Source organism: Streptomyces sp. NPDC051452 (assembly GCF_044454765.1).
Classification (GTDB): Bacteria; Actinomycetota; Actinomycetes; order Streptomycetales; family Streptomycetaceae; genus Streptomyces.
In genome coordinates, this window is record NZ_JBITEB010000005.1 from 228,795 (window position 1) to 286,465 (window position 57,671).

General features: G+C 71.7%; 46 protein-coding genes and 2 pseudogenes (2 of these 48 cut by a window edge). 24 read left to right on the forward strand and 24 right to left on the reverse strand.

Translation table 11 applies throughout. The features are described 5' to 3' along the window. Window positions 1-1,082, reverse strand: the 5' portion of a protein-coding gene (locus ACIBA9_RS15945) for a citrate synthase (protein ID WP_393898523.1). It extends 208 nt beyond the left edge of the window; 1,082 of the gene's 1,290 nt are visible here — the first part of the coding sequence; the start codon lies at window positions 1,080-1,082; its stop codon lies off the left edge, out of view. A 240-nt stretch (window positions 1,083-1,322) separates the two neighbouring features. Next, the gene (locus ACIBA9_RS15950) at window positions 1,323-3,581 is read right to left on the reverse strand and encodes an ATP-dependent RecD-like DNA helicase (RefSeq protein ID WP_399363325.1); all 2,259 of its coding nucleotides are present in this window, start codon (window positions 3,579-3,581) and stop codon (window positions 1,323-1,325) included. A 53-nt stretch (window positions 3,582-3,634) separates the two neighbouring features. Here ACIBA9_RS15950 and ACIBA9_RS15955 point away from each other — a divergent pair, with 53 nt between their 5' ends. After that, window positions 3,635-4,147: a hypothetical protein gene (locus ACIBA9_RS15955; protein WP_399363327.1), complete on the forward strand. Its 513-nt coding sequence runs from the start codon at window positions 3,635-3,637 to the stop codon at window positions 4,145-4,147. 4 nt (window positions 4,148-4,151) lie between these two features. On the opposite strand, the gene ACIBA9_RS15960 is transcribed toward ACIBA9_RS15955, so the two are convergent. The 4 genes and pseudogenes from ACIBA9_RS15960 to ACIBA9_RS15975 form a co-directional block, all read right to left on the reverse strand. Continuing rightward, window positions 4,152-4,346, reverse strand: a complete 195-nt coding sequence (locus ACIBA9_RS15960) for a DUF397 domain-containing protein (RefSeq protein WP_399363329.1) — start codon at window positions 4,344-4,346, stop codon at window positions 4,152-4,154. 45 nt (window positions 4,347-4,391) lie between these two features. Continuing rightward, a pseudogene (locus ACIBA9_RS15965) lies at window positions 4,392-4,568 on the reverse strand (DUF397 domain-containing protein); the annotation flags it as partial. A 58-nt stretch (window positions 4,569-4,626) separates the two neighbouring features. Continuing rightward, entirely contained in the window at window positions 4,627-4,815 is a 189-nt protein-coding gene (locus tag ACIBA9_RS15970) for a DUF397 domain-containing protein (RefSeq protein WP_399363331.1), read from the reverse strand. Between the two features lie 8 nt (window positions 4,816-4,823). Next, a complete protein-coding gene (locus tag ACIBA9_RS15975; protein WP_399363333.1) occupies window positions 4,824-5,654 on the reverse strand; it encodes a helix-turn-helix domain-containing protein in 831 nt (276 codons plus the stop codon). 211 nt (window positions 5,655-5,865) lie between these two features. Here ACIBA9_RS15975 and ACIBA9_RS15980 point away from each other — a divergent pair, with 211 nt between their 5' ends. The 8 genes and pseudogenes from ACIBA9_RS15980 (at window position 5,866) to rbsD (ending at window position 13,574) form a co-directional block, all read left to right on the forward strand. Then, window positions 5,866-6,279 carry an ATP-binding protein gene (locus tag ACIBA9_RS15980; protein ID WP_399363335.1) on the forward strand — a complete coding sequence of 138 codons (414 nt, stop codon included), beginning with the start codon at window positions 5,866-5,868 and terminating at the stop codon, window positions 6,277-6,279. 60 nt (window positions 6,280-6,339) lie between these two features. Beyond that, window positions 6,340-6,717: pseudogene (locus tag ACIBA9_RS15985) on the forward strand (hypothetical protein); the annotation flags it as partial. A 198-nt stretch (window positions 6,718-6,915) separates the two neighbouring features. Continuing rightward, on the forward strand, window positions 6,916-7,344 hold the full coding sequence (locus tag ACIBA9_RS15990) for a VOC family protein (protein WP_399363337.1): 429 nt from the start codon (window positions 6,916-6,918) through the stop codon (window positions 7,342-7,344). A gap of 264 nt (window positions 7,345-7,608) precedes the next feature. After that, a complete protein-coding gene (locus ACIBA9_RS15995) occupies window positions 7,609-8,685 on the forward strand; it encodes a LacI family DNA-binding transcriptional regulator (protein WP_399363339.1) in 1,077 nt (358 codons plus the stop codon). After that, a complete protein-coding gene (locus ACIBA9_RS16000) occupies window positions 8,682-10,262 on the forward strand; it encodes a sugar ABC transporter ATP-binding protein (RefSeq protein ID WP_399363341.1) in 1,581 nt (526 codons plus the stop codon). The genes ACIBA9_RS15995 and ACIBA9_RS16000 overlap by 4 nt, the downstream gene beginning before the upstream one ends. Then, window positions 10,252-12,201, forward strand: coding sequence for a substrate-binding domain-containing protein (locus ACIBA9_RS16005; protein ID WP_399363343.1), 1,950 nt, complete (start codon window positions 10,252-10,254; stop codon window positions 12,199-12,201). Before ACIBA9_RS16000 ends, ACIBA9_RS16005 begins: the two co-directional genes overlap by 11 nt. Window positions 12,202-12,285: 84 nt before the next feature. Then, the gene (locus tag ACIBA9_RS16010; RefSeq protein ID WP_399363345.1) at window positions 12,286-13,188 is read left to right on the forward strand and encodes a ribokinase; all 903 of its coding nucleotides are present in this window, start codon (window positions 12,286-12,288) and stop codon (window positions 13,186-13,188) included. Next, on the forward strand, window positions 13,185-13,574 hold the full coding sequence (gene rbsD, locus ACIBA9_RS16015) for a D-ribose pyranase (protein ID WP_399363347.1): 390 nt from the start codon (window positions 13,185-13,187) through the stop codon (window positions 13,572-13,574). Before ACIBA9_RS16010 ends, rbsD begins: the two co-directional genes overlap by 4 nt. A gap of 149 nt (window positions 13,575-13,723) precedes the next feature. Here rbsD and ACIBA9_RS16020 read toward each other — a convergent pair whose 3' ends face one another. From ACIBA9_RS16020 to ACIBA9_RS16030, 3 genes are read right to left on the reverse strand one after another with little or no spacing between them, the layout of a single operon-like run. Continuing rightward, on the reverse strand, window positions 13,724-14,551 hold the full coding sequence (locus tag ACIBA9_RS16020; protein ID WP_399363349.1) for a sugar phosphate isomerase/epimerase family protein: 828 nt from the start codon (window positions 14,549-14,551) through the stop codon (window positions 13,724-13,726). Further along, window positions 14,548-15,699, reverse strand: a complete 1,152-nt coding sequence (locus ACIBA9_RS16025) for a dihydrodipicolinate synthase family protein (protein ID WP_399363351.1) — start codon at window positions 15,697-15,699, stop codon at window positions 14,548-14,550. Before ACIBA9_RS16025 ends, ACIBA9_RS16020 begins: the two co-directional genes overlap by 4 nt. Beyond that, window positions 15,696-16,847, reverse strand: coding sequence for a Gfo/Idh/MocA family protein (locus ACIBA9_RS16030; RefSeq protein WP_399363353.1), 1,152 nt, complete (start codon window positions 16,845-16,847; stop codon window positions 15,696-15,698). Before ACIBA9_RS16030 ends, ACIBA9_RS16025 begins: the two co-directional genes overlap by 4 nt. A 265-nt stretch (window positions 16,848-17,112) precedes the next feature. On the opposite strand from ACIBA9_RS16030, the gene ACIBA9_RS16035 reads away from it, so the two are divergent. Next, on the forward strand, window positions 17,113-18,159 hold the full coding sequence (locus ACIBA9_RS16035) for a LacI family DNA-binding transcriptional regulator (RefSeq protein ID WP_399363355.1): 1,047 nt from the start codon (window positions 17,113-17,115) through the stop codon (window positions 18,157-18,159). 220 nt (window positions 18,160-18,379) lie between these two features. Here ACIBA9_RS16035 and ACIBA9_RS16040 read toward each other — a convergent pair whose 3' ends face one another. Further along, on the reverse strand, window positions 18,380-19,807 hold the full coding sequence (locus ACIBA9_RS16040) for an alkaline phosphatase family protein (protein WP_399363357.1): 1,428 nt from the start codon (window positions 19,805-19,807) through the stop codon (window positions 18,380-18,382). Window positions 19,808-20,267: 460 nt separating this feature from the next. Between ACIBA9_RS16040 and ACIBA9_RS16045 the strand changes: the two genes are divergently transcribed. Continuing rightward, window positions 20,268-21,068 carry a sugar phosphate isomerase/epimerase family protein gene (locus tag ACIBA9_RS16045; protein ID WP_399363619.1) on the forward strand — a complete coding sequence of 267 codons (801 nt, stop codon included), beginning with the start codon at window positions 20,268-20,270 and terminating at the stop codon, window positions 21,066-21,068. An 843-nt stretch (window positions 21,069-21,911) separates the two neighbouring features. Beyond that, window positions 21,912-23,759 (forward strand): glycoside hydrolase family 3 protein, encoded by a 1,848-nt coding sequence (locus tag ACIBA9_RS16050; RefSeq protein WP_399363359.1) that lies wholly within the window; start codon window positions 21,912-21,914, stop codon window positions 23,757-23,759. A gap of 63 nt (window positions 23,760-23,822) precedes the next feature. On the opposite strand, the gene ACIBA9_RS16055 is transcribed toward ACIBA9_RS16050, so the two are convergent. The 10 genes from ACIBA9_RS16055 to ACIBA9_RS16100 all read right to left on the reverse strand — a co-directional run bounded on the left by ACIBA9_RS16055 (window position 23,823) and on the right by ACIBA9_RS16100 (window position 38,605). After that, window positions 23,823-25,247, reverse strand: coding sequence for a S28 family serine protease (locus ACIBA9_RS16055; protein ID WP_399363361.1), 1,425 nt, complete (start codon window positions 25,245-25,247; stop codon window positions 23,823-23,825). Between the two features lie 99 nt (window positions 25,248-25,346). Beyond that, window positions 25,347-25,739, reverse strand: a complete 393-nt coding sequence (locus tag ACIBA9_RS16060) for a hypothetical protein (protein ID WP_399363363.1) — start codon at window positions 25,737-25,739, stop codon at window positions 25,347-25,349. A gap of 89 nt (window positions 25,740-25,828) precedes the next feature. Continuing rightward, window positions 25,829-29,557 carry an ABC transporter ATP-binding protein gene (locus ACIBA9_RS16065; RefSeq protein ID WP_399363365.1) on the reverse strand — a complete coding sequence of 1,243 codons (3,729 nt, stop codon included), beginning with the start codon at window positions 29,555-29,557 and terminating at the stop codon, window positions 25,829-25,831. Between the two features lie 113 nt (window positions 29,558-29,670). Beyond that, window positions 29,671-30,714 (reverse strand): esterase-like activity of phytase family protein, encoded by a 1,044-nt coding sequence (locus tag ACIBA9_RS16070; RefSeq protein ID WP_399363367.1) that lies wholly within the window; start codon window positions 30,712-30,714, stop codon window positions 29,671-29,673. 53 nt (window positions 30,715-30,767) lie between these two features. Then, window positions 30,768-31,691: a serine hydrolase gene (locus ACIBA9_RS16075; protein ID WP_399363369.1), complete on the reverse strand. Its 924-nt coding sequence runs from the start codon at window positions 31,689-31,691 to the stop codon at window positions 30,768-30,770. Between the two features lie 178 nt (window positions 31,692-31,869). Further along, window positions 31,870-32,793, reverse strand: a complete 924-nt coding sequence (locus tag ACIBA9_RS16080) for a serine hydrolase (protein ID WP_399363371.1) — start codon at window positions 32,791-32,793, stop codon at window positions 31,870-31,872. Window positions 32,794-32,947: 154 nt separating this feature from the next. After that, window positions 32,948-34,291, reverse strand: a complete 1,344-nt coding sequence (locus ACIBA9_RS16085) for a VanZ family protein (protein WP_399363373.1) — start codon at window positions 34,289-34,291, stop codon at window positions 32,948-32,950. A gap of 99 nt (window positions 34,292-34,390) precedes the next feature. Next, window positions 34,391-36,079: a thiamine pyrophosphate-binding protein gene (locus ACIBA9_RS16090; protein WP_399363374.1), complete on the reverse strand. Its 1,689-nt coding sequence runs from the start codon at window positions 36,077-36,079 to the stop codon at window positions 34,391-34,393. 37 nt (window positions 36,080-36,116) lie between these two features. Then, entirely contained in the window at window positions 36,117-37,085 is a 969-nt protein-coding gene (speB, locus tag ACIBA9_RS16095; protein WP_030170876.1) for an agmatinase, read from the reverse strand. 56 nt (window positions 37,086-37,141) lie between these two features. Continuing rightward, window positions 37,142-38,605, reverse strand: a complete 1,464-nt coding sequence (locus ACIBA9_RS16100; RefSeq protein WP_399363377.1) for a sodium:solute symporter — start codon at window positions 38,603-38,605, stop codon at window positions 37,142-37,144. 170 nt (window positions 38,606-38,775) lie between these two features. On the opposite strand from ACIBA9_RS16100, the gene ACIBA9_RS16105 reads away from it, so the two are divergent. After that, entirely contained in the window at window positions 38,776-40,374 is a 1,599-nt protein-coding gene (locus ACIBA9_RS16105; RefSeq protein WP_399363379.1) for a PucR family transcriptional regulator, read from the forward strand. A 79-nt stretch (window positions 40,375-40,453) separates the two neighbouring features. Further along, window positions 40,454-41,242 (forward strand): phosphatase, encoded by a 789-nt coding sequence (locus ACIBA9_RS16110; RefSeq protein ID WP_399363381.1) that lies wholly within the window; start codon window positions 40,454-40,456, stop codon window positions 41,240-41,242. A 67-nt stretch (window positions 41,243-41,309) separates the two neighbouring features. Here ACIBA9_RS16110 and ACIBA9_RS16115 read toward each other — a convergent pair whose 3' ends face one another. The 4 genes from ACIBA9_RS16115 to ACIBA9_RS16130 form a co-directional block, all read right to left on the reverse strand. Next, complete coding sequence (locus ACIBA9_RS16115; RefSeq protein WP_399363383.1) at window positions 41,310-41,720, reverse strand: hypothetical protein; 411 nt, start codon at window positions 41,718-41,720, stop codon at window positions 41,310-41,312. Window positions 41,721-42,179: 459 nt separating this feature from the next. Next, window positions 42,180-43,055 carry an acyl-CoA thioesterase II gene (gene tesB, locus ACIBA9_RS16120; protein ID WP_399363385.1) on the reverse strand — a complete coding sequence of 292 codons (876 nt, stop codon included), beginning with the start codon at window positions 43,053-43,055 and terminating at the stop codon, window positions 42,180-42,182. 35 nt (window positions 43,056-43,090) lie between these two features. Continuing rightward, the gene (locus ACIBA9_RS16125; RefSeq protein WP_362151386.1) at window positions 43,091-44,248 is read right to left on the reverse strand and encodes an acyl-CoA dehydrogenase family protein; all 1,158 of its coding nucleotides are present in this window, start codon (window positions 44,246-44,248) and stop codon (window positions 43,091-43,093) included. Between the two features lie 124 nt (window positions 44,249-44,372). Continuing rightward, complete coding sequence (locus tag ACIBA9_RS16130) at window positions 44,373-44,972, reverse strand: TetR/AcrR family transcriptional regulator (RefSeq protein WP_362151087.1); 600 nt, start codon at window positions 44,970-44,972, stop codon at window positions 44,373-44,375. Between the two features lie 96 nt (window positions 44,973-45,068). Here ACIBA9_RS16130 and ACIBA9_RS16135 point away from each other — a divergent pair, with 96 nt between their 5' ends. The 10 genes from ACIBA9_RS16135 to ACIBA9_RS16180 form a co-directional block, all read left to right on the forward strand. Then, on the forward strand, window positions 45,069-46,685 hold the full coding sequence (locus ACIBA9_RS16135) for a carboxyl transferase domain-containing protein (RefSeq protein WP_399363387.1): 1,617 nt from the start codon (window positions 45,069-45,071) through the stop codon (window positions 46,683-46,685). 11 nt (window positions 46,686-46,696) lie between these two features. Further along, on the forward strand, window positions 46,697-48,712 hold the full coding sequence (locus ACIBA9_RS16140; protein WP_399363389.1) for an acetyl-CoA carboxylase biotin carboxylase subunit: 2,016 nt from the start codon (window positions 46,697-46,699) through the stop codon (window positions 48,710-48,712). Between the two features lie 17 nt (window positions 48,713-48,729). Beyond that, the gene (locus ACIBA9_RS16145; protein WP_399363621.1) at window positions 48,730-49,650 is read left to right on the forward strand and encodes a hydroxymethylglutaryl-CoA lyase; all 921 of its coding nucleotides are present in this window, start codon (window positions 48,730-48,732) and stop codon (window positions 49,648-49,650) included. Window positions 49,651-49,655: 5 nt separating this feature from the next. Next, window positions 49,656-50,816 carry an acyl-CoA dehydrogenase family protein gene (locus ACIBA9_RS16150; RefSeq protein ID WP_393898492.1) on the forward strand — a complete coding sequence of 387 codons (1,161 nt, stop codon included), beginning with the start codon at window positions 49,656-49,658 and terminating at the stop codon, window positions 50,814-50,816. A gap of 132 nt (window positions 50,817-50,948) precedes the next feature. After that, on the forward strand, window positions 50,949-51,995 hold the full coding sequence (locus ACIBA9_RS16155; protein ID WP_399363392.1) for an ABC transporter substrate-binding protein: 1,047 nt from the start codon (window positions 50,949-50,951) through the stop codon (window positions 51,993-51,995). Between the two features lie 48 nt (window positions 51,996-52,043). After that, window positions 52,044-52,895, forward strand: coding sequence for a siderophore-interacting protein (locus tag ACIBA9_RS16160; protein ID WP_399363394.1), 852 nt, complete (start codon window positions 52,044-52,046; stop codon window positions 52,893-52,895). Between the two features lie 144 nt (window positions 52,896-53,039). After that, window positions 53,040-54,482: a lysine decarboxylase DesA gene (gene desA, locus ACIBA9_RS16165; RefSeq protein WP_399363396.1), complete on the forward strand. Its 1,443-nt coding sequence runs from the start codon at window positions 53,040-53,042 to the stop codon at window positions 54,480-54,482. After that, window positions 54,466-55,743: a lysine N(6)-hydroxylase/L-ornithine N(5)-oxygenase family protein gene (locus tag ACIBA9_RS16170; RefSeq protein ID WP_399363398.1), complete on the forward strand. Its 1,278-nt coding sequence runs from the start codon at window positions 54,466-54,468 to the stop codon at window positions 55,741-55,743. The genes desA and ACIBA9_RS16170 overlap by 17 nt, the downstream gene beginning before the upstream one ends. Beyond that, on the forward strand, window positions 55,740-56,279 hold the full coding sequence (locus ACIBA9_RS16175; RefSeq protein ID WP_399363399.1) for a GNAT family N-acetyltransferase: 540 nt from the start codon (window positions 55,740-55,742) through the stop codon (window positions 56,277-56,279). The genes ACIBA9_RS16170 and ACIBA9_RS16175 overlap by 4 nt, the downstream gene beginning before the upstream one ends. Then, window positions 56,276-57,671: the 5' portion of an IucA/IucC family protein gene (locus ACIBA9_RS16180; RefSeq protein ID WP_399363401.1), read on the forward strand. It continues 374 nt past the right edge of the window; 1,396 of the gene's 1,770 nt are visible here — the first part of the coding sequence; it begins with the start codon at window positions 56,276-56,278; its stop codon lies beyond the right edge, outside the window. The genes ACIBA9_RS16175 and ACIBA9_RS16180 overlap by 4 nt, the downstream gene beginning before the upstream one ends.

Here is a 57,671-nt window from a genome sequence, read left to right on the forward strand (position 1 = left end):
GGGTAGAGCTTGCGCTCGACGAAGTAGTCGTCGGAGAGCGCGTGCTCCTCCAGCTTCAGGGCGATGTCGAGCAGCTCGTCCGACTTGCCCAGCGCGGACAGCACGTCGTGCGCGGCGGCCTTGATGATCTTGGCACGGGGGTCGAAGTTCTTGTAGACCCGGTGGCCGAAGCCCATCAGGCGGACGCCGTCCTCCTTGTTCTTCACCTTGCGGATGAAGGTGTCGACGTCGCTGCCGGAGTCGCGGATGCCCTCCAGCATCTCCAGCACCGACTGGTTGGCGCCGCCGTGCAGCGGGCCCCACAGCGCGTTGATGCCGGCCGAGATCGACGCGAACATGTTCGCCTGCGAGGAGCCGACCAGGCGGACCGTGGAGGTCGAGCAGTTCTGCTCGTGGTCGGCGTGCAGGATGAGCAGCTTGTCGAGCGCGGAGACCACGACCGGGTCCAGCTCGTACTCGTCCGCCGGGACCGAGAAGGTCATGCGCAGGAAGTTCTCGACGTAGCCGAGGTCGTTGCGCGGGTAGACGAACGGGTGACCGATCGACTTCTTGTACGCGTACGCCGCGATCGTCGGAAGCTTGGCGAGCAGCCGGATCGTGGAGAGGTCGCGCTGCTTCTCGTCGAACGGGTTGTGGCTGTCCTGGTAGAAGGTGGACAGCGCCGAGACGACCGAGGACAGCATGGCCATCGGGTGGGCGTCGCGCGGGAAGCCGCGGTAGAAGTTCTTGACGTCCTCGTGCAGCAGGGTGTGCCGCGTGATCTCGTTCTTGAACGTGGAGAGCTCGTCGACGGTGGGCAGCTCGCCGTTGATCAGCAGGTACGCCACCTCAAGGAAGGTGGAGCGCTCGGCCAGCTGCTCGATGGGGTAGCCGCGGTAGCGGAGGATGCCCGCCTCGCCGTCGAGGTAGGTGACGGCGGATTTATAGGCGGCCGTGTTGCCGTAGCCGCTGTCCAGCGTCACCAGACCGGTCTGGGCGCGGAGCTTCCCGATGTCGAAGCCCTTGTCGCCGACGGTGCTGTCGACCACCGGGTAGGTGTACTCGCCGTCGCCGTACCGCAGTACTACAGAGTTGTCGCTCACGTCTTCCCTCACCGACGTAGTGCCTCATCTTCGAGGTGCCCTGACTGTCTCTACCATCCCCCATTTGGCTCAGGAGAGTGCACTCGGGGTCGACCATTAGGCCTATTGGCGGCACTCAGTGCCGCCAACCTGCTCATCCTGCCCCCTCCGCACGGTGACGGGAAGTGCTCTGTGACCTTTGCGACTCGTTTGATCGATCATTTTTTGTGACGCGGGTCGCCTTCCCGGCCGGAGGCCTGGTCAGCGGCCCCCGAGCCGGAAGTCCAGGGCCGTGCAACGCCGTCCGGCGGACACCGTGCGCACCGCCTGCCCGATCGCCTTGCGTGAACCGACGAGGACGACGAGTCGCTTCGCCCGTGTCACGGCCGTGTACAGCAGGTTCCGCTGGAGCATCATCCATGCTCCCGTGGTGACGGGAATCACCACGGCGGGATATTCACTCCCCTGGGAACGATGGATGGTGACGGCGTACGCGTGCGCCAGTTCGTCCAGTTCGTCGAATTCGTACGGAATCTCCTCGTCCTCGTCCGTCAGCACGGTCAGCCGCTGGTCGACCGGATCGAGGGCGGTGACCACGCCCACGGTGCCGTTGAAGACACCGTTCTCCCCTTTTTCGTAGTTGTTACGGATCTGGGTGACCTTGTCCCCGACGCGGAAGATCCGGCCGCCGAACCGCTTCTCCGGCAGGTCCGGCCGGCCGGGCGTGATGGCCTGCTGGAGCAGTCCGTTGAGGTTGCCGGCGCCGGCCGGTCCCCGGTGCATCGGCGCGAGCACCTGCACGTCCCGCCGCGGGTCGAGCCCGAACCGGGCCGGGATCCGCCGGGCGGCCACGTCCACGGTGAGCCGCCCGGCCTCCTCGGTGTCGTCCTCGACGAACAGGAAGAAGTCCTTCAGGCCGTCGGTCAGCGGATGCTGTCCGGCGTTGATCCGGTGCGCGTTGGTGACGACGCCCGACTGCTGGGCCTGCCGGAAGACGCGGGTGAGACGGACGGCCGGGACGGGGCCGCCGTCGGCCAGCAGGTCCCTCAGCACCTCCCCCGCGCCCACGCTCGGCAGCTGGTCGACGTCCCCCACGAACAACAGGTGCGCCCCCGGCGGCACGGCCTTCACCAGTTTGTTGGCGAGCAGCAGGTCCAGCATCGACGCCTCGTCCACGACCACCAGATCGGCGTCGAGCGGACGCTCGTGGTCGTAGGCCGCGTCACCGCCGGGCTTCAGCTCCAACAGCCGGTGGACGGTGGAGGCCTCGGCGCCGGTCAGCTCCGCCAGCCGCTTGGCCGCGCGGCCGGTCGGGGCGGCGAGCAGCACCTTGGCGCGTCTGGCGCGGGCCAGCTCCACGATCGAGCGGACCGTGAAGGACTTGCCGCACCCGGGTCCACCGGTCAGCACCGCGACCTTCTCGGTCAGCGCGAGCTTGACGGCGGCCTCCTGCTCGGGGGCGAGGTCGGCTCCCGTACGACCCTTCAACCAGCCCAGCGCCTTCGCCCAGTCCACCCCCCGGAAACCCGGCATCCGGTCCTGGTCGGTGCGCAGGAGCCGCAGCAACCGGGAGGACAGGGACAGCTCGGCGCGGTGGAAAGGCACCAGGTAGACGGCTGAGACGGGCTGTTCGGCGTCCCCTTCCGGGCCGGGCACCCGCTCCCGCACGACTCCCGGCTCCGCGCCGTCCTCCGCCGGCTCCGCCAGCTGCGCCAGACACTCGATGACGAGCCCGGTGTCGACCTGGAGGAGCTTGACGGCGTCGGCGATCAGCCGCTCCTGGGGCAGATAGCAGTGTCCCTGGTCGGCGGACTGGGACAGCGCGTACTGCAGGCCGGCCTTGACCCTGTCCGGGCTGTCGTGCGGGATGCCGACGGACTGGGCGATCTTGTCGGCGGTGAGGAAGCCGATGCCCCAGACGTCGGAGGCGAGCCGGTAGGGCTGGTTCCTGACGACGGAGATCGAGGCGTCGCCGTACTTCTTGTAGATCCGCACGGCGATGGACGTCGACACCTCGACGCTCTGGAGGAAGAGCATGACCTCCTTGATCGCCTTCTGTTCCTCCCAGGCGTCGGCGATCTTCCTGGTCCGCTTCGGGCCGAGGCCGGGCACCTCGATCAGCCGCTTGGGCTCCTCCTCGATGACCTGGAGCGTGTCCAGCCCGAAGTGCTGTGTGATCCGGTCGGCGAACACGGGCCCGATGCCCTTGACCAGCCCGGAGCCGAGATACCGGCGGATGCCCTGGACGGTCGCGGGGAGCACGGTCGTGTAGTTCTCCACATGGAACTGCTTGCCGTACTGCGGATGCGACCCCCAGCGGCCCTCCATCCGCAGCGACTCCCCCACCTGGGCGCCGAGCAGCGCACCGACCACCGTGAGGAGGTCGGCGGCGCCTCTTCCGGTGTCGACCCGGGCGACCGTGTAGCCGTTCTCCTCGTTGGCGTACGTGATCCGCTCCAGCACGCCTTCGAGTACGGCGAGCCGCCGCTCGGCCATGGGGTTCCCCGCCTGCTCAGCCATGCCCCGACGGTACCGGTGGGGTATGACAGAGGGCACTGCTACCGTCCTTGCCCGTGACCGCCAACGTCGTACAGGCCGTCGAGGAGTTCCGCGCCCGCGTCGAGGCCGCCGCCACGGACATGCCCTACCGCGTGCGCCGGACGGAGTGGGGCGTCGAGCTGACCGTGGACGTCAACGCCCCACAGTGGCGTGAGCTGTTGACCCGGCAACGGCTCCGGCAGGTGCACACCTACCGTGTCGCGTTGCACCCCCGCGAGAAGACCTTCACGATCACCGACGTCGTCCGGAGGGTCGAGTACGAGGCGGGCCCGGGCGGGGTGCGTCTGGGCGCGGCGGTGTCCACCGGCCGGAGCGTGTACGTCATCAGATCCTGGAGCCTGGACGGCACCCCGCAGTACTCCTTCTCCTCCGCCGAGGGCCACCGCCTGATCCGGCGCGCGGCCCGTGAACTGGGCTGGCGCGAACGGAAGCCCCTGTCCATGAAGATCGCCCTCGGCATCGGCATCGTCTGCGCCGCCATAGCCCTGGGCACGCTGATCGCCCTCGCCGTGGCGTTCTGGCCCTGAGCCTTCAGGAGCGCGAACCCTTCTTGAGGGCATCGAGGAAGACGAGGAAGACCGGGGCGGGGAAGGTGAGGGCGGCTCGGGCCGGGTCCTTCGAATCACGGACGGCTATGCGGGTGGGGTGGGGGGCGATCTCGACGCAGTTGTTGCCGTCACCCTCACCGGAGTACGACGACTTGCGCCAGGTGTCGTGAGTGGTCACGTCGGCCTCACAGCCTCACAGCCTCTCGGTCGGTCGGTGGAATCCTCAGGAGCGGTGAGGGTCCGTCTTGAGGGCATCGAGGAAGGCGGCGAAAACGGGGGCGGCGAAGGTGAGGGTGGCTCGGGCCGGGTCCTTCGAATCGCGGACGGCTACGCGGGTGGAGTGGGAGGCGATCTCGACGCACTCGTTGCCGTCGCCCGGGCCCGAGTACGACGACTTCCGCTAGGTGTCGTGAGTGGTCACGTCTGCCTCACAGCCTCTCGGTCGGTCGGTGGAATCCTCAGGAGCGGTGAGGGTCCGTCTTGAGGGCATCGAGGAAGGCGGCGAAAGCGGGGGCGGGGAAGGTGAGGGTGGCTCGGGCCCGGTCCTTCGAATCGCGGACGGCTATGCGGGTGGGGTGAGAGGCGATCTCGACGCAGTTGTTGCCGTCGTCCGGGCCCGAGTACGACGACTTCCGCCAAGTGCCCATAGCGTGCCTCACAGCTCCTTCGCCAGCCCGTTGATGAAGTCACGCGACTGCTCCGCATCGAGCGCCACGTCCTCCACTTTACGGAAGCGCGTTCGAAAGGCACCCAGTTGCGCCACCGAGTCGATGAAGGCCGAACCATGGGGTACGTCACGTACCACCGTGTCCAACCCAGGGACCGGGCCGCCCACGTGGGTCATGGCGCTAGCGGCGCTGGCGAAGCCGTCCAGGTCGAAGGGGATCACACGCACGCTGATGTGATCCGCCTCGGAACGGTTCAGGAGCTTGGCGAGTTGAGCCCGGGAGGCCGCCCGGTCACTGACCCGGATGCGGAGAGCCGCCTCGTGGATCACCAGGTCGTACGGGATCGTGATGCGCTGCCGCCGCATGCGATGCTGCACACGCAACTCAAGCTCCTCGCTAGCCAGTTGCGGCACCCTGGACGAAAAGACCGCGCGGGCGTAGTCCTCGGTCTGCAGCAACCCCGGTACGTACAGGATCGCCACCTCATGCAAAAACGTGGCGTGGTGTTCCAGTTCGGCAAGGTCCAGGAACGAAGTGGGCAGCAAGCCCCGGTACTCCTCCCACCAGCCGCGTGTCCGGTCCGTCGCCATGGACACCAGTGAGTCGATGAACTCCTCGTCCGTACAGGCGTAATGAGACGCCAGGCGGCGAAGTCTCTGTTCGCTCACGCCCGCGAGGGCGGACTCGATGTGGGTGATATGGGTGGGACTCACTCCAAGCAGCGCTGCTGCCTGACGGCCGGTGAGGCCCGCCGCTTCACGAAGCCTGCGCAGCTCGGTAGCCAGTCGCAGCTGACGTGCTGTTGGTTCGCGCCTCAAATCCCTCGACCGCCTCTTGACTCAACGCGCCCATGGGCGCGACTCGTTCGAGGGGCAGATTACGCGATCAGCTTGCGGCATCTCTATATTTAGATCTACCGTCGGTGACGTACCGCACACGCTGCGGAAGTGCACCGCTCCGTCCTGCCGCGACGGCTGCGGCATGCCACCGCGCACCAACACCCCTTACGCCGAGCGGAGTTGATGACGCATGCCCGGAACCGAGCCCTGGGACTACACCCTCTACATCCCCAACGACGCCAGAGCCGTGACGGTGTGCCGCCGCACCCTGCGCCTGATCCTGACGCTGCACGGTCTGATCGGCCTGGTGGACACCGCCGAGTTACTGGCGACGGAGCTGGTCTCGAACGCCGTACGGCACACCAAGGGCCCGGCGGCGCTGCGGGTGCGCCGTACCCCGGAGGGCGTGGTGTGGATCGGGGCGTGGGACACCGACCCCGCCCCGCCGCCTCCTCCCCGACCGGTGGACCTGATTCCCGGGCTGGAGGAGGACGGCCGGGGCCTGGCCCTCGTACGGGCGTACGCCGACTACTGGGGCTGGCAGCCCTCGGCCCGGTTCGGCGACCGGGGCAAGTACGTGTGGTGCGAACTCGCCGCCGCCTAGCTCGTTGATCACGTCGTACGGAAAGGAGAACCCCGCGAGATCGCCGCCCTGAACGTGGGCCTCACCGAGATCGACCCCGACAGCGCCGCCGTCTTCGTGCAGTTCGTCGACTCCTGCCTGGCCGACCCCCAGGCGAAACAGATGTGGAGGGACCTGATGACAGCCATCCAGTACTTCTGGCGCCACCCACTGGCCGAACAAGTACGCGAAGAAGGCCGCGAACAAGGCCTGGAGCAGGGCCTGGAGCAGGGCCTGGAGCAAGGCCGTATCCAGGACCGCCAGGAGATGACGCTCCGCATCCTCGAATGGCGGCGCATCCCCGTCCCCGACACCGTCCGCGAACGCGTCGAAGCCTGCACCGACCTCGGCCGGCTGGAAACGTGGGCCCAGCGAGCCGTACACGCCACCGACGCAACGGACTTGTTCGCCGACGAGTGATCGCGTGGTCGTCGAAACGGCACTAGAGTCTGACGGGTGACTGCCGGGTCGGCCATGGGCCATGCACGAGTGAGGTTCCCGGCCTCGGCGTGAGCGCGAGGCGGGCAAGAGCCCCGCCCCTCTTCCGAGTCTTTCCTGCCTGGCGCCCGCACAGGGCGCGCTCCCCAGCGGATCCAAGACCCGAAAGACATGCCACACATGCCGAACGAACAGCGGTACCCGCAGGAAGCCACGACGCCGGCGACGCCCGTCCGGTTGGATCACACCGCCGTCTACGCCAGGGACCGGCACCTCTCCGCCGAGTTCCTGGCCGCGGTCCTCGGTCTGGAGGTCGGCGCTCCCTTCGGGCCGTTCCTCCCCGTCGACCTCGGCAACGGCGTGACGCTCGACTACTACGAGAATCGCGACGAGCCGATCCAGTCACAGCACTACGCGTTCCTCGTGCCCGAGGAACGCTTCGACTCCGCGATCGCCCGCCTCGAAGCTGTCGGGACCGTCTACTACGCCGATCCCCGGCACACCGAACCCGGCCGCACCAACGACCTGTTCGGCGGCCGGGGCGCCTACTTCGTCGATCCCGACGGCCACAACATGGAGATCATGACCCGGCCCTACATTCGCCCCTAGGACCTTCGGGGCCGGTGCCACGACCCACCCGCCCCCGGCCAGGCCTCGCGGCCGGGCCGGGGGCGCGAGCGCCGCGTGCCCCCGCCGGTCACTCGGGTCAGGGCCGCGTCGCACCGGTCCCGATGATCACCGCCTCCAGGTCACGATCCGGTTTCGGGATGTGCGCGAGGGGTTGCGCCACCCTCGTGTAATCGATTCCAATCCCATGCACAGGTCGATGTAATCGATTCCATGCGTCACGTTCCACAAGGAGGTGGGCCGGCGATGGCGAGCATCAAGGATGTCGCCGCCGCGGCGGGGGTCTCCGTCGCCACGGTGTCGCGGGTGCTGAACCAGCACCCGTCCGTCAGCGCGGACGCTCGTTCGCGCGTCCTGGCCGCCGTGGCGGCGCTGGGGTACCGGCCCAACGCGGTCGCCCGCTCCCTGCGCACCGACCAGACCCACACCCTCGGCCTGGTCATCAGCGACGTGCTGAACCCGTACTTCACCCTGCTGGCCCGCTCCGTCGAGGAGGAGGCCCGTGCCCGCGGCTACAGCGTGATCATCGGCAACGCCGACGAGCGGCCCGACCTACAGGACCACCACGTGCGGAACCTGCTGGACCGGCGCATCGACGGACTCCTCGTCTCCCCCACCGACGGCGGCTCGCCGCTGATGCTGGACGCCGTCCGGGCGGGCACCCCGATGGTGTTCGTGGACCGGTGGATCCCGGGCGTCGACGTGCCGGTGGTGCGCGCCGACGGGCGGGCGGCCGTACGGGATCTGGTGGCGCATCTGTACGGGCTCGGCCACCGCCGGCTCGCGATCATCGCCGGTCCCGCGGCCACCACGACCGGCAGCGAGCGCGTGGAGGCGTTCCGGGAGGCCATGGCGGAGTACGGGATCCCCCTCCCGGACGCCTACATAGGCCAGGGCGACTTCCAGGCCGAGAGCGGGCGGCGGGTCACCGAGGGCTTCCTCGATCTGCCCCGGCCGCCCGAGGTCGTCTTCGCGGCCGACAACCTCATGGCCCTCGGCGCCCTGGACGCCGTCCGCGCGCGCGGGCTGCGGGTGCCGGACGACCTCGCGCTCGCCGCGTTCGACGACATCCCGTGGTTCGTGCACACCGACCCGCCGGTCACCGCGATCGCCCAGCCCACGGATGAGCTGGGCCGGGCCGCCGTACGGGCCCTGGTCGACCGGATCGAGGGGCGGACCCCGCGATCCGTCACCCTGCCCGCCCGGCTCGTCGCGCGCCGCTCGTGCGGCGAGCCGCCCGCCCGGCCCCCTGCGCGGACCCCCGCCGCGCAGTCCCCCTCCCCAGTGCAAAGGAGCACGTCAGTGCAGAGGAGCACGTCGTGAGCAGCGCGGACGAACTGCTGCGCATCGAGGGCATCCGCAAGACCTTCCCCGGCGTGGTGGCGCTCGACGGCGTCGACTTCGATCTGCGTCGCGGCGAGGTCCATGTGCTGCTCGGTGAGAACGGCGCGGGCAAGAGCACGCTCATCAAGATGCTCTCCGGCGCCTACACCCCCGATTCCGGGCGGATCCTCGCCGGCGGCGAGGAAGTGCGCATCCACGGCGCGCAGGACGCCGAGCGACTCGGGATCGCCACCATCTATCAGGAGTTCAACCTCGTCCCCGATCTGACGGTCGCCGAGAACATCTTCCTGGGCCGGCAGCCGCGCCGCTTCGGGATGATCGACCGCAAGCGCATGGAGGCCGACGCCGAGGTGCTCCTCGCCCGCGTGGGCGTGAGGGTCTCGCCCCGCGCGCGGGTGCGGGAACTGGGCATCGCGCGGCTGCAGATGGTCGAGATCGCCAAGGCGCTCAGCCTGGACGCGCGCGTGCTCATCATGGACGAGCCGACCGCCGTGCTCACCTCGGAGGAGGTGGAGAAGCTCTTCGCCATCGTGCGCTCGCTGCGCGCGGACGGGGTGGGGATCGTCTTCATCACGCACCATCTGGAGGAGATCGCCGCCCTCGGCGACCGGGTCACCGTGATCCGGGACGGCCGGAGCGTCGGTCAGGTGCCCGCCGGCACGCCCGAGGACGAGCTGGTCCGGCTGATGGTGGGGCGCTCCATCGAGCAGCAGTACCCGCGCGAGCGGCCCGAGCGGGGCGCCGCCCTGCTCAGCGTCGAGGGGCTGACCCGTGACGGTGTCTTCCACGACGTGAGCTTCCAGGTGCACGCCGGGGAGGTGGTCGGTGTCGCGGGGCTGGTGGGCGCCGGACGCACGGAGGTCGTGCGGGCCGTGTTCGGCGCGGATCCCTACGACAAGGGCAGCGTGAAGGTGTCCGGCGCGGGGCTCAGGCGGCACGACGTGAACGCGGCGATGGCCGCCGGGATCGGTCTCGTACCGGAGGACCGCAAGGGCCAGGGGCTGGTGCTGGACGCCTCCGTGGAGGAGAACCTGGGTCTGGTGACCATGCGGGCCGCGACCCGGGCCGGGCTGGTCGACCGCAAGGCGCAGCATGTGGCGGCCGAGCGGATCGCCGGGCAGCTCGGCGTGCGGATGGCGGGCCTCGGCCAGCACGTGCGGACCCTGTCCGGCGGCAACCAGCAGAAGGTCGTGATCGGCAAGTGGCTGCTGGCCGACACCAAGGTGCTGATCCTCGACGAGCCGACGCGCGGTATCGACGTCGGTGCCAAGGTCGAGATCTACCAGCTCGTCAACGAACTCACGGCCGCCGGGGCCGCCGTGCTGATGATCTCCAGCGATCTGCCGGAGGTGCTCGGCATGAGCGACCGGGTGCTGGTGATGGCCCAGGGCCGGATCGCGGGTGAGCTCACGGCCGACGAGGCCACCCAGGACGCCGTGATGGCCCTCGCCGTCTCGGCCCCGACCGGCCGGAACCCCGGCACGGCTCCGACCGGCGGTGACGCCGGTCCCGACACCACCTCGACCCACGGCAAGGAGGGCCCCCGTGGCCACTGACACGCTCAAGAGCACGACGGGCGCGAGTGGCGCCCCGGGCGGCCTGCGCCGGCTGCTGCTCGACAACGGCGCGCTGACCGCGCTGATCGTCCTGGTCATCGCCCTGTCGGCGCTGTCCGGCGACTTCCTGACGACGGACAACCTGCTCAACATCGGTGTCCAGGCCGCCGTGACGGCGATCCTCGCCTTCGGTGTCACGTTCGTGATCGTCGCGGCGGGCATCGACCTGTCGGTCGGCTCGGTGGCGGCGCTGTCGGCGACCGTGCTGGCCTGGAGTGCCACGAACCACGGCGTGCCGGTGTTCCTGGCGCTCGTGCTGGCCGTCGCCACGGGTGTCGCGGCCGGTCTGGTGAACGGTTTCCTCATCGCCTACGGCAAGTTGCCGCCGTTCATCGCGACGCTGGCGATGCTGTCGGTGGCGCGCGGTCTGTCCCTGGTGATCTCCGGTGGCGTCCCGATCCCCTTCCCGGCCTCGGTCTCGCACCTCGGGGACACGCTCGGCAACTGGCTGCCGGTACCGGTGCTGGTCATGGTGGCGATGGGCCTGATCGCGGCGTTCGTGCTCGGCCGGACGTACATCGGCCGTTCCATGTACGCGATCGGCGGCAACGAGGAGGCCGCGCGGCTGTCGGGCCTGCGGGTGACGAAGCAGAAGCTCGCGATCTACGCGCTGTCCGGGCTGTTCGCCGCCGTGGCGGGCATAGTGCTGGCCTCCCGGCTGTCCTCCGCGCAGCCGCAGGCCGCCGACGGCTACGAGCTGGACGCCATCGCCGCCGTCGTCATCGGCGGCGCCTCGCTCGCCGGTGGCACCGGCAAGGCCTCGGGCACGCTGATCGGCGCGCTGATCCTCGCGGTGCTGCGCAACGGCCTCAACCTGCTCAACGTGTCCGCCTTCTGGCAGCAGGTCGTGATCGGTGTCGTCATCGCACTGGCGGTGCTGCTGGACACCGTGCGCCGCAAGGCCGGGGCGACGCCGGTGGCCGCGGGGACGGGCGGCGGGAACAGGGGCAAGCAGGCGGTGACGTACGCGCTGGCGGCCGTGGTGACGGTGGCGATCGTCGGCGCGACCTCGTTCCTGCACGGCTCCTCGTCCTCGGCGACCCCGAAGATGGGCCTGTCGCTGTCCACCCTGAACAACCCGTTCTTCGTGCAGATCCGGGCGGGCGCCCAGGCCGAGGCGAGGAAGCGGGGCGTGGACCTGACCGTCACCGACGCCCAGAACGACGCCTCCCAGCAGGCCAATCAGTTGCAGAACTTCACCACGGCCGGGCAGGGCGCGATCATCGTCAACCCGGTGGACTCCGACGCGGCGAGCAACTCGGTCAAGGCCGCCGACAAGGCGAACATCCCGGTCGTCGCCGTGGACCGGGGCGTCAACAACGCCTCCGTGGACACCCTGGTGGCCTCGGACAACGTGGCCGGCGGTGAGCTGGCGGCGAAGACGATGGCCGAGAAGCTGGGCGGCCGGGGCAGGATCGTGATCCTTCAGGGCCAGGCGGGCACGTCGGCGGCCCGGGAGCGGGCGGCCGGCTTCGCCAAGGGGCTGAAGGCCTACCCCGGCATCCGGGTGCTGGCGCAGCAGCCCGCCGACTTCGACCGCACCAAGGGGCTCGACGTGATGTCGAACCTGCTCCAGGCCCACCCCGACGTGCAGGGCGTCGTCGCCGCCAACGACGAGATGGCCCTCGGCGCCATCAAGGCGCTCGGTTCCAAGGCCGGCCGGTCGGTCCAGGTGGTCGGCTTCGACGGCACCCCGGACGGACTGAAGGCGGTCAAGGACGGCACGCTGTACGCGTCGGTCGCCCAGCAGCCGACCCAGCTCGGCCGGATCGCCGTGGACAACGCGCTGAGGGCGGTCCAGGGCAAGAAGGTGGAGCCGACGGTGAAGGTGCCGGTGAAGGTGGTCACGAAGGACAACGTGGCCGGTTTCAGCGGCTGACAAAGGCGCGGGGCGGGCGGTCGTACCGGGCACGGATCCGGGGCGGCCGCCCGCCCGAGGTCATCTCTTCAGGGGAGTCAACTGATGTACGACTACGACCTTCTGGTCGTGGGTTCGGCCAACGCCGACCTGGTGATCGACGTCGAGCGGCGGCCGGCCGCCGGCGAGACGGTGCTCGGCGGCGACCTGGCCGTGCACCCGGGCGGCAAGGGAGCCAACCAGGCGGTCGCCGCCGCCCGGCTCGGGGCGCGCACGGCGCTGCTCGGGCGGGTCGGCGACGACGGTCACGGCCGGCTGCTGCTGGACTCCCTGCGCGCGGCCGGGGTGGACACGGCCGGGGTGCTGGTGGGCGGCGCGCCGACGGGCGTCGCGCTGATCACCGTCGATCCTTCCGGAGACAACAGCATCGTGGTGTCGCCGGGCGCGAACGGCCGGCTGGCGCCGCGGGACGTGCGGGCGGCGGCCCCCCTCGTGCACGGCTGCCCCGTGGTCTCGGCCCAGCTGGAGATCCCGCTGGAGACGGTCGTGGAGGTCGTCCGGAACCTGGCGCCCGGCAGCCGGTTCGTCCTCAATCCCTCACCGCCGCGCCCGTTGCCGTCCGAGGTGCTGGCCGCCTGCGATCCGCTGATCGTCAACGAACACGAGGCGCGGGTGATCCTCGGCGACGCCCGGCTCGGCGAGGACCCCGAGGACTGGGCCCACCTGCTGCTGGCCGAGGGACCGCGTTCGGTGGTGGTGACGCTGGGCGCCGAGGGGGCGCTGGTGTGCGACGGCTCCGGTGCGCGCCGGGTGCCGTCGGTGAAGGTGGACGCGGTGGACACCACCGGTGCCGGTGACGCCTTCACGGCCGCCCTGGCCTGGAAGCTGGGGTCGGGTGCCGCCCTGGCGGACGCGGCGGCCTACGCGGCCCGGGTCGGCGCGGCGGCCGTGACGAAGCGGGGCGCGCAGGAGTCATACCCGACGGCCGAAGAGGTCGGGGCACTGTGAGGAAGGCGGGCATCCTCAACCGCCATCTCGCGGGCGCTCTGGCGGAGTTGGGGCACGGGGACAGGGTGCTGGTGTGCGACGCGGGCATGCCGATCCCGGACGGCCCCCGGGTGGTGGACCTCGCGTTCCGCGCCGGTGTCCCCGCCTTCGCCGAGGTGCTGGACGGGCTGCTGGCCGAGCTGGTGGTGGAGGGTGCCACCGCGGCGGCGGAGGTGCGGGCGGCCAATCCGGCGGCGGCCGCCCTGCTGGAGGGCCGCTTCCCCGACCTGGCCCTGGTGCCGCACGAGCGCCTGAAGGAGTTGTCGGGCGGGGCCCGTCTGGTGGTCCGCACCGGGGAGGCCCGCCCGTACGCCAACGTCCTGCTGCGGTGCGGGGTGTTCTTCTAGGGCCCCCTTCCGGATCCTGCCGGGGTCGGCCGGGGTCGGCCGGGGTCGGCCGCGCTCGGGCCGGGGTCGGCCGGGGTCGGGCCGGGGTCGGCCGTGCTCGGGCCGGGGTCGGCCGGGGTCGGGCCGGAACGACGGCCCGGGAGAACCCGTCACACGTGCGCCAGGAACCGCTCGGCCGTCTCCGCGAGCACCTCCCGGCCGTCGCGCGCCCACAGCGCCTCATTGAAGAGTTCGACCTCGATCGGTCCCGTGTAGCCGGCCGCCTCCACGTGTCCCCTCCACTCCCGCATGTCGATGGCGCCGTCGCCGATCTGGCCCCGGCCGTTCAGGACGCCCTCGGGCAGGGGGGTGGTCCAGTCGGCGAGCTGGAAGGTGTGGACGCGGCCGGCCTCGCCCGCGCGGGCGATCTGGGCGGGGGCCCCGTCGTCCCACCAGACGTGATAGGTGTCGACGGCCACGCCGACCTGGTGCGCGGGGAAGCGCTCGGCGAGGTCGAGGGCCTGGCCGAGGGTGGAGACCACACAGCGGTCGGCGGCGTACATGGGGTGCAGGGGCTCGATGGCGAGGCGGACGCCGTGCTCCTCGGCGTAGGGGCCCAGCTCCGCCAGCGCGTCGGCGACGCGTTCGCGGGCCGCCCGCAGGTCCTTCGAGCCGGGCGGCAGACCGCCGGAGACCAGGACCAGGGTGTCCGTGCCGAGCGCCGCCGCCTCGTCCACGGCACGGCGGTTGTCCGCCAGGGCGGCGGCCCGCTCGCCGGGGTCGATCGCGGTGAGAAAGCCGCCCCGGCACAGGGTCGTCACGGCCAGGCCCGCGTCCCGTACCAGCTTGGCGGCCCTGGCCAGGCCGTACGCGCGCACCGGCTCCCGCCACAGGCCGACGTTCGAGATGCCCAGTTCCCGGCAGCCCCTGGCCAGTTCCGGCAGCGACAGCTGTCGGACCGTCGCCTGGTTGACGCTGAAGCGCTCGATGCCGGTCACGAGGCCACTCCGTACAGGGCGAGCAGGTTGCGCATCCGCTCCTCGGCCGTCTTCGGGTCCGGGAACAGGCCGAGTCCGTCGGCGAGTTCGTAGGCACGGGCGAGATGCGGCAGGGAACGGGCCGACTGCAGGCCGCCGACCATCGTGAAGTGCGACTGGTGGCCGGCGAGCCAGGCGAGCAGGACCACGCCCGTCTTGTAGAAGCGGGTCGGGGCCTGGAAGAGATGGCGGGACAACTCGACCGTCGGGTCCAGCAGTTCCCGGAAGTCGGCCGTGTCCCCCCGGTCCAGGGTCCGCACGGCCCGGGCCGCCAGGGGGCCGAGCGGGTCGAAGACGCCGAGCAGGGCGTGGCTGAAGCCCACCTCGTCGCCGGCGATCAGTTCGGGGTAGTGGAAGTCGTCTCCGGTGTAGCAGCGCACGCCCCGGGGCAGCGCGCGGCGCAGTCCGATCTCGCGCCGGGCGTCGAGGAGGGAGATCTTGACGCCGTCGACCTTGTCCGGGTGCGCGGCGACGACCTCCAGGAAGACCTCCGTGGCCGCGTCGAGGTCGGCGTGGCCCCAGTAGCCCGTGAGGGCCGGGTCGAACATCGGGCCCAGCCAGTGCAGGATCACCGGCTCGGCGCACTGGCGCAGGAGGTGGCCGTACAGCTCCAGGTAGTCCTCGGGGCCGCGGGCGGCCGCGGCCAGCGCCCGGGACGCCATCAGGACCGCCCGGGCGCCCGCCGCCTCGGTCACCGCGAGCTGTTCCTCGTAGGCCGCGCGGATCTCGGGCAGGGTGCCGCCGGTGATCTGGTCGGTGCCGGCCCCGCAGACGATCCGGCCGCCGACCGCCCTGGCCTCCGCCGCCGAGCGGCGGATCAGCTCGGCCGCGCCCGCCCAGTCCAGGCCCATCCCGCGCTGGGCGGTGTCCATCGCCTCCGCCACGCCGAGTCCGTGGGACCACAGATGGCGGCGGAAGGCGAGGGTGGCGTCCCAGTCGACGGCCGCGGGAGCGTCGGGCGAGACGTCCGCGAACGGGTCGGCGACGACATGGGCCGCGGCGAGGACCGTACGGGAGGCGGGGGGCGCGCCGGTGGCCGGGGCGAGGGGGTCGGGGCGCGGTTCGTAGGTCCGCAGGGTGCCGTCGGCGGACGGGAGGCGGAGGGTCACAGGGAGGCCTCCGGCACGTCGAGGCGGCGGCCCTCGGCGGAGGATTTCAGGCCCAGTTCGGCGAGTTGCACGCCTCGGGCGCCGGCGAGCAGGTCCCAGTGGTAGGGCTCGTCGGCGTGGACGTGCCGGAGGAAGAGCTCCCACTGGGTTTTGAACCCGTTGTCGAACCCGGCGTTGTCGGGGACCTCCTGCCACTGGTCGCGGAAGGCCTCGGTGGCGGGGACGTCCGGGTCCCAGACGGGCTTGGGAGTGGTGCCCCGGTGCTGTGCGCGGCAGTTCCTCAGACCGGCGACCGCCGATCCCTCGGTGCCGTCGACCTGGAACTCGACGAGTTCGTCCCGGTACACGCGGACCGCCCAGGAGGAGTTGATCTGGGCGACCGCGCCGCCCTCGAGTTCGAAGATGCCGTAGGCGGCGTCGTCGGCGGTGGCGTCGTAGGGCTTGCCCTGTTCGTCCCAGCGCTGCGGGATGTGGGTGGTGGCCAGGGCCTGGACGGACCTGACCCGGCCGAACAGCTCGTGCAGCACGTATTCCCAGTGCGGGAACATGTCGACGACGATGCCGCCGCCGTCCTGCGCGCGGTAGTTCCAGGAGGGGCGCTGGGCGGGCTGCCAGTCGCCCTCGAAGACCCAGTAGCCGAACTCGCCGCGCACGGACAGGACGCGGCCGAAGAAGCCGCCGTCGACGAGCCGCTTCAGCTTCAGCAGGCCCGGCAGGAAGATCTTGTCCTGGACGACGCCGTGTTTGACGCCCTTGGCGTCGGCGAGGCGGGCGAGTTCGAGGGCGGCCTCGAAGCCCGTCGCGGTGGGCTTCTCGGTGTAGACGTGCTTGCCGGCCGCGATGGCCTTGCGGAGCGACTCCTCGCGCGCGGAGGTGATCTGGGCGTCGAAGTAGATGTCGACGGTCGGGTCGGCGAGGACGGCGTCGAGGTCGGTCGAGACGTGCTCCAGGCCGTGCCGTACGGCGATCCGCCGGAGGGCGTGCTCGCGGCGGCCGAGCAGGATCGGTTCGGGCCACAGCGCGGTGCCGTCGCCGAGGTCGAGGCCGCCCTGCTCGCGCAGGGCGAGGATCGAGCGGACGAGGTGCTGGCGGTAGCCCATGCGCCCGGTCACGCCGTTCATCGCGATCCGCACCGTCTTGCGTGTCACGTCAGTCCCTTCGCGGGCGCGCCGGGCGCCCCGTGGCAACGGCTGGGTCCATCCTGCGGGAAGCTTCCAGAAAGCGCTTTCCGGGGCTCGGAAGGTAGTCCTCCGGCCGGGGTCCGGACAAGACCGTGTCCTGTTCGAGTCGTCCGGGGGGAGAACGGGCGGCTCCGGTGCGCTTAGGGTCTGCTCGACGGCCCCTCGGAACCAGGACCGGGGCATGGCTGTCTAGGAGGGCGTACCACCCCTTGCACGACCGGAGGACGACGACATGACGGTGACCCTGGCGGACGTGGCGGCCCGCGCCCAGGTCTCCCCCGCGACGGTGTCGCGCGTGCTGAACGGCAACTATCCGGTGGCCGCGTCCACCCGCGAACGGGTGCTGCGGGCGGTGGACGAGCTCGACTACGTCCTCAACGGTCCCGCCAGCGCCCTCGCCGCCGCCACCTCCGACCTGGTCGGCATCCTCGTCAACGACATCGCCGACCCGTTCTTCGGGATCATGGCGAGCGCCATCCAGGCCGAGATAGGCGGGCCGGGCGGGCGTGCGGGCGGGGAGCGCCTGGCGGTCGTCTGCAACACCGGCGGGTCGCCCGAGCGCGAGCTGACCTATCTGACCCTGCTCCAGCGTCAGCGGGCGGCGGCCGTGGTGATGACCGGCGGGGCCGTGGAGTGCGCGCCGCACGCGGCGGCGGTCGCGGTGAAGCTGCGCAAGCTGACGGAGGCCGGGACGCGGGTGGTGCTGTGCGGGCGCCCGCCGGTGGCGGAGGCCCCGGCCGTGGCGCTGACCTTCGACAACCGGGGCGGCGCGCGGGCGTTGACGGAGCATCTCCTCGGCCTTGGCCATCGGCGCCTCGGCTACATCGCGGGTCCCGAGGAGCGTACGACGACGCGGCACCGTCTGGAGGGCCATCGGGCCGCGCTGGCCGCCGCGGGCGTCGAGGAGGATCCGCGCTGGACGGTGTACGGCCCCTACGAGCGCCGGTCCGGTTACGAGGCCACCCTTGAACTGCTGCGCCGCGACGACTCGTTGACGGCGATCGTGGCGTCGAACGACTCCGTCGCCCTCGGCGCCTGCGCCGCCCTGCGCGAGTCCGGGCTGCGCATCCCCGAGGACGTCTCGGTGGCCGGCTTCGACGACCTGCCGTTCAGCATCGACACCGTGCCCGCGCTGACGACGGTGCGCCTGCCCCTGGCGGAGGCGGGCGCACGGGCCGGCCGCATCGCGATGGGCCGCGAGGAGCCGCCACCCGGCGGGATCACCTCGGTGCGCGGCGAGCTGATGGTCCGGGGCTCCACGGGAGCGCCCCGACGCTGAGATAGCGCCGGACGGACGCCGAGACGGACCGCCCACCCGGACATGCGCGGACCCGCCCCAGGACCGGGGCGGGCGGATCCGGGGTCGGCCGGGTCGGCCGCCCGGCCGGGACTCGGGCGAGGACGCTCGTCGGGGCGGTGGGCGGATGAGGAGGCGAAGTGGGTCGGCAGGCCCCGGCCGGGGTGTTCGACTCGGACGCCGAGGGTGGGGCGTCGGTGGTCTACAGATGGGGTCTGTGGCCGCGCTCCTGGTGCGGGAAGCACTGGTCGGCGCCCGGTAGCGTCGGCTTCGGCAGCGTGGCCACCTCTTCCTTCGCCCTCTCCAGCTGCTCCGCCGTGTCGTCGGGCAGCCACGGCGCGTGCGAGCGGCCGTGCGAGAAGCGGAAGGCGCTGGTGAGGTCACCGAAGGTGGAGCGGCGCCAGTCGGTGACGTTCGGCTCCTCGACTCCCGTGAAGCGTTCCAGGAACCGCAGGGCCGAGGTGTGGTCGAAGGCCTCCGTGGCAACCCAACCGCCCACGGTCCAGGGCGAGATGATGATCGCGGGCACCCGGAAGCCGCCGCCTATCGGCAGGCCGCCGATGAACTCGCCCTCGGTACCGGCGGGCGGCGTCGGCGGGGGCACATGATCGAACAGGCCGTCATTCTCGTCGTAGTTGAGGATGAAGGCCGTCTTGCGCCACACCTTCGGGTTGGACGCGATCGCCTCGATCTTCGACGCCACGAAGTCCGCCCCGGCGGCGGGCAGATAGTCCGGGTGCTCCGACTGGAAGCTGGTCGGCATGATCCAGCTCACCGCGGGGAGGCGGTCGCCCCGGGCGTCGTCCTCGAAGGTCCCCTCGGGCTGTGGGCGTACGCCGCGTTCGTAGAGGTCGGAGCCGGGCTGGGCGTTCCTGAAGGTGGCGAACTGCTCCAGCATGTTGCAGCCGTAGTCGTCGTCCTGCTGGTAGACCTTCCAGCTGACCCCGGCCTCCTGCAACCGCTCGGCGTAGGTCGTCCAGCGGTACGGCGTCGGCGCCCTGTTGCTGATGACAGGGCCGCCCTGTGTGCCACCGGGGTCGATCGAGCCGGTCATCCACATCAGCCGGTTGGGCCAGGTGGGACCGAAGACCGAGCAGAAGTAGTTGTCGCAGACGGTGAAGGTCTCGGCGAGCGCGAACTGGAACGGGATGTCCTCGCGCGTGTAGTAGCCCATGACGTAGGGGCCGTTGACACCGTCCGCCTTGCGGTGGGCCGGCAGCCACCGGTCCATCTTGCCGCCGTTCCAGGCCTCGTGCTGCACCGACCAGGCGTGACTCGTGGACGGGATGGCCTGGGCGCTGGAGGTGTGCGTGTCGAGGTGGAAGGGCAGCAGGTAGCCCTTGGGGTTCGGGGCGTCCGGCTGGAAGAAGACGCTGCGTCCGTTGTCGAGCCGCAGCGCGCGCCGGTCGGCGAAGCCGCGCACCCCGGAGAGCGTGCCGAAGTAGTGGTCGAAGGACCGGTTCTCCTGCATCAGCATGACGACGTGCTCGATGTCGCGTAGCGAGCTGTGCCGGGGCGGTTCCGCGGCGACCGCCTTCTGGACACTCGGCGGGAGGAGGGAGAGAGCCGCCGCGCCGCCCAGTGCGCCGGCGGCGGAACCCAGGAGCCTACGTCGAGTCAACTCGGCCATGAACGCTCCTTCTTGAGCGATCGCGGGGACTGGACCGCGAGCCACTTTCCGCTCCGTGGGGCGATGGGCGGCAGTGGCACGCGATGAACTTGCGGACAACGTGCGGCCTGAACTTGGCGAAGTCATGACATTTACCGGCCGAATGTCGCCGACATGTCGCCTGGCTTTCACCGGCACCACGATGTCTGCACGGGAGTCGGGCTCGGGCGTACGCTCGCGCGGGCACGGCGTCGGGGACCGGCTCGTGCGGGTGGTCGTCGACTTCGCGCGCGTGACCGGCTGTCGCGAGCCGGTGCCCTGGACCGACGACGTGCTCGGCGGCGCCCGCCGGATCCACCGGCGACAGGGCTGCACCCTCGTCGCCGAGCGGCCGCATCGCTCCTTCGAAAGGGATCCGATCGGCCAGGACTGGCGGCGGGAAGTGCATGGACCCGGCGACCTGGGGGTACGTTCGGTGCCCATGAAGCTCGCGTTCTCCACTCTCGGTGTCCCTGGCCTCCCCGTCCCGGAGGTCCTCGCGCTCGCGACCGCGAACGGCTATCACGGTGTCGAACTGCGCGCCCATCCCGAGGAACCGGTGCACACCGGTCTCTCCCCGGCCGAGCGGGCCGGGATCGCGGGCCTTTTCCGGGGCGCCGGGGTGGAGGTGCTGGGCGTGGCGGGGTACACGCGCGTGGCCGCCGCCGGGGACGACGGGCCCGTGCTGGAGGAGATCCGCGGGCTGCTCCGGCTGGCCCACGACCTGGGCGCGCCCTTCGTCCGGGTGTTCCCCGGCGCCGATCCCGGCCGGCCCCGCGAGGAGGCAGAGGCCGATGCCGCCCGGCGGCTCGGGACCGCCGCCGAGGACGCCGCCGCGCTCGGTGTCCGCGTGCTGCTGGAGACCCACGACTCGCACCGCACCGGCGCCGACGCGATCCGGATCCTCGGTCCCGTCGGCCATCGTCAGGTGGGCGCGCTGTGGGACGTGATGCACACCTGGCTGGGCGGCGAGCAGCCCTCGGACAGCTATGCCGCCCTCGCCCCGCACCTGGGATACGTCCAGGTCAAGGACGTGGCCTCGGCCGAGGACACCACACCGCTGCCGCTCGGCGCGGGCGTACTGCCGCTCACCGAGTGCGTGGACGTCCTCTCCCGGAACGGCTGGGACGGCTGGCTGTGCTGGGAGTACGAGAAGCGGCGGTACGAGGCCGCGGCCCCGCTCCCCGCCCTGCTGCCGCAAGGCCGCGCCCACCTCACCCGCCTCCTCGGCGAAGCCGCCTGACCGCCCGCCACACGAGCACGCCCCCCCGTCCACCAGGGCCGCGCGGCCCCCGCCCACCCCGCGCGAGCGCCGGACGCGACGGCCTGCACCCCCTGGTCCGCGGGGGTGCAGGCCGGGGCCGGGACGCGGGGGTGTGCCGCCGGGGCGCGGGGCCGGGGCGCGGGGAGGCGCCGTTTCAGGGCGGCCCCTGGACGCCTTAGGGGTCGGCTGTCCGGCGGGCGAGGGCCGCAGGTCGCCGGCCCAACGCCCCGTCACCCGGAGACCGCAGTGGGCCGCCCACAGCGCCCGAGCGCCCCGCACCGGCAAGCCGCCGCACGGCCCCCCGGACCACGGACGGGGGCCGCCAGGCGAAGGTGCCCCGCCAGCCAAAGGCCCGCGGCCCCCGCCCACGCCGCGCGAGCGCCGGACGCGACGGCCTGCGCCCCTGGTCCCTGGGGGTGCAGGCCGGGGCCGGGGCGCGGGGAGGCGCCGTGTCAGGGCGGCCCCTGGACGCCGTAGGGGTCGGCTGGCCGGCGGGCGAGGGCCGCAGGTCGCCGACCCAACGCCCCGTCACCCAGAGGCCGCAGTGGGCCACCCACAGCGCCCGAGCGCCCCGCACCGGCAAGCCGCCGCACGGCCCCCCGGACCACGGACGGGGGCCGCCAAGCGAAGGTGCCCCGCGGCCCCCGCCCACCCCGCGCGAGCGCGTCGGTGTCGTGGCACGGCTCGGCGCGCCTCCGCTGCGGGGGGCGGTGGCCGGGGCTCGCGCGGGTACTGTGCGTTGTCTTGACGGAAAGAAACTTCCCGGATATTGGTGACTCCTCGGAAGTTTCCTTCAGCGGTTCTCCTCTGGAAGGAGCGCATGTGCACGACACCAGCACGGGAAGCACCGCCCGACCGTCCAGACGTACCGTCCTCGCGGCGACCGCGGGTCTCACCGCCGCGCTGACCGTATCGACGACCGCCCGCGCCGCCACCCCCGACGACCGCCGCCTGCGTGCCCTGATCTCCCGGATGACGCTGGAGGAAAAGGTCGGCCAGCTCTTCGTGATGCGGGTCTACGGCCACTCCGCCACCGCCCCCGACCAGGCCGACGTCGACGCCAACCTCTCGGAGATCGGCGTACGCACGGCCGCCGAGCTGATCGAGAAGTACCACGTCGGCGGGATCATCTACTTCACCTGGGCGCACAACACCCGCGACCCGCAGCAGATCGCGGACCTCTCCAACGGCATCCAGCGCGCCTCGCTCGGCCGTCCGCGCGGACTGCCGGTGCTCGTCGCCACCGACCAGGAGCACGGGGCCGTCTGCCGGGTCGGCGCGCCCGCGACCCTCTTTCCCGGCGCCATGGCGATCGGCGCGGGCGGCTCCCGCTCCGACGCCCGTGAGCTGGGCCGGATCTCCGGCGCCGAGCTGCGCGCGATGGGCATCAACCAGGACTACTCCCCCGACGCCGACGTGAACGTCAACCCGGCCAACCCGGTCATCGGAGTACGCTCGTTCGGCGCCGACCCCGACGCGGTGGCCGACCTGGTCGCCGCCGAGGTGAAGGGGTATCAGGCGTCCCGGGTCGCGGCGACCGCCAAGCACTTCCCGGGCCACGGGGACACCGCGGTCGACAGCCACTACGGCTTCCCGGTCATCACACACAGCCGGGAGCTGTGGGAGAAGCTGGACGCGGTGCCCTTCCGGGCCGCGATCCGCGCGGGCATCGACTCGATCATGACCGCGCACATCCAGTTCCCGGCCCTGGACGACTCCGGCGACCCGGCCACCCTGTCCCGGCCCATCCTCACCGGCATCCTGCGCGAGGAACTCGGCTACGACGGGGTGGTGATCACCGACTCGCTCGGCATGCAGGGCGTCCGCTCGAAGTACGGCGACGACCGGGTGCCGGTACTGGCGCTGAAGGCCGGCGTCGACCAGCTGCTCAACCCACCGTCCGTGGACGTGGCCTGGCACGCGGTCCTGACGGCCGTCCAGGAGGGTGAGCTGACCGAGAGCCGCCTGGACGAATCGATCCTGCGGATTCTGCGCCTCAAGGCCCGGCTCGGTCTCTTCGGGCACGCCTACGCCGAACCGGCCCGGGTGGAGCGCGTGGTGGGCACCCGGGCCCACCGGGCCGCCGCCGACAAGATGGCCGAGCGCACCACGACCCTGCTGGTCAACGAGGACGATCTGCTCCCCCTCGGCCGCCGCGCCGAACGCCGGATCCTGGTCGTCGGCGCCGACCCCGCCTCCCCGACCGGCACCACCGGCCCGCCCACCGGCGTGCTGGCCGCCGCCCTGACCGAACTGGGCTTCACCGCCACGGCCCTGCCCACCGGCACCTCGCCCTCGGAGGCGGCCATCACCCGGGCGGTCACCGCCGCGGGGGACGCCGACGCGGTGGTGGTGGCCACGTACAACGTGACGGCGGGCAGCGCACAGCGCACGCTCGTGGAGCGGCTGCTCGCCACGGGCAGGCCGGTGGTGGCGGTGGCCGTCCGCAACCCCTACGACATCGCCCAGCTCCCTACGGTCAAGGCCTGCCTGGCGGCCTACTGCTGGACGGATGTGGAACTGCGGGCCGCCGCCCGGGTGATCGCCGGCAGGGTGTCGCCGCGCGGGAGGCTGCCGGTGCCGGTGCAGCGCGCGGACGATCCGGAGCGGGTGCTGTACCCGGTCGGGCACGGGCTGTCGTACGAGTCGCACATCGTGTCCGGGGCGTGACACCGGTCGGCCACGACGGCGGTGGCCCGGTGCGGGGCCGGCCGTCGTGGCCGCCGGCGTGGTTCACGGACGCGGTGCCGGCTCGCGCTCCGTGTCCCGGTCGTCGAGCCTGGCGTCGTAGCGGGCCAGCGGTCTCGCCGCCGCCGGGTTCGCCTGGACCGCCTGCGAGGCGACGCCCGCCCACTTCAGGATGCGGGCGGTGGCGAGGTCCTTCTGGCCGGGGACCAGGGCCGCCACGTTCGCGCCGTGGTTCAGGCCGGGCGCGGTGAACACGTAGGAGTCACGGGCGCCCGCGCCGAGCCGGAAGCGCTCCGAGCCCCACGGGTCGTTCTGGCCGTAGACGAAGAGCATGTGCGTGGCGTGGTGCCGGACCCAGGTGTCCACGTCCCGCATCGCCCGCGGGTGGAAGCGCATCGGAATCGAGCGGGGCACGAAGTTGCGCGGCGGCTGGTAACCGTAGCGGATCAACTTCCCCTCGATGGCCGGGAAGTGGATGGTGGGCGCGCCCAGCTGGGTGCCGGCCTGGTAGTAGTACGGCGTGTACTGCTCCAGGCCCTGGTCGGTGTAGGCCGAGAATCCCGAGATGGTGTCGACGGAGTTCCAGATCTCGTCGTCGCTCGCGGTGGCCGCCTTCGCCGGGACGGTGGCGCAGTCCGCCAGCAGGCTGTACTGCCAGAAGCCCCACACGTAGTCGAGCACGACCGCCTCGTAGGCCCGGTCCAGGCCGCCGATGGTGGTGAAGGTGTATCCCTTCTCGGCGGCGTACCGGGCGTACTTCTCCTCCAACGGCTGGCGGCGCACCAGCGCCTCGCGCTGCACGGCGTTCAGCCGGTCCCGGCATTCCTTGGTGCCGACGTGGGCGAAGAAGCGGTCGTAGGCCGAGTCCTCGTCGTTCACCACGTCGTTCGGGGCGACGTAGGCGACGACGCCGTCCATGTCGCGCGGGTAGAAGCGCTCGTAGTAGGTGGCCGTCATGCCGCCCTTGGAGCCGCCGGTGGCCAGCCAGTTGGCGGAGTAGACCGACTTCAGCGCCCGGTAGACGCGGTGCTGGTCACTGGCCGCCTGCCAGATGTCGAGTTTCGACCAGTCGGCGGGGGCGGGCCGGGACGGGGTGAAGAAGCGGTACTCGAGGGAGACCTGGTTGGCGTCCGCGATCCGGGTGGGCTCGCTGCGGGACGGGGTGGTGGAGACGTTGTAGCCGCTGGTGTAGAAGACCGTCGGGCGGCTGGTGTCCTTGTGCAGCACCGTGATGCGCTGCTGGAAGGTGCCGCGGCGCGGGTGACGGTGGTCGATCGGCTGTGTGTAGTCCAGGACGAAGTAGCGGTAGCCGGGGTACGGCTTCTCCTGGACCAGGCTCATGCCCGGTATCGACAGCAGCCGGTCCTTGATGTCGGTGGGCTCGGACTGTGCGGCGGTGGCCGCGCCCGCCGTGCTCAACGTGCCTATGCACACCGTGAGCGCCAGCAGCCATCTGAGCACCTTGCGCATGCGCACTCTCCCCTGTGAGACAGATGTGCGCCGGAAGCTATCCCAGCAACTGCCGTCACACCAGAGGGGATCGGGCGGCCCCCGGGGCCCGATGGGTGTTCAGCACAGGATCCAGCCGGAACTGACCGAATACCGGCCCACCGTGCCCTTGACCCATACGCAGCGGTGGCCGGCGTGCACGGTCACCGGGCCCGCGTGCCGCGTGAAGCGGCCCGCGTCGACGACCGGACGGTTGCCCCGCGCCTGCACGCTGACGGCCATCGTCTGGGCGGTTCCGGGGTGCCTGGCGACGGTGAGGGCGCAGACGTAGCCGCCCTGCCGGTAGACGTAGGTGACACCGGCGCGGGAGGCCAGGGCCCGCACCTCGTGCCCCGCGCAGCTACTGGCCGTGCCCGCCTGCGCGGTACCGGTCGCCGTGAGGGCGAGCACCCCGGACGCGGTCAGCACGGCCGCGCCGAGCGCCAGCCGCCGGCGTATCGCACCCTTGTCCACTTTCGTCCTCCCCGTTCCGTACTCCCGCGTCCCCCCATGACCGTACTGATGTACGGACGCACGAGCTGTGTCGGATGGTTGCACGACCGTCAGCGGGACGCGGCGACCGGCTCCTCCGGCTCGGACCGGCCCACGAAGGTCCGCCACAGCTCGGCGTACCGGCCGCCGCGCGCGAGCAGCTCCGCGTGCGTGCCGTCCTCCGCGACCCGGCCGTGGTCCATCACCACCACCCGGTCGGCGCGGGCCGCGGTGGTCAGCCGGTGGGCCACCACCAGGGTCGTACGGCGTCCCGCCAGACGGTCGGTGGCCTGGTTGACCTGCGCCTCCGTGGCCAGGTCCAGGGCGGCCGTGGCCTCGTCGAGGAGCAGCACGTCGGGGTCGACGAGTTCGGCGCGGGCGAGCGCGATCAGCTGGCGCTGCCCGGCCGAGAGGTTGCGGCCGCGCTCGGCGACCTCGTGCAGATAGCCGCCCCGCAGCGTGGCGATCATCTCGTGCGCGCCGACCGTCCGGGCGGCCGCCTCCACCTCGGCGTCGGTGGCGTCGGGACGGCCGTAGGCGATGGCGTCGCGGATGGTGCCGGGGAAGAGGTACGCCTCCTGCGGGACGACCCCGAGCCGGTGGCGGTAGGAGGTGAGGTCCAGGGCGCGCAGGTCCGTGCCGTCGACGGTGACCCGGCCGCCGGTGGGATCGTAGAACCGGGCCACCAGCTTCACCAGCGTCGACTTCCCGGCGCCGGTCTCGCCGACGAACGCCACCGTCTGCCCGGCCGGGATCGTCAGGTCGATGCCCGTGAGCGCCGCCTCGGCCCCGTCGGTCGCCCCGTAGGCGAAGTGCACGTCCTCGAAGGCGATGTCACCGCGCAGGGACAGCACGTCGAGGGGGGCGTCGGCGGTCTTCGTGGACGTCGGCTCGCGCAGCAGCTCCTGGATCCGGCGCAGCGACACCGTGGCCTGCTGGTAGCCGTCGAAGACCTGGGAGAGCTGCTGGACGGGCGCGAAGAACAGGTCGATGTAGAGCAGGTACGCCACCAGCGCGCCCGTGGTGAGGGTGGCCGCCTCCACCCGGCCCGCGCCCGCTATCAGCACGGCGGCCGCGGCGACCGAGGACAGCAGCTGGACGAAGGGGAAGTAGACCGATATCAGCCACTGGCCGCGTATGCGGGCGCTCCGGTAGTGGTCGCTGCGCTCGGTGAACCGCCGCGCGCCGTCCCGCTCCCGCCGGAAGGCCTGCACGATCCGCAGGCCGGCCACCGACTCCTGGAGGTCGGCGTTCACCACCGATATGCGCTCACGGGCGCGTTCGTACGCCTTCACGCTCGCCCGGCGGAAGAAGAAGGTGGCGACGACCAGCGGGGGCAGGGTGGCGAAGACGACGAGGGCGAGCCCCACGTCGAGCACCAGCAGGGCGACCATGATGCCGAAGAAGGTGACGACGGAGACGAACGCGGTGACCAGACCGGTCTGCAGGAACGTCGACAGGGCGTCGATGTCCGTGGTCATCCGGGTCATGATCCGGCCGGTCAGCTCGCGCTCGTAGTAGTCGAGGCCGAGCCGCTGGAGCTGGGCGAAGATCTTCAGCCGCAGGGTGTACAGGACGCGTTCGCCGGTGCGGCCGGTCATCCGGGTCTCGCCGGTCTGCGCGGCCCACTGGACGACCACGGTGAGCAGACCCAGCAGGGCGGCCGCCCACACCGCGCCGAGGGCCGCCCGGGTCACGCCCTGGTCGATGCCGTGCCGGATCAGCACCGGCAGCAGCAGGCCGGAGCCCGCGTCCACGGCGACCAGCAGCAGACTGACGAGCAGGGGCGCGCCGAAGCCCCGCAGCAGACGGCGCAGCCCGTAGGAGTCCTCCGGCAGGACCGCCCGGCCCTCGTCGACGTCCGGGGTGTCGGTGGCCGGGGGCAGCGCCTCGACCTGGGCGAGCAGTGCCGGGGAGGCCGGGGTGCCGCCGAGCGCCTGGTCGCGGGGCGTGCGGTCGCCGGTCCACAGCCGGGGGGTGACACCGCGCTCGGCGTCGTACTCGGCGTCCAGCTCCTCGCGGACGGAGGTGTCCTCGCGCGGGGCGGCCGGCCGGTCGTGGCCCGGGGAGACACCGCCCAGTTCGTCCGGGTCGGTCAGCAGCCGGCGGTAGAGGGCCGAGCGCTCCTGGAGTTCGTCGTGGGTGCCGAGGTCGGCGAGCCGGCCGTCGTCCAGGACGGCGATGCGGTCGGCGAGGTTCAGCGTGGAGCGACGGTGGGCGATGAGCAGGGTCGTGCGGCCCCGCATCACCCGGGCCAGCGCCTCGTGTATCTCGTGCTCGACGCGGGCGTCGACGGCCGAGGTGGCGTCGTCGAGGATCAGCAGGCGCGGGTCGGTGAGCAGGGCGCGGGCGAGCGCGACGCGCTGGCGCTGCCCCCCGGAGAGGGTCAGGCCGTGCTCGCCGACCAGGGTGTCGTAGCCCTCGGGCAGCTCGGCGATGAAACGGTCCGCCTGGGCTGCGCGGGCGGCGGCCTCGATCTCGTCCTGGCCGGCGTCCGGGCGCCCGTAGGCGATGTTGGCGCGGACCGTGTCGGAGAAGAGGAACGAGTCCTCCGGGACCAGCCCGATCGCGGCCCGCAGCGAGTCCTGGGTCAGCTCGCGCACATCGTGGCCGCCGACCAGGACGGCGCCGTGGGTGACGTCGTAGAAGCGCGGCAGGAGGAGGGAGAGGGTGGACTTGCCGGAGCCGGAGGAGCCGACGACCGCGAGGGTCTCGCCGGAGCGGATCTCCAGGCTGAGCCCCTGAAGGACCCGGGGGCCGCCGTCGTAGGCGAAGGACACGTCGTCGAACTCGACGGTCGCGGGCGCGTCGGCGGGCAGTTCCTTGGTGCCGTCCGTCAGCGTCGGCTCGGTGTCGATCAGCTCCAGCACGCGCTCGGTGCCCGCCCGCGCCTGCTGACCGACGGTGAGGACCACCGCCAGCATGCGGACGGGGCCGACGAGCTGGGCCAGGTAGGTGGAGAAGGCGACGAAGGTGCCGAGGGTGATGTGCCCCCGCACGGCGAGCCAGCCGCCGAGGGCGAGCATGGCGACCTGGCCGAGCGCGGGCACGGCCTGGAGGGCGGGGGTGTACCTGCTGTTCAGGCGGATGGTGCGCAGCCGCCCGGCGAAGAGCCGGCGGCCGACCTCGCGCAGCTTGCCGGTCTCCTGCTCCTCCTGCCCGAAGCCCTTGACCACGCGGACGCCGCTGACCGCCCCGTCGACCACGCCCGCGACGGCGGCCGCCTGGGCCTGGGCGTACCAGGTGGCGGGGTGCAGCCTGGACCGGCTGCGCCGGGCGATCCAGGCCAGCGCGGGGGCGACGGCCAGGGCGATCAGGGTGAGCGGCAGCGACAGCCACGCCATGATCACCAGGGACATCAGGAAGAGCAGGACGTTCCCGATGGTCATCGGGAGCATGAAGAGCAGACCCTGGATCAGCTGGAGGTCGCTGGTTGCCCGGCCGACGACCTGCCCGGTGGACAGCTCGTCCTGGCGGCGGCCGTCGAGCCGGGTGATCGTGTCGTACATCTCGGTCCGCAGGTCGTGCTGGACGTCGAGGGCGAGCCGGCCGCCGTAGTAGCGGCGCACGAAGGTGAACGCGTAGACCAGGACGGCCGCGCCGAGCAGGGCGCCGGCCCAGGGCGCCATGGCGCGGCTGTGGTCGCCGATCACGTCGTCGATGATCACCTTGGTGACCAGCGGGACGACCGCGAGCACGGCCATCCCGGCGAGGGAGGAGCCGAGGGCCAGTACGACGTCCTTCGGATACCGCCAGGCGTAGCCCGCCAGCCGTCGTGCCCATCCCCGTTGCGGTCCCACGCGGGTGCCTCCCGTTCGTCCTGGTCTACCGCAAGGCACCAACGCCGGGGGATGCGGATTTCATCCCTCCGTAACAAAACCCGTGCCGGGGCGGGGCCGGACGGCTGCCGGGATCAGACGCGCACCCGCAGGTAGTAGAACCGGGTCGTCTGTGCGGCGTTCTGGTTGTCGTCGCTCACCAGCAGCACCTTCAGACGCCCGGCGCGGTCACGGCCGGTGACGGTCATGCCCTCGATGTTGTCCAGCAGGGGGTTCGGCTGGGGCTGCCTGGCGGTGGCACCGAGCGACGGACAGGCGGCGAGGTCGGCCAGCAGGGTCTTGCCGACGAGACGGACCCCGGGTCCGCCGGTGAGGTTCTCGACATCGCGGGTGTCCGTCGCGCGGCGCGGGTCGGCCAGGTAGAGGCGGACGGTGTTGCCGACTCCGGCGGTGAAACCGCGCTCCAGGACGAGGAGGCGGCCGTCGGGGGTGGCCTGGACCTCGGAGACGCCGAGGTGGGCGTCGGCGCGGTAGCCGTACTGCGCGGCGAGCCGGAAGTGGCCGCCCCGGGTGCGGGTCCAGGTCTGGAACCGGTCGATGTCCGCCGCGTCACCGGAGAGCGGGGCCTCCATCGACGCGAGGAGGGTACGGCCGCCGGGCAGCAGGGTCAGGCCCTCGAAGGTCAGGTTGGAGGTGGCCCGGCCGGCCGGGGCGACCTGGAGGGAGGACGGCACCGGGAGCCGGTCGAGGATCCTGCCGGCCCGCGAGTAGCGGCGTACGGAGGGCTCGGTCTCGGAGGTGACGAGGCGGGTGCCGTCGCGGTCGACGACCAGGGCCTCGCTGTCGAGCGGGGCGCCCTTCTCGTCGGCGAGGGCGAGCACTCCCGTCGGCCGGAGGGTGCGGCCGTCCAGGCGGAACAGGGACGAGCGGTCCCCGAGGGCCGCGAGCGAACCGTCCCGGTCCACGGCGAGGGCCGAGAGGTTGCCGACGAAGGTGCCGTCGTACGTCGTCTTGTCGAGCGCGTCGGAGAAGCGGTCGAGGGCGACGGCCGGCGAACAGGCGTGGCCGCTCGCCGGGGCGGCGTCGGCGGCACGGGCTCCGGCGGGCCCGGCGGCGGCCAGACACGTGGCCGCCGCCAGGCCGGCGGTGAGGGTGGCGAGTACGGATCTCAGGCGCATGGCCGCCACCGTAGAACCTGCCGGTGGCGTTCGGGAGACCGCCTCGTGAAGCCTCAGCCCCGCGAGGGCACCGCGACGAACGCCTCGGCGGGCCTGCTCGTCGGGGTGTAGCGCCGGGTTCCGGCGGCCGCCGGGACCAGGTCCTTGTGGATGGCCTTGGAGACGTTCTGGATGGTGGTGACGCCGTAGTCCATGGTGCTGTCGTCCTGCGTCAGCACGGTCATCATGTAGTCGTGCCCGGCGCCGTTGAAGGTGCCCAGGCTGTGCACGCGCCAGCCGTGCGTGGCACGCTCCAGCCAGCCGTTCTTCACGTGCACGGCGACCGTGGACGGCGCGCCGGCGGGGGTGCCCCAGCGCTGGTCGGAGACGACCTGACCCATCAACTTCAGGATGTAGGCACGGGAGTTGTCGCTGAGCACGCTGTTCTTCGCGGTGACGAGCTTGAGCAGCTTCTGCTCGTCGGTCACGTTCTCCTGGGTCAGGCCCCAGTAACCGTCCGCGCCCGGGACGGTCTTCGTCATCCCGGCGGCGGTCAGGAACCCCTGGATCTTCGCCACCCCGAGCTGCTTCCACAGCGTGCTGGTGGCGTCGTTGTCCGACTGGGTGATCATGGCCGTGGCGAGGTCGGTCTCGGTGTCCGTGAGGTACCGGTTGGCCTTCTTCGCGTCCCACAGCAGGGTGGCGAGGACGGTGAGCTTGACGGTGCTGGCCGAGTCGAACGCGGTGGTGGCGTTCAGCGTGCAGGTGGTGCCGGTGGAGCGGTCGTACAGCCCGATGGCGACGGTGCCCGTACGGTTCGCGAGCGCCGCGGTGATGTCCTTCTTCAGCTGGTCGGCGAGGCCGGCCTTGGCGGACGCGCAGGTGACGGCGGGCGGGGCGGCGGCGGCCGGGGTGGCGGCGGTGACGGCCGGCACGAGCAGCGCGGCACCGAGGGTGGCGGCGAGCGCGCCGGTGCGGCCGGATATGCGATGGGTCATGTGGAGCTTCCCCCTTGGGCGTCTGACGGAACGCCCGGTGGACCGCCCGGCGGTCGTCCGGGCGGTCCTGCGGGCTTCCCTGAAGCGTGTACGCATGTTCGCAGCACGGGAGTTCGCGAAGACACCGGGGTGGCCCAAGAGGCGTGTGCGCTCGCCGTCCCGGCCGGCCGGGACGGGATCAGCCCTGGGGCGGGACGGCCACGAACGCCTCGCTCGGCCGGCTGGTCGGCGTGTAGCGCGCGACACCGGCCTTCACCGCCACCAGGTCCTTGTGGATGGCCTTGGAGACGTTCTGGATGGTGGTGACGCCGTAGCCCATCGTGCTGTTGTCCTGCGTCAGCACACTGATCATGTAGTCGTGCCCGGCGCCGTTGAAGGTGCCCAGGCTGTGCACGCGCCAGCCGTGCGTGGCACGCTCCAGCCAGCCGTTCTTGACGTGCACGGCGACGGAGGAGGGCGCTCCGGCGGGGGTGCCCCAGCGCTGCGAGGAGATGACCTGGCCCATCAACTTCAGGATGTAGGCACGGGAGTTGTCGCTGAGCACGCCGTTCTTGGCGGTGACGAGCTTGAGCAGCTTCTGCTCGTCGGTGACGTTCTCCTGGGTCAGGCCCCAGTAGCGGCCCGAACCCGGCTTGGTCGCGGTCATCTTGGCGGCGGCCAGGAAGCCCTTGATCTTCGTCGGGCCGAGCTGCTTCCACAGCGTGCTGGTGGCGTCGTTGTCCGACTTGGTGATCATGGCCGTGGCGAGCCTGGTCTCGGTACCGGTCAGGTACCGGTTGTGCTTCTTCGCGTCCCACAGCAGGGTGGCGAGGACGGTGACCTTGACGGTGCTGGCCGAGTCGTAGGCGGCGGTGGCCCGCAGGGTGCAGGTGGTGTCGGTGGAGCGGTCGTACAGGCCGACGGCGACGGTGCCCTTGCGGTTGTTCAGGGCGGCCGTGATGTCCTTGGTCAGCTTGGCGGCGAGTCCCGCCTTGCCGGACGTGCAGCTCACGGCGGGCGGGGCGGCGGCGGCCGGGGTGGCGGCGGTGACGGCCGGCACGAGCAGCGCGGCGGAGAGTCCGGCCGCGAGCAGGCCGGCGCGCCCGGATATCCGGTGAGTCATCAGAGGTTCCCCCTATGAGCGTCGTACAGGCGTCCCCCGTGAACGCCGTCGAGCGCACGAGCGCGCTCCCTGGATGTGACTCGTCAGGGCGGTCGATAGTTGTACAGGTGTTCGCGGGGCGGGAGTTCGGTCGCGTGCTTCGGGGTGCGCGGTGTCAGTCGACGACGCGGCGGGCTGCGGCGTCCACGTGCACGACCTCCGGATCGCACACCTGCCCGTCCTTGCCCGGCTCGCACGTCGGGTCGCCGACCTCGACCAACCACACCGCGCGCCAGGGTCCCCGGTTGCCCCAGGTCTGCTCCGTCGTCAGCTCGCGTGCGTGGATCCGCGGCCTCCCGCTGTCGTCGCCCTCCCGCCTGGTCTTTTGGACGACCTGCTCGGCCTGACGCGCGGTCATCAGCCCGGACGGAAGGTCCAGGTGTCTGGGCCCGAAGTCCACCGTCAGTCCCTGCACGTGCCCTGTCCGGTCGACCCGCACGTCCAGGCGGCGGGGCATGGCCACCCCGTGCTCCTCGAACCGCCAGGAGACGGTCCATCCCTTTCCTGCCTCGCTCCCGTCGTCGGGCGCCGGGCGGGTGGTGTGCCAGGAGGCCGACTCCGCCCAGGGGTAGTGGGCGCGCATGTAGGAGCGGGCGACGCGGTACGCGTCCCCGGCGCCGTGCGGCGGGACGGCGCCGGGGACGGTGAAGCCTCTCGCCGTGGTGGCGCCGAAGTCGACGATGAGCCGGCGTCCGCCGGGCCACATCAGCTCGGCCGGGAACCCCCCGGCGAACTGCACGTCCATCCAGCCGTTGTAGCCGTCGAGGCCCGGCCTGATCCGTACCTCCCCGACCTCGTACCGGTCGCCGAAGGCCTGCCGTACGACGCTTTCCGCGACCTCGCGCTCGTCGCTGCGGGCATCCCGGACGCCGGAGCCGTCCACGTGGTCGAAGGTGACCGCGGTCCGCACGACGCCGGCACCGACGAGGGCGAGCACCCCGGTCACGACGAGGGTCCAGCGGCCCCAGGCCCACCAGGCGACGCGGCCGCGCAGCAGGACCAGTGCCGCGGCCATGCCCAGGACACCGCCGGCCGCGTTCATCTCCACGTCGGCGCTGTCGCAGATCCCGCTCGTGAACGGCGTCAGCGCCTGGACGAGTTCGATGACGCAGGGCAGCGCCGACACCCCGGCGAGCACGGGCAGGGGCCGGCGCAGGGCGAGCACGCCGAACAGTCCGAGCGGCACGAACATCGCCAGGTTCCACCGCCCCTGCGTGGTGTACAGCGGCTCGGTGACCTGGTGGTCGATCACACACGCGCCCTGCCCGTCCCCGTCGGCCCGCAGGGCGAGGGTGACCCCGAGCACGCCGACGAGGCAGAAGACGAGCGGCAGCCACCAGAAGGCCCCCGCGGCCCCACGCCGGCGCGCGAGCCACCAGGCCGCCCCACCGGCCACGAGCGCGATGGCGCCGAGCCCGCCCAGAAACCACCGATCGCCCGCGAAAACAGCCCCGAACACGTCCAGTCCCCCAAGTGACGACCCGCACGGCCTGGTCAGGGCCCCACGATCATGATCACTACAGAAGACGGCACGACGGCCGGGGCCGTTCCAGGCGCGTCAGCCGCCCTGATGCGTGGGGGCGAACATCCGCAGGACGGCCGGGAGGACGACCACGGAGGGGCCCGGGGTCGTAAGGGACTTGGTCAGGTCCTGTTCCAGGGTTTCCGGGGTGGTGTGGGTGGCGGGGACGCCGAAGGACTCCGCCAGGGCCGCGTAGTCCGGGCGGGTCAGTTCCGTGGCCGTGGGCCGGCCGAAGGCGTCCGTCATGTACTCGCGCAGGATGCCGTAGCCGCCGTCGTCGACGATGAGCCAGGTGACCGGGAGGTCGTACTGGCGGGCCGTGGCCAGTTCGGCGATGGAGTAGAGGGCGCCGCCGTCGCCCGATACCGCCAGCACCGGGCGGGTCGGGTCCGCCGCCGCCGCGCCCAGCGCCGCCGGGAAGCCGTAGCCGAGGCCGCCGGCGCCCTGGGCCGAGTGCATGGTGTTCGCGCCCCGGGGGTCGAACGCCGACCAGGCCCAGTACGCCAGGATCGTCATGTCCCAGAACGACGAGGAGCCGGCGGGCAGGGCGCGCCGGACGGCGGCCAGTACGTCCTGTTCCAGGGTGAGTTCCTGGGCGGAGATGCGGTCGGCGACCTTGGCGAGGAGGTCGCGTACCCGGTCCCGCGCCGATGCGTCCGTCCGCTCCCGCACCGTCTCCAGCAGCGCCTGGAGGGCGAGCCGGGCGTCGGCGTGGATACCGAGGGCGGGGTGGTTGGACTCCAGCTTGCCGAGGTCCGCCTCGATCTGGACGACCCGGCCGCGCGGCTTGAACGTGTGGTAGTTGGAGGAGAGTTCGCCGAGGCCGGAGCCGACCACCAGCAGCACATCCGCGTCCTCCAGGAAGTCCGTGGTGTGCCGGTCCTCCAGCCAGGACTGGAGCGAGAGAGGGTGCTCCCAGGGGAAGGCGCCCTTGCCGCCGAAGGTCGTGACCACGGGGGCGTCGAGCTTCTCGGCCAGCTGCCGCAGCTTGCCCGAGGCGTCCGCGCGCACGACCCCGCCGCCCGCGATGATCGCCGGCCGGACGGCGTTCGACAGCAACTCGGCCGCGACGGCCGTCAGTTCGGGGCGCGGCACCAGATCCTCCGGCGTCGCGTCCATCGCCGTCACCACCGGCAGCGCCGTCTCGGCCAGGAGGACGTCCTGCGGAATCTCGACCCACACCGGGCCGTGCGGGGCGGTCAGCGCCGACCGCCACGCCTCGGCGAGGGCGGAGGGGATCTGGGACGGGGTGCGCACGGTGTGGACCGACTTCACCACGCCCCGGAACGAGGCCGCCTGGTCGGGCAGTTCGTGGAGGTAGCCGTGACGGCCGCCGCCGAGACCGGCGACCGGGACCTGACTGCTGATCGCCAGCACGGGTGCCGAGGCGGCCGCCGCCTCCTGGAGGGCGGCGAGCGAGGTCAGGGCGCCCGGACCGGTCGACAGCAGCAGCGGGGCCGCCTCACCGGTGACCCGGCCGTAGGCGTCCGCCGCGAAGCCCGCGTTGTTCTCCACCCGCAGACCGATGTAGCGCAGCGAGGAGCGGCGCAGGGCGTCGAACATGCCGAGGGCGTGCTGGCCGGGCAGACCGAAGACGGTCGTCGCCCCCAGCCCGGCCAGGGTCTCCACGACCAGGTCTCCGCCGATGCGGCCGGGCGGCGGGTTCAGCGCCGCCTCCGTCTGCGCGGCGGTCGGGCGGAGTACCAGGTCGTGGTCGTGAGTCACTGCTCTCGGTCCCCTAAGGAGCGTCAGGTAAGGAGCGTCAGGCGTTGCGGGCGGCGGCGATCTGGCGGCTCATGATGGTGGTCAGTTCGTAGGCCGTGTGCGAGGCCGCGACCGAGGTGATCTCCGCGTGGTCGTACGCCGGAGCGACCTCGACGACGTCCGCCGAGACCAGGTTGCAGGAGGCCAGGCCGCGCAGGATCTCCAGCAGCTCGCGGGAGGTCATGCCGCCGGCCTCCGGGGTGCCGGTGCCGGGGGCGTGGGCCGGGTCCAGGCAGTCGATGTCGATGGAGATGTACAGCGGGCGGTCACCGATGCGCTGGCGCAGCTGGTCGGCGACCTCGTCGGCACCGCGGCGGTAGACGTCCGCGGAGGTGACGATGCCGAAGCCCATCTTCTCGTCGTCCGTGAGGTCCTGCTTGCCGTACAGCGGGCCACGGGTGCCGACGTGCGAGAGGGCGGAGGTGTCGAGGATGCCCTCCTCCACCGCGCGGCGGAACGGGGTGCCGTGGGTGTACTCGGCGCCGAAGTAGGTGTCCCAGGTGTCCAGGTGGGCGTCGAAGTGAAGCAGGGCCACCGGGCCGTGCTTCTTCGCGACCGAGCGCAGCAGCGGCAGGGCGATGGTGTGGTCGCCGCCCAGGGTCATCAGACGGGCGCCGGTGCCGAGCAGGTCGTCCGCCGCCGCCTCGATGGTGTCCACGGCCTCGTTGATGTTGAACGGGTTCACGGCGATGTCGCCACCGTCCGCGACCTGGGCGAGGGCGAAGGGGGAGGCGTCCTGCGCGGGGTTGTAGGGGCGCAGCAGCCGGGACGCCTCGCGGATGGCGTTGCCGCCGAAGCGGGCGCCCGGCCGGTACGAGACGCCGGAGTCGAACGGCACGCCGACGACGGCGACGTCGGCGGTACCGACCTCGTCCAGGCGGGGCAGCCGGGCGAAGGTCGCCGGACCGGCGTAGCGCGGGACGCGGGAGGAGTCGACGGGGCCGCGGGGCGTCTCGTTGCTGCTCATGATGAAATGCCTTCTTTCCTGCGCTTCGTCGCGCATGTACTGCTTTCCCTATGACTCTACTGGGGAGCCGGGACCGGTTCGGACGCGAGTTCGGGGGACCGTCCGGCGAGGCGCTCGCGCCAGGCGGCGAGGACGGACTCGTCGGTGGGCCTCGTCGCCAGGGAGACGGCGACATAGGCCACGAGGGAGGCCAGCAGGCCGTAGTAGACGGGCTCGTTGGCGAGGATGCCGTAGCCGGCCATGAGGCCGATCACGGCGAGGCCGCCGACGACCACGGAGGCGAGGGCGCCCTGCGCGGTGCCGCGCTTCCAGAGCAGGCCGCCGAGGATGGGCACGAGCAGGCCGCCGACGAGGAGGTCGTAGGCCAGGGTCAGCGCCTCGACCACGTTGTTGAGCGCGATCGCGGTGCCGATCACCGCCACGCCCATGACCAGGATGAACGCCCGGTTGCCCGCGATCTCGTCGTGCTGCTCGCCGCCGTCGCGCCGGACCGCACCGCGCAGCCGGGACCAGATGTCGTTGTTGGCGACCGTGGCGCAGGCGATCAGGGCGCCGGAGGAGGTGGACATCACGGCGGCCAGGGCGGCGGCCAGCACCAGTCCGCGCACACCGACGGGCAGTTCGTCCTTGACGATCGTGGCGAAGGCGTCGTCGGGGTTGCCCAGCTTGGGGTAGAGCACCTTGGCGGCCGTACCGATCACCGCGCCGGCGAGGGCGTAGACCAGGCAGTAGGTTCCGGCGACCGTGCCGCCCCACCTGGCGGTCCGGTCGCCGCGGGCGGTGAACACCCGCTGCCAGATGTCCTGGCCGATCAGCATGCCGAACGTGTAGATCAGGACATAGGTGAAGATCGTCTCCCCGCCGATGCCCAGCGGGTCGAAGTACGACGTCGGCAGCTTGGCCTTCATCTCGGAGAAACCGCCGGTCTTGACGACCGCGATGGGCAGCAGGAGCAGGAGCACGCCGATGGTCTTCACCACGAACTGGACCATGTCCGTCAGCGTGATCGACCACATGCCGCCGAGGGCGGAGTAGGCGACGACGATCGCGCCGCCGAGGATGATCGCGACCGTGCGGTTCACGTCGAAGAGGACGTCGAAGATCGTGGCGTAGGCGATGGTCGACGTCACCGCGAGCATGAGGGTGTACGCCCACATGACCACGCCCGAGATCACGCCGGCCCGGCCGCCGTAACGCAGGTCGAGCATCTCGGAGACGGTGTAGACCTTCAGCCGGGCGATGCGGGCGGAGAAGAAGACCGAGAGGGCCAGCAGTCCGAGGCCGATGGTGAACACCATCCAGGCGCCGGAGAGGCCGTACTGGTAGCCGAGGCCCACGCCGCCGATGGTGGAGGCGCCGCCGAGGACGATCGCCGCCATGGTGCCGGAGTACATGGCGGGGCCGAGGCGGCGGCCGGCGACCAGGAACTCGCTCTTGGACCTGGCGCGCCGCATCCCCCACCAGCCCATGGCCAGCATGCCGACGAGATAGACGACGATCACTGTGTAGTCGACGGCCATGGGCGGCCCTCCTTCGCTCACTCAGGTGGCGTGTCGTGCGTAGACGTGGGATGTGACGGCAGCGGACCGCGGGGACATCCGCCCGTACCCGTGGCTGCCGTTCGGTGTCGACCCTAGGTGGCCGGAAAGCGACTGCGAAGAGTACGTTTCATCCATATGAACGGGGCGGGATGGAGGAAACGCACACCATGTACGAGCCGACCGCCCCAGCAGCCCCACCGAGCCCGGCGACCCCACCGACCCCACCGGTCCCGCTGACGGCCCTGCTCGCCCGCGAGGATCTCGGGCTGCGGCAGGTCGCGGGTCCCACGGACCGGCACACCGCGATCCACTGGGCGCACACCTCGGAGATGGCCGACCCCTACCCGTATCTGCTGGGCGGCGAGCTGCTGCTGACGGCCGGTGTGCACATCCCGGCGACGGCGGGATCGGACTCGTACTTCGACGACTACGTCTCGCGGATCGTCGCGGCGGGCGGGACCGCCCTCGGCTTCGGTCTGGCGCCGGTCCACGACACCGTCCCGCGCGCCCTGGCCGCCGCCTGCGACGCCCACGGTCTGCCGCTGCTGGAGGTCCCCCCGCAGACCACCTTCTCCGGGGTGGCGCGCGCGGTCTGGCAGCTGATGGCGCAGGCCCGCCTGGCGGAACTGCGGCGCGTCAGCGAGGCCCAGCAGAGTCTCGCCGCGGCCGCCTCGCGCCCCGACCCGGTCCCCTCGGTGCTGCGCCAGCTGGCCCAGCGCCTGGGCGGCCACGCCGTGCTGTACGGTCCCGACGGCGCGGAGGTCGCGGGGGTGACCGGGGGCGCGGGCGCGGGCCGGGAGACGGCGCGGGACGTGCGGGCGGCACTGGCGCGCCTGGCCGAGGTGGTCAGACCGGCGGCCGGCGCCCCGACGAGCGGCATCCCGACACCGGGCACACCGACGACCGGGACGCCGGCGCCCCGCGCGCTCAGCGCCGGCGCGCCCACCTCCGCCACCGACACCCTCGGCTCCAGTCACCTCGCCGTGTACGCCCTCGGGGCCGGGGAGGGGTTCGTGCTCGGGGTGGCCGCCGGGCGGCGCGAGCCCGGTGATCACACCATCGCCTCCGTCGCCGCCGTCCTGCTGTCCCTGCTGACCGGCGAGCACCGGAGCGGGGCCGGTGCAGCGCGCTCCTGGGCCCTCGTGCGCCTGCTCCTCGGCGCCGAACCGGCCGCGGTGGCGCCGCTGCTCGGGGAGGGGAGGTGGGTCGTCGTGCGGGGCCGCCCCGAGGACCAGTCGCCCGACGCCGTCGCCGCCTCCGCCCTCGGGGCCGCCCTCGGGTCGCCGCTGGTCGACCTCGCGCGGGACGTCGTACGGGTGCTGGTGCCCGCCGGGCGGGAGCCGGTGCCGCAGCCGGGCTGGACGCTGGGGGTGAGCACGGCCGTCGAGCCGGACGAGTGGGCGACGGCCGACGCCCAGGCGGCCCGTGCCCTGGCCCGGGCCCGCGCCACCCGCGCCCCGCTGGTACGGCACGCGGCCCGGCCGGCGCTCGCGGACCTGGTGCCGCGCTCGGACGCCGAGGCGCACGCCCACGCGCTGCTGGCGCCGCTCGCGGGACAGGCCGCGCTCGCCGAGACCCTGCGCGCCTGGCTGTCGCTGCACGGCAGTTGGGACCGCACGGCGGTGGCGCTGGGCGTGCACCGCAACACCGTGCGGCAGCGGATCGCCCGCTGCGCCGCCCTGCTGGCGGCCGACCTGGACGATCCGGACGTGCGGATGGAGCTGTGGTTCGCGCTGCGGCAGCGGTGACGGACGGCAGGGGTGACCCCCGTCCCAGGAGCCGATATGCCGAGGACGCGGACGTCACGCTGCCCTCACAATGGGAGGCATGCCGATATCCGGGACACCCAGCCGCGCCCAGCTCGTCGACCACCTGGTGAGGACCCGTATCGCGGGGGATGTCGCCACGCCCCGCGAGAACAACCTCTCCCACTACCGCCAGCTCGCCAACGGTGTCCGCAACTTCTGGCTCGGCCTGGAACTGGGCGACCGCTGGAGCGACGAGCAGGACGTGCTCGCGGTCATGGCGGAGCGGGTCGGCGTCAACGACGATCCCGAGTACCGGTACGGACAGGACACCATCGACCCCGAGTTGACGGTGGACGCGCTCGACCGCATGGCGGCGCGGCTGCGCAAGGCGGCCGGGGGAAGGCAGCGGGTGCTGTTCGCGACCGGTCACCCGGGCGGCCTGCTGGACGTGCACCGGGCCACGGCCGCCGCGCTGCGGGCCGCCGGCTGCGAGATCGTCGTCATCCCGGACGGGCTGCAGACGGACGAGGGGTACGTGATGCAGTTCGCGGACGTGGCCGTGCTGGAGCACGGAGCGACGCTGTGGCACACCCACTCAGGGGAGCCGATGCGGGCCATTCTGACGTCACTTGAGCGGGCGGGGCGTCCGCTGCCGGACCTGGTCGTCGCCGATCACGGCTGGGCCGGGTACGCCGCCCAGCACGGCCTGGACTCCGTCGGGTACGCCGACTGCAACGACCCCGCGCTGTTCCTCGCCGAGTCCGAGGGCACCCTCCAGGTGGCCGTGCCGCTCGACGACCATGTGGTCAGCCCCCGCCACTACGACCCGATGACGGCGTATCTGCTGGCCGAGGCGGGACTGGCCTGACGCGCCGGGAAAAGGGATGTGCGGTCCCGCGCGCGGGACCGCACATCGTGATCAGTTCGCGGTCGGATCAGTGACCGCCACCTCCTCCGTGGCCGCCGCCGCCACCACCGTGGCCGCCGCCACCGTGGTCACCGCCGCCGCCACCGTGGTCACCGCCACCACCGTGGTCACCGCCACCGCCGTGGTCACCGCCACCGCCGTGGTCGCCACCGCCGTAACCACCGTGGTCGCCGCCGCCGTAACCACCGTAGTCGCCGCCGCCGTAACCGCCGTAGTCACCGCCCCAGCCGTAGTCGTCACCGTTGCCCCACCAGTCGCTGTGGTGGCCGCCGTGATCGCCGTAGTCCGAGCTGTAGGAACCGTGGTTGCCGTTGTCGGAGGCAGAAGCGGTGCCGGCCGCGCCGATCGCGGCTCCGCCGACCAGCAGCAGTCCGCTCGCGGACATGGCGACAAGACGCCTCGTGCGCTGTGCTCGCATGGGAATACCTTCCATCTCCATCGTCTCTCGCGGCTCCCGGACGGAAGGAGCGAGGTTGGATGGCCGTCGCCGCGGAAAGGGAGAAAATGCGGCGCGGTCGTGGGGTTCCACCGCAGGGTGTGTTCTGGACGGCGGAGGCCACGAAGCCGACGCCTGCGGTCACCCGCGCGTGATCACGCCATCGGGCGCCGCGGCTGAGATTCCGGCGTTCCGGAGCCTCGTCGGCCGAGCATGCCGTTCACTGCGGCTTTCACTCCAAGAGCCTAATGCCGCTTGCGCCACACGTCATCTCGAACGGCGAGGCGGTCCGGCGGCCCCTTTCCGGGCTTCCCGCGGCCCCCACCCCGGCTTCCCCCAACTCCCGGACCACACCCAGTTGTTCGCCTCAGGCATCCAACCGCCGCGGCAGATCGGACACGTTTCACGCCTCCCGGTTTCGACCGACGGCGGGCGGGTGGATCAGAGGGGTCGGCGCGGGACGCGGACGACACCCTCCTGGATGACCGAGATGGCCAGCCGGCCGTCCTGGGTGTAGATGCGCGCCTGGCCGAGGCCCCGGCCGCCGTGCGCGGACGGCGACTCCTGGTCGTAGAGCAGCCATTCGTCGGCGCGGAAGGGCCGGTGGAACCACATCGCGTGGTCCAGCGAGGCGCCGACGACGTCGCCGACGGCCCAGCCGCCCCGGCCGTGCGCGAGGAGCACGGAGTCGAGCAGCGTCATGTCGGAGACGTAGGTGGCGAGGACGACGTGCAGGAGGGGGTCGTCGTCGAGTTTGCCGTTGGTGCGGAACCACACCTGGGAGTGCGGCTCGCGCGGCTCGCCGAACTTCCCGTACGGCGGCTCGTCCACGTACCGCAGGTCGATCGCCTCGCGGGCCTCCAGGAACCGCTCGACGACGTCGGGCGCGAGGTGGTCGTAGCCGCGCAGCCGCTCCTGGGAGGTCGGCAGGGCCGCCGGGTCCGGCGCGGCGGGCATCGGCGTCTGGTGGTCGAGCCCTTCCTCGTAGGTCTGGAAGGACGCCGACAGATGGAAGATCGGCTTGCCGTGCTGGACGGCGACCACGCGGCGGGTGGTGAAGGACCGGCCGTCGCGGATGCGGTCGACGGTGTAGACGATCGGTGCGTCCGGGTCGCCGGGGCGCAGGAAGTAGGCGTGCAGGGAGTGGGCGGGCCGGTCCGCGGGGACCGTCCGCCCGGCGGCGACCAGCGCCTGTGCCGCGACCTGCCCGCCGAAGACCCTGGGGACGACGGCGGACCGGGACCGGCCGCGGAAGATGTTCTCCTCGATCTGCTCCAGGTCGAGCAGATCGAGGAGGTCCTGAAGTGCCTGGCTCATGACGTTCGGTCGTACCGGCCGGTGATCGCGGTGCCTTACAGGCCCATGTCCTTGGCGATGATCGACTTCATGATCTCGCTGGTGCCGCCGTAGATGCGGTTGACGCGGTTGTCCGCGTACAGGCGGGCGATCGGGTACTCGTTCATGTAGCCGTAGCCGCCGTGCAGCTGGAGGCAGCGGTCGATGACGCGGTGGGCGACCTCGGTGCAGAAGAGCTTGGCGGAGGCGGCCTCGGCGGGGGTCAGCTCACCGGCGTCCAGGGCCTCCGTCGCGCGGTCGGCGACGGCCTCGGCGGCGTCCACCTCGGCCTGGCAGGCGGCCAGCTCGAACTTGGTGTTCTGGAAGTGGGCGACCGGCTTGCCGAAGACGACGCGGTCCTGCACATAGCTCTTGGCGAACCGGACTGCGGCCTTGGCCTGGGCGTAGGCGCCGAAGGCGATGCCCCAGCGCTCGGAGGCCAGGTTGTGGCCGAGGTAGTAGAAGCCCTTGTTCTCCTCGCCCAGCAGGTCCTCGACGGGGACCTTGACGTCGACGAAGGCCAGCTCGGCGGTGTCGGAGGTCTTCAGGCCCAGCTTGTCCAGCTTGCGGCCGACGGAGTAGCCCTCGGACTTGGTGTCGACGGCGAAGAGGGAGATGCCGAAGCGGCGGTCCTCGGCGGTCGGGGCCGAGGTCCGGGCGCAGACGATGACCTTGTCGGCGTGGACACCGCCGGTGATGAAGGTCTTGGCGCCGTTGAGGACGTAGTGGGTGCCGTCCTCGGAGAGCTTGGCGGTGGTCTTCATGCCCGCGAGGTCGGAGCCGGTGCCCGGCTCGGTCATCGCGATGGCCCACATCTCCTCGCCGGTGACGAACTTCGGCAGGTAGCGCTTCTTCTGCTCGTCGGTGGCGAGCATCTTGATGTAGGGCAGGGCGAGCAGCACGTGCACGCCGGAGCCGCCGAACTGGACGCCCGCGCGGGCCGTCTCCTCGTACAGGACGGCCTCGAACTTGTGGCTGTCCAGGCCCGCGCCGCCGAACTCCTCGGGCACGTTGATGCCGAAGATGCCCAGCTCGCCCAGCTTGTAGTAGAAGTCGCGGGGGGCCTGACCGGCGGCGAACCACTCGTCGTAGACGGGCACGACCTCGGCCTCGATGAAGGCCCGAAGGGTCTCCCGGAACGCCTCGTGATCCTCGTTGAACACCGTACGGCGCACGCCGTCCACCTCCACGTACCTCGGCATGACACGCCTGTCTAAGCGCTTGCTCAGACCAAGGTACCGGCGAGTAGGCCACCCCGTCCAGGGTGAGCTGGACCACGCGCGGGATCTCGGGGCGAAGTCACCGCTCCCCCGCCGCCGCGAACGCCCCCCGGGCCATCCGGTGCAGCAGGGCCGCCATGGCGCCACGCCCGGGCAGGGTGCCGGCGCGGCCCAGGTGGGGGGTGGAGTTGAGCAGACCGAAGACCGAGTGGACGGCGGACCGGCCCGACGGCTCGGACAGCGCCGGATACACCTCGCGCACCACCTCCACCCACAGTTCCACGTACTGCCGCTGGAGCTGGCGCACCAGCTTGCGGTCGCTGTCGCGCAGCCGGTCCAGCTCGCGGTCGTGCAGGGTGATCAGGGGGCGGTCGTCCAGGGCGAAGTCGATGTGGCCCTCGATGAGGGAGTCCAGGACCTCGGAGGCTCCGCCGCGCCCGTCGGCCTCCGCCAGCCGCCGCTTCGCCCCGGTCAGCAACTGTCCGCTGATGCCGACGAGCAGCTCGGCGAGCATCGCGTCCTTGCCGGGGAAGTGCCGGTAGAGCCCGGGGCCGCTGATGCCGACCGCGGCACCTATCTCGTCGACCCCGACACCGTGGAAGCCGCGCTCGGCGAAGAGCCGGGCCGCCTCCTTGAGGATCTGCTGACGGCGGGTGGGCGCGTCGGTTCTGGTGGCCATGCAGACGATTCTAGACAGCGAGGTTAGCGGTCGTTAACCTGAAGGAAATGGTTAACGCTCATTAACAGGTCGATCACCGGGTGAGGGGACCGCAGGATGCACGAGGCACCGGAGCTCACGAGCGCGGCAGATCCCGCGTCGGAGGCGTGGCGGGCCAACGAGGAGGCCCACCTCGCACTCGTCGGGGAGCTGCGCGCCAGGCTGGCCGCGGCGGCCCAGGGCGGCGGCGAGCGGGCACGGGCCCGGCACACCGCCCGCGGCAAGCTGCTGCCGAGGGAGCGGGTGGACACACTGCTCGACCCGGGCTCGCCGTTTCTGGAGCTGGCCCCGCTCGCGGCGGACGGCATGTACGACGGACAGGCCCCGGCGGCGGGGGTGATCGCCGGGATCGGGCGGGTGAGCGGGCGCGAGTGCGTGGTGGTGGCCAACGACGCCACGGTCAAGGGCGGCACCTACTACCCGATGACGGTGAAGAAGCACCTGCGCGCGCAGGAGGTGGCCCTGGAGAACCGGCTGCCGTGCGTCTATCTGGTGGACTCCGGCGGGGCCTTCCTGCCGATGCAGGACGAGGTGTTCCCCGACCGCGAGCACTTCGGGCGGATCTTCTACAACCAGGCCCGGATGTCCGGCGCCGGGATCCCGCAGATCGCGGCCGTCCTCGGCTCGTGCACGGCCGGCGGCGCGTACGTGCCGGCCATGAGCGACGAGGCCGTGATCGTCCGCGGTCAGGGCACGATCTTCCTGGGCGGTCCCCCGCTGGTGAAGGCCGCCACCGGTGAGGTCGTCACCGCCGAGGAGCTGGGCGGCGGCGAGGTGCACTCCCGGGTCTCCGGGGTCACCGACCACCTCGCCGAGGACGACGCGCACGCCCTCAGGATCGTCCGGAACATCGTCGCCACGCTGCCGGGACGGCGGTCGCTGCCCTGGGAGGTCACCGCGGCGGTGGAACCGAAGGTGGACCCGTACGGGCTCTACGGCGCGGTCCCCGCGGACTCACGCACCCCCTACGACGTACGCGAGATCATCGCGCGCGTGGTGGACGGCTCCCGGTTCGCCGAGTTCAAGTCCGAGTTCGGGCAGACCCTGGTCACCGGGTTCGCCCGGATCCACGGCCACCCGGTCGGGATCGTCGCCAACAACGGCATCCTGTTCTCCGAGTCCGCCCAGAAGGGCGCCCACTTCATCGAGCTGTGCGACCAGCGCGGGATCCCGCTGGTGTTCCTGCAGAACATCTCGGGCTTCATGGTCGGCAAGGACTACGAGGCGGGCGGCATCGCCAAGCACGGCGCCAAGATGGTGACGGCCGTGGCCTGCACGCGCGTGCCCAAGCTGACGGTCGTGGTCGGCGGCTCCTACGGCGCCGGCAACTACTCCATGTGCGGCCGGGCCTACTCCCCCCGCTTCCTGTGGATGTGGCCCAACGCCAAGATCTCCGTCATGGGCGGTGAGCAGGCCGCCAGCGTCCTCGCCACCGTCAAGCGCGACCAGCTGGAGGCGCGCGGGGAGGAGTGGCCGGCGGACGACGAGGACGCCTTCAAGGCCCCCATCCGCGCCCAGTACGAGCGACAGGGCAACGCCTACTACGCCACCGCCCGCCTCTGGGACGACGGCGTGATCGACCCGCTGGAGACCCGCCAGGTGCTGGGCCTCGCCCTGACCGCCTGTGCCAACGCGCCGCTGGGAGATCCCCAGTTCGGCGTCTTCCGGATGTGAGGAGGGGAACCGTGTTCGACACAGTGCTGGTGGCCAACCGGGGCGAGATCGCCGTACGCGTCATCCGTACGCTCCGCTCGCTGGGCGTGCGCTCGGTGGCGGTCTTCTCCGACGCCGACGCCGACGCGCGGCACGTCGGGGAGGCAGACACGGCGGTACGGATCGGCCCCGCGCCGGCCGCCGAGAGCTATCTGTCGGTGGAGCGGCTGCTGGAGGCGGCCGCCCGCACCGGTGCGCAGGCCGTCCACCCCGGGTACGGCTTCCTCGCCGAGAACGCGGGGTTCGCGCGTGCCTGCGAGGAGGCGGGGCTGGTGTTCATCGGCCCGCCGGCGGACGCGATCGCGTTGATGGGTGACAAGATCCGCGCCAAGGAGACGGTCCGGGCGGCCGGCGTGCCGGTGGTGCCGGGTTCGAGTGGCAGCGGGCTCTCCGACGCCCAACTGGCCGACGCGGCCCGGGAGATCGGCACTCCGGTGCTGCTCAAGCCGTCGGCCGGTGGCGGCGGCAAGGGCATGCGCCTGGTCCGGGACGTGACCGCGCTGGCGGAGGAGATCGCCGCCGCCCGCCGGGAGGCCCGCGCCTCCTTCGGCGACGACACCCTCCTGGTGGAGCGGTGGGTCGACCGGCCCCGGCACATCGAGATCCAGGTGCTGGCCGACGGCCACGGCAACGTGGTCCATCTCGGCGAGCGCGAGTGCTCGTTGCAGCGACGCCACCAGAAGATCATCGAGGAGGCGCCGAGCGTCCTCCTCGACGAGGCGACCCGGGCCGCGATGGGCGAGGCGGCCGTGCAGGCGGCCCGCTCGTGCGGCTACCGGGGCGCGGGCACGGTGGAGTTCATCGTGCCGGGCGGCGACCCGGCGTCGTACTACTTCATGGAGATGAACACCCGGCTCCAGGTGGAGCATCCGGTCACCGAGCTGGTCACCGGTCTCGACCTGGTCGAGTGGCAGCTGCGGGTGGCGGCCGGGGAACCGCTGGGCTTCGCCCAGGAGGACGTCACCCTGACCGGGCACGCCGTCGAGGCCCGGATCTGCGCCGAGGACCCCGCGCGCGGATTCCTGCCCTCCGGCGGCACGGTCCTGCTGCTCGACGAGCCCCGGGGCGACGGCGTGCGCACCGACTCCGGGCTCAGCGAGGGCACCGAGGTGGGCAGCCTGTACGACCCGATGCTCGCCAAGGTCATCGCCTACGGCCCCGACCGCGCGAGCGCCCTGCGCAGACTGCGGGCGGCCCTCGCGGAGACGGTGACGCTGGGCGTGCAGACCAACGCGGGCTTCCTGCGCCGGCTGCTGGCCCATCCGGCGGTGCTGGCCGGCGAACTGGACACCGGGCTGGTGGAGCGGGAGGTCGACGCCCTCGTCTCCCAGGAGGTGCCGGCGGAGGTGTACGCCACCGCGGCCCTGCTGCGGCACACCGCCCTCGCGGACGCGGGCGGCACGGGCTGGAGCAACCCGTTCGCCGCCGCCGACGGCTGGCGGCTCGGCGGCGAGCGGGCCTGGACGCCGCACCCGCTGCGGGTGCCGGGCCAGGATCCGGTGACACCGCGTGTGCGCAGCACACCGGACGGCGGCATGGAGGTGCTGCTCCCCGGGGCGGACAAGCCCGTCCAGGCGTCCGGCGTCACGCCCTCGCGGCACGGCGCCGGGCACCGGCGCACGGTCCGGCTGGACGGCGTCACGCACACCTTCGCCGCGCTGCCCGACGGCACCTGGCTGGGCCGGGACGGCGACGCCTGGCAGGTGCGCGACCACGACCCGGTGGCCGCCTCGCTGGGCCGCGCGGCCCACTCGGGCGCCGACTCGCTGACCGCGCCCATGCCCGGCACGGTGACCGTGGTGAAGGTGGCCGTGGGCGACGAGGTGGCCGCCGGGCAGAGCCTGCTGGTGGTGGAGGCGATGAAGATGGAGCACGTCATCTCCGCCCCGCACGCCGGGACGGTCGCCGAGCTGGACGTCTCGCCGGGCAGCACGGTCGCCATGGACCAGGTGCTGGCCGTCATCACACCCGAGGAGGCGGCGCGGTGAGTGCCGGACAACTGCCCATGGTCGTGCCGGCCCAGGATCTGCCCGCGCGGGTGCGGATCCACGAGGTCGGTGCGCGCGACGGTCTGCAGAACGAGAAGACGGTCGTACCGACCGAGGTGAAGGCGGAGTTCGTCCGCCGGCTGGCCGGTGCGGGTCTGACCTCCATCGAGGCGACCAGCTTCGTGCACCCGGAGTGGGTGCCCCAACTGGCCGACGCGGAGGAGCTGTTCCCGCTGGTGCGGGACCTGGACGCGGATCTTTCGGTGCTGGTGCCCAACGACCGCGGTCTGAAGCGGGCGCTGGCGCTGGGCGCGGACCGTGTCGCCGTGTTCGCCAGCGCCACCGAATCCTTCGCGAAGGCAAACCTCAACCGTACGGTTGACGAGTCGCTGGCCATGTTCGAGCCGGTGGTGCGGCGGGCCAAGGACGAGGGCGCGCAGGTACGCGGCTATGTGTCCATGTGCTTCGGCGACCCCTGGGAGGGCGCGGTCCCGCTGCACCAGGTGGTCCAGGTGTGCACGGCGCTGCGGGAGATGGGCTGCGACGAGCTGAGCCTCGGCGACACCATCGGCGTCGCCACCCCCGGCCACGTGCTCGAACTGCTCAACCTGCTCAACGAGCGGGGTGTGCCGACGAACGTCCTCGGCGTGCACTTCCACGACACCTACGGCCAGGCGCTCGCCAACACCTACGCGGCCTTGGAGCACGGCGTGACGACCGTGGACGCCTCCGCGGGCGGCCTCGGCGGCTGCCCCTACGCCAAGTCCGCCACCGGCAACCTCGCCACCGAGGACCTCGTCTGGATGCTGCACGGCCTCGGCATCGAGACCGGGGTCGACCTCGGCCGTCTGACCGCCACCAGCGTCTGGATGGCCGAACGGCTGGGCCGCCCCAGTCCCTCCCGTACCGTCCGCGCCCTCTCCCACAAGGAACAGTGATCAGCATGGACCACCGCCTCAGCCCCGAGCTGGAAGAACTCCGACGCACGGTGGAGGAGTTCGCGCACGATGTCGTGGCGCCGAAGATCGGCGACTTCTACGAGCGGCACGAGTTCCCGTACGAGATCGTCCGCGAGATGGGCCGCATGGGGCTGTTCGGGCTGCCGTTCCCGGAGGAGTACGGCGGCATGGGCGGCGACTACCTGGCCCTGGGCATCGCCCTGGAGGAGCTGGCCCGGGTGGACTCCTCGGTGGCGATCACCCTGGAGGCGGGGGTCTCGCTGGGCGCCATGCCGCTGCACCTGTTCGGCACCGAGGAGCAGAAGCGCGAGTGGCTCCCGCGTCTTTGCTCGGGCGAACTTCTGGGCGCGTTCGGCTTGACCGAGCCGGACGGCGGCAGCGACGCCGGGGCGACGCGTACGACGGCCCGTCTGGACCCGGACACCGACGAGTGGGTGATCAACGGCACCAAGTGCTTCATCACCAACTCCGGCACGGACATCACGGGCCTGGTCACGGTCACGGCGGTCACGGGCCGGGGGCCGGACGGCAGGCCGCGGATCTCGGCGATCATCGTCCCGTCGGGCACCCCCGGCTTCACGGTGGCCGCCCCCTACTCCAAGGTCGGCTGGAACGCCTCCGACACCCGTGAGCTGTCCTTCGCCGACGTCCGGGTCCCCGCCGCCAACCTGCTCGGCGAGGAGGGGCGCGGTTACGCCCAGTTCCTGCGCATCCTGGACGAGGGCCGCATCGCCATCGCGGCGCTCGCGACGGGCCTGGCGCAGGGCTGTGTGGACGAGTCGGTGAAGTACGCCAAGGAGCGGCACGCGTTCGGCCGCGCGATCGGCACCAACCAGGCCATCCAGTTCAAGATCGCCGACATGGAGATGAAGGCCCACACGGCCCGTCTCGCCTGGCGTGACGCCGCTTCCCGGCTGGTCGCGGGCGAGCCCTTCAAGAAGGAGGCGGCCCTGGCGAAGCTCTACTCGTCCACCGTCGCCGTCGACAACGCCCGCGATGCCACGCAGGTTCACGGCGGCTACGGCTTCATGAACGAGTATCCGGTGGCCCGCATGTGGCGCGACTCCAAGATCCTGGAGATCGGCGAGGGCACCAGCGAGGTGCAGCGCATGCTCATCGCCCGGGAACTGGGCCTGGTGAGCTGACGCCCCGGAACCCGGGGGCCGTTCGCACGGGGCAGGGATGGACCCGCCCACTGGACATCAAGCAAGGTTAGGCTAACCTACCTTCGACCTTGTCCGGTGGGCGCTCCGCCCCGTCCGAAAGCAGTCACGCCCATGCCCCGTGCCCGTGCCACCCACCCCACTCGCCGCGGACTGCTCGCCGCGGGCGGCGCCCTCGGACTCGGGGCCGCGCTCGCAGCCTGCGGGGGCGGCAAGGGCGATGCCGCGGGTTCCGGCGGGGGGGCCAAGGCCGCCGGGTCCGACCCCTGGTCCTTCAGGGACGACCGCGGCACGACGGTGAGGCTGGACAGGGTCCCCACGAACATCGTCGCCTTCACCGGCGTCGGCGCCGCGCTGTACGACTACGGTGTGCGGGTCAAGGGCGTCTTCGGCCCGACGACCACCAAGAGCGGCAAGGCCGATGTCCAGGCCGGCGACATGGACGTCACCAAGGTGACGGTCCTCGGCGACACCTGGGGCCAGTTCAACATCGAGAAGTACGCCTCCCTCGCCCCCGACGTGCTGATCTCCACGATGTTCGACGGCGCCGGCACCCTCTGGTACGTCCCCGAGGAGTCGAAGAAGAAGATCGCCCAACTGGCGCCCAGCGTCGGGATATCCGTCTACGACCGCCGGCTGCCCAAGTCGCTTCAGCGGATGTGGGAGCTGGCCGAGTCGCTCGGCGGCGACATGAAGGCCACCAGGGTGACGGACGCCAGGAAGCGCTTCGAGGACGCGGCCGCCCGGCTGCGCGCCGCCGCCAGGGCCAGGTCCGAGATCAAGGTGATGGCCGGTTCCGCGAGCGACCCGCTCTTCTACGTCTCCGGCACCAATCTCTCCGTCGACCTCGAGTACTTCAAGGCGCTCGGCGTGAACTTCGTCGAGCCCCCGGAGAGCGCGAAGGCCGAGGGCGGCGGCTGGTACGAATCGCTGAGCTGGGAGAACGTCGACAAGTACCGGGCCGACATCATCATGATGGACGACCGCTCCTCGACGATCCAGCCCGCCGACATCACCAAGGCGACCTGGAAGAAGCTGCCCGCGGTCAGGGCCGGCCAGGTCATCTCCCGCTCGCCCGAGCCGATCCTGTCCTACGACAAGTGCGTGCCGCTGCTCACCACCCTGGCGGACGCCCTGGAAAAGGCCAAGAAGGTCTCCTGATCCCGCAACGCCCCCGACCGAGCCCTGGATCCCCCCTCAGGAGCCCCCATGACGACGGCCGTGGCCGCCCCGTTCCGTTTCTTCGCCCTTCGGGTCGCACGGACGAGGCGGCTCGGGCCGTCCCTGGTCCGGGTCACCTTCGCCGGCGCCGATCTGCGCGCCTTCCACTCCGACGGGCGGGACCAGTCGCTGTCCCTGTTCCTGCCGCACCCGGGCCAGAGCGAGCCGGTCGTCCCGCTGGAGCTGGGCGACGGCCGGTGGCAGGGCTGGCGTGAACTGCCCGCCGACGTACGGGCCGTGATGCGCTCGTACACCCTGCGCGCGCTGCGCCGGGACACCGGCGGCGACACCGCCGAGATCGACGTCGACTTCGTCCTGCACGGCATCGGGTCCGGCGCCTGCCCCGCCGGTCCCGCCTCCCGCTGGGCCTCCCGGGCCACCGCCGGCGACCGTGTCCTGCTGCTCGGCCCGACCGTCGCCGACAACCGCGCGATCCGCTTCCGGCCGCCCGAGGACACCGACCTGGTCCTGCTGGTGGGCGACGAGACCGCCGTACCCGCCGCGACCGCGATCCTGGAGGCCCTGCCGGCCGGCACCCGCGCCCACGCCTGGCTCGAAGTGCCGCGGTCCGGTGACATCCAGGACGTGGTGACCGGCGCGCGGGCCGAGATCACCTGGCTCGTCAGGCACGACGGTTCCCCGCCGGCCGACGCCGCCGTACGCGTGGCCGCGCTCCCCGCGGCCCGGCGGCCGTACGTGTGGATCGCGGGCGAGTCCGGCCGGGTGAAGGCGCTGCGCCGGCACTTCGTCGGCGAGCGCGGGATCGACCGGCGCCGGGTGACGTTCGTCGGCTACTGGCGCCAGGGCATGACGGAAGAGCAGCTGCGCGCCGTGGGGTGACAGGCCGTCGGTGGCGGCGGTGCGGGGCAGCCGTATGGACTCCTCCGTGAAAGTTAGGTTAGGCTAACCTAAGTTGAGATCGGGATCTTCGACGCCTCTTCTTCCCGCCCTCCCCCACGGACCGCCCACCCGGAGGACTCCCCCATGCGCTCGCAACTGCTCAACGGCCTCACCGCGGAGCGATATCGCCGCACCGTGACCGATGGAGTCGAGCGGGTGGCGGCCAAACTCGCCGCCACCGACCGCCCGTTCACCGGTGTGACCGTGGACGACCTCGCCGCCCGCGTCGACGCGATCGACCTCGACCGGCCGCTGGGCGACACCACGGCCGTCCTGGACGAGCTGGAGGACGTCTACCTCCGGGACGCCGTCTACTTCCACCACCCCCGCTACCTGGCCCACCTCAACTGCCCGGTCGTCATCCCGGCGGTGCTCGGCGAGGCCGTGCTCTGCGCGGTCAACTCCTCCCTCGACACCTGGGACCAGTCGGCCGGCGCCACCCTGATCGAACGCAAGCTCATCGACTGGACCAGCGCCCGCGTCGGTCTCGGCCCGGCCGCCGACGGCGTCTTCACCTCCGGCGGCAGCCAGTCCAACCTCCAGGCACTCCTGCTCGCCCGGGAGGAGGCGAAGACCGCCTCCCTCGCGCGACTGCGCGTCTTCGTCTCCGAGGCCGGCCACTTCAGCGTGCGGAAGTCCGCGAAACTGCTCGGCCTCGGACCGGACGCGGTCGTGACCATCCCGGTAGACCACGACAAGCGCATGCGGACGGTCGCGCTCGCCCGTGAACTGGAGCGCTGCGCGCGCGACGGCCTGGTCCCCGTGGCGGTCGTCGCCACCGCCGGCACCACCGACTTCGGCTCCATCGATCCGCTGCCGGAGATCGCGGAGCTGTGCGACCAGTACGGCGTGTGGATGCACGTGGACGCGGCCTACGGCTGCGGACTGCTCGCCTCCGTGAAGTACCGCGACCGCATCGGCGGCATCGAGGACGCCGACTCGGTCACCGTCGACTACCACAAGTCGTTCTTCCAGCCGGTGAGTTCCTCCGCCCTGCTGGTCCGCGACGCCGCCGCCCTGCGGCACGCCACCTACCACGCGGAGTACCTCAACCCGCGCCGCATGGTGGAGGAACGAATCCCCAACCAGGTCGACAAGTCCCTCCAGACCACCCGCCGCTTCGACGCCCTGAAGCTGTGGACGACCCTGCGCACGATGGGTGCCGACGGCATCGGACGGCTCTTCGACGAGGTCTGCGACCTGGCCCGGGAGGGCTGGGAGCTGCTCGCCGCCGACCCGCGCTACGACGTCGTCGTCGAGCCCTCCCTGTCCACCCTCGTCTTCCGCTACATCCCGGCGGCCGTCACCGACCCGGCCGAGATCGACCGCGCCAACCTCCACGCCCGCAAGGCCCTGTTCGCCTCCGGCGACGCCGTGGTCGCGGGCACCAAGGTCGGCGCTCGCCACTACCTGAAGTTCACCCTGCTCAACCCCGAGACGACACCGGCCGACATGGCGGCCGTCCTCGACCTGATCGCCGGCCACGCCGAGCAGTACCTGGGAGAACCCCTTGACCGCGCGTCCTGAAGCCCCGCACCACATCCACGACTTCGTGGGAATCGGGCTGGGCCCGTTCAACCTCGGCCTTGCCTGCCTCACCGAGCCGATCGCCGAACTCGACGGTGTCTTCCTGGAGTCCAAGCCGGACTTCGAGTGGCACGCGGGCATGTTCCTGGACGGCGCCCACCTCCAGACCCCGTTCATGTCCGACCTGGTCACCCTCGCCGACCCGACCTCGCCGTACTCCTTCCTCAACTACCTGAAGGACAAGGGCAGGCTGTACTCGTTCTACATCCGCGAGAACTTCTACCCGCTGCGCGTCGAGTACGACGACTACTGCCGCTGGGCGGCGAGCAAGCTCGGCAGCGTCCGCTTCGGCACCAGCGTCACCGAGGTGACGTACGAGGACGAGCTGTACGTGGTGCGCACGAAGAACGGCCACACCTATCGCGCCCGCCGGCTGGTCCTCGGCACCGGGACCTCCCCGCACATCCCCGACGCCTGCCGGGACCTGGACGGCGACTTCCTGCACACCTCGCGCTACCTCCAGCACAAGGCGGAGCTGCAGTCCAAGAAGTCGATCACCCTGGTCGGCAGCGGACAGTCGGCGGCGGAGATCTACCACGACCTGCTGAGCGAGATCGACGTCCACGGCTACCAGCTCAACTGGGTCACCCGCTCGCCGCGCTTCTTCCCGCTGGAGTACACCAAGCTCACGCTGGAAATGACCTCCCCGGAGTACATCGACTACTTCCGCGCGCTGCCGGAGGCCACCCGCTACCGGCTCACCACACAGCAGAAGGGCCTGTTCAAGGGCATCGACGGCGAACTGATCAACGAGATCTTCGACCTGCTCTACCGGAAGAACCTCGGCGGCCCGGTCCCCACCCGTCTGCTCACCAACTCCGCGCTGCGCACGGCGAGCCGCGAGGGCGACCGCTATCTCCTCGGTCTGCGCCAGGAGGAGCAAGGCAGGGACTACGAGCTGGCCAGCGAGGGCCTGATCCTGGCCACCGGCTACCGGTACGTCGAGCCGGCCTTCCTCGCCCCCGTCCGAGGCCGCCTGCGCTACGACTCGCAGGGCAACTTCGACATCGGCCGCAACTACGCCATCGACGTCACCGGCCGCGGCGTCTTCCTGCAGAACGCCGGCGTCCACGCGCACAGCATCACCAGCCCCGACCTGGGGATGGGCGCCTACCGGAACGCGTACATCATTCGCGAGCTGCTCGGCAGCGAGTACTACCCGGTCGAGAAGTCCATCGCCTTCCAGGAGTTCTCCGTATGACCACCAGGGACCTCACCTTCACCATCCGCCCCCTCGACCCCCGTAGGGACGCCGGGGTGCTGCATGAATGGGTCACCCAGCCCAGGGCCGTGTACTGGATGATGCAGGACGCGAAACCGGAGGACGTCGAGCGGGCGTACAGGGAGATCGCCGCCGACGAGCACCACCACGCCTTCCTCGGGCTGCACGACGGCAGACCCGCCTTCCTGATGGAGAAGTACGACCCCGCGCACCGGGAACTGGTCGGGCTGTACGAGCCGCGGCCGGGCGATGTCGGCATGCACTTCCTGGTCGCGCCGGCCGACACCCCCGTGCACGGCTTCACCCGGGGCGTCATCACGGCCGTGATGGCCTACCTCTTCGAGGACCCGGCGACCGAGCGGATCGTCGTCGAGCCGGACGTCCGCAACACGGCCGTGCACGCGCTGAACGAGGCCGTCGGGTTCGTGCCCGAACGGGAGATACGAAAGCCGGAGAAGAAGGCGCTGCTGAGTTTCTGCACGCGCGAGCAGTTCGCGAAGGCGGTGGCCGCGTGACCCTCGCCGACGCCGTGTCCCATCTGTCCCCCGAGCGCTGGGAGACCGCCAGCCGCCTGCTGATCGGCAAGGCCCTCGGCGAGTTCGCGCACGAGCGGCTGATCAGCCCCGAGCCCGTCGGCGAGCAGTACGTCGTGCGCGGTGACGACGGGCTCACCTCCTACCGGTTCCGTGCCGTGCGCCGTGCCCTGGACCACTGGGAGGTCGACGCCGAGTCGATCACCCGGCACCACGACGGCGCCGAACTGCCGCTCGCCGCGCTGGACTTCTTCATCGAGCTGAGGCAGACCCTGGGACTGGACGAGAAGATCCTGCCGGTCTACCTGGAGGAGATCTCCTCCACCCTGTCCAGCACCTGCTACAAGCTCACCAAGCCCCAGGTGACCTCCGCGGAGCTGGCGCGCGGCGGCTTCCAGGACATCGAGACCGCGATGACCGAGGGCCACCCCTGCTTCGTCGCCAACAACGGACGGCTCGGGTTCGGCGTCCACGAGTACCTCTCGTACGCCCCGGAGACCGCGAACCCGGTCCGGCTGGTGTGGCTGGCCGCGCACCGCTCGCGGGCCGCGTTCACGGCCGGCGCGGGCATCGAGTACGACGGTTTCATCCGGCAGGAGCTGGGCGAGGAGACCGTCGAGCGGTTCCACCGCACGCTGGCCGGCCGGGGCCTGGACCCGGCCGACTACCTCCTCGTCCCGGTCCACCCCTGGCAGTGGTGGAACAAGCTCGGCGTCACCTTCGCCGCCGAGGTGGCCCGCGAGTACCTCGTCTGCCTCGGCGAGGGCGACGACGAGTACCTGGCGCAGCAGTCGATCCGCACGTTCTTCAACACCGGCGACCCGCGCAGGCACTATGTGAAGACGGCCCTGTCGGTCGTCAACATGGGCTTCATGCGCGGGCTTTCGGCCGCCTACATGGAGGCGACCCCGGCGATCAACGACTGGCTGGCCCAGCTGATCGAGAACGACCCCGTGCTCCGGTCGACCGGTCTGTCGATCATCCGGGAGCGGGCGGCCGTCGGCTACCGGCACCTGGAGTACGAGAAGGCCACCGACCGGTACTCGCCCTACCGCAAGATGCTGGCCGCGCTGTGGCGGGAGAGCCCCGTGCCCTCGCTCCGGGAGGGCGAGTCCCTCGCGACCATGGCCTCCCTGCTGCACGTCGACCACGAGGGCGCCTCCCTCGCGGCCGCGTTGATCGCACGCTCCGGCCTCGCCCCCGCGCAGTGGCTGCGGCGGTACCTGGCCGCCTACTACATCCCGCTGCTGCACAGCTTCTACGCCTACGACCTGGTGTACATGCCGCACGGCGAGAACGTCATCCTGGTGCTGGCGGACGGCGTCGTGCGGCGGGCGGTCTACAAGGACATCGCCGAGGAGATCGCGGTGCTGG

Excerpts from the sequence above, each read along its gene's own strand:
- ACIBA9_RS16150 (WP_393898492.1), top strand. The coding sequence starts at position 49,656 with ATGGACCACCGCCTCAGCCCCGAGCTGGAAGAACTCCGACGCACGGTG.
- ACIBA9_RS16155 (WP_399363392.1), top strand. The coding sequence starts at position 50,949 with ATGCCCCGTGCCCGTGCCACCCACCCCACTCGCCGCGGACTGCTCGCC.
- ACIBA9_RS16115 (WP_399363383.1), bottom strand. The coding sequence starts at position 41,720 with ATGCGAGCACAGCGCACGAGGCGTCTTGTCGCCATGTCCGCGAGCGGA.
- ACIBA9_RS15970 (WP_399363331.1), bottom strand. The coding sequence starts at position 4,815 with ATGGGCACTTGGCGGAAGTCGTCGTACTCGGGCCCGGACGACGGCAAC.
- ACIBA9_RS15950 (WP_399363325.1), bottom strand. The coding sequence starts at position 3,581 with ATGGCTGAGCAGGCGGGGAACCCCATGGCCGAGCGGCGGCTCGCCGTA.
- desA (WP_399363396.1), top strand. The coding sequence starts at position 53,040 with ATGCGCTCGCAACTGCTCAACGGCCTCACCGCGGAGCGATATCGCCGC.
- tesB (WP_399363385.1), bottom strand. The coding sequence starts at position 43,055 with ATGAGCCAGGCACTTCAGGACCTCCTCGATCTGCTCGACCTGGAGCAG.
- ACIBA9_RS15995 (WP_399363339.1), top strand. The coding sequence starts at position 7,609 with ATGGCGAGCATCAAGGATGTCGCCGCCGCGGCGGGGGTCTCCGTCGCC.
- ACIBA9_RS16175 (WP_399363399.1), top strand. The coding sequence starts at position 55,740 with ATGACCACCAGGGACCTCACCTTCACCATCCGCCCCCTCGACCCCCGT.
- ACIBA9_RS16040 (WP_399363357.1), bottom strand. The coding sequence starts at position 19,807 with ATGGCCGAGTTGACTCGACGTAGGCTCCTGGGTTCCGCCGCCGGCGCA.
- ACIBA9_RS16075 (WP_399363369.1), bottom strand. The coding sequence starts at position 31,691 with ATGACCCATCGCATATCCGGCCGCACCGGCGCGCTCGCCGCCACCCTC.
- ACIBA9_RS16045 (WP_399363619.1), top strand. The coding sequence starts at position 20,268 with ATGAAGCTCGCGTTCTCCACTCTCGGTGTCCCTGGCCTCCCCGTCCCG.
- ACIBA9_RS16105 (WP_399363379.1), top strand. The coding sequence starts at position 38,776 with ATGGAGGAAACGCACACCATGTACGAGCCGACCGCCCCAGCAGCCCCA.
- ACIBA9_RS16145 (WP_399363621.1), top strand. The coding sequence starts at position 48,730 with ATGGTCGTGCCGGCCCAGGATCTGCCCGCGCGGGTGCGGATCCACGAG.
- ACIBA9_RS16035 (WP_399363355.1), top strand. The coding sequence starts at position 17,113 with ATGACGGTGACCCTGGCGGACGTGGCGGCCCGCGCCCAGGTCTCCCCC.
- ACIBA9_RS16135 (WP_399363387.1), top strand. The coding sequence starts at position 45,069 with ATGCACGAGGCACCGGAGCTCACGAGCGCGGCAGATCCCGCGTCGGAG.
- ACIBA9_RS16110 (WP_399363381.1), top strand. The coding sequence starts at position 40,454 with ATGCCGATATCCGGGACACCCAGCCGCGCCCAGCTCGTCGACCACCTG.
- ACIBA9_RS16010 (WP_399363345.1), top strand. The coding sequence starts at position 12,286 with ATGTACGACTACGACCTTCTGGTCGTGGGTTCGGCCAACGCCGACCTG.
- ACIBA9_RS15990 (WP_399363337.1), top strand. The coding sequence starts at position 6,916 with ATGCCGAACGAACAGCGGTACCCGCAGGAAGCCACGACGCCGGCGACG.
- speB (WP_030170876.1), bottom strand. The coding sequence starts at position 37,085 with ATGAGCAGCAACGAGACGCCCCGCGGCCCCGTCGACTCCTCCCGCGTC.
- ACIBA9_RS16160 (WP_399363394.1), top strand. The coding sequence starts at position 52,044 with ATGACGACGGCCGTGGCCGCCCCGTTCCGTTTCTTCGCCCTTCGGGTC.
- ACIBA9_RS16080 (WP_399363371.1), bottom strand. The coding sequence starts at position 32,793 with ATGACTCACCGGATATCCGGGCGCGCCGGCCTGCTCGCGGCCGGACTC.
- ACIBA9_RS16055 (WP_399363361.1), bottom strand. The coding sequence starts at position 25,247 with ATGCGCAAGGTGCTCAGATGGCTGCTGGCGCTCACGGTGTGCATAGGC.
- ACIBA9_RS16100 (WP_399363377.1), bottom strand. The coding sequence starts at position 38,605 with ATGGCCGTCGACTACACAGTGATCGTCGTCTATCTCGTCGGCATGCTG.
- ACIBA9_RS16070 (WP_399363367.1), bottom strand. The coding sequence starts at position 30,714 with ATGCGCCTGAGATCCGTACTCGCCACCCTCACCGCCGGCCTGGCGGCG.
- ACIBA9_RS15980 (WP_399363335.1), top strand. The coding sequence starts at position 5,866 with ATGCCCGGAACCGAGCCCTGGGACTACACCCTCTACATCCCCAACGAC.
- ACIBA9_RS16130 (WP_362151087.1), bottom strand. The coding sequence starts at position 44,972 with ATGGCCACCAGAACCGACGCGCCCACCCGCCGTCAGCAGATCCTCAAG.